Origin of the sequence: Chromohalobacter beijerinckii, from assembly GCF_023061185.1 — a bacterium.
Taxonomy (GTDB): domain Bacteria; phylum Pseudomonadota; class Gammaproteobacteria; order Pseudomonadales; family Halomonadaceae; genus Chromohalobacter; species Chromohalobacter beijerinckii.
This window is the reverse complement of the sequence record NZ_JAKGAK010000022.1, coordinates 1-50,756: the sequence shown is the minus strand read 5'-3', so window position 1 is coordinate 50,756 and position 50,756 is coordinate 1. Positions and strand designations below refer to the sequence as shown.

The window sequence follows — 50,756 nt, the reverse complement described above, 5'->3', positions numbered from 1 at the left end:
AGCTGGGGTTTTGTCGTTTATACAGCCCGACAAAGCGCTGCAATATCGGCCACTGGAGCCAAAACTTTAGCCTTTTGAATGCCGGGAGTCGCGAGCGTTTTTGCCGCTATTCTCCCTCCCTAATATGCTAAAGGTTTGCTAGGGTGGGTCACAGACATCGGCAGACGTAAGCTTGCGATGAAACGCATCTAAAAGGGGAAGAGGCGGTATGGCTTCCATCTCGTCATTGGGCGTTGGCTCCGGCCTTGATCTCAACGGGCTGCTTGATCAACTTCAAGAGGCCGAGCAAGAAAAGCTCGTGCCTATTCAGCAACAGCAGGTCGATCAAAAAACGCAAATATCGGCTTATGGCAAGTTGCAGAGTTCCTTATCGGAAGTGCAGTCTTCAGCAAGTGATCTCAATGATCCCGAGCTCTTCAATAGTGTGACCAGCAACGTTGAAGGTGAAAGCGCGGAAGCGGCTGCTACGCCCGATGCGCCGCCGGGGCGTTACGATGTGGAGGTCCAGCAATTGGCCACGGCGTCGAGCATTGCCACCCAAGGCGTCGATGAAGAAACGGTGCTCAATGCCAATACCGAGGCGAGCCTCGATGTCACGCTGAACGATGGGACGGCACAGAACATTAAGGTCGAGGCGGATAGCACTCTGAGCGATGTGCGTGACGCCATCAACGCAAGCGATGCAGGGGTTTCGGCCTCGGTCGTGTTCGATGGGTCGCAGAGTCGGCTGGCAATAGCTTCCGAGTCCATGGGGGCGGAAGCTGGTATCGATAGTGTTACCTTCAATGGTCTCGATGGGATGGCCCTAGATGACGGAACAGAAATCCAGGGCAAAGATGCCAAGCTGGATGTCAACGGGGTCGCTATCACGAGTGACAGCAATCAGGTCGAAGAGGCCATTCAGGGTACGACGCTGAGCCTGACCGACACCGGTGAGTCCACGGTGACGGTGGCGCGTGACGAAGAGTCGATCCGCGGCGCTATCACAGGGTTCGTCGACAGTTACAACGATATGAAATCGACCACTGCCGATCTCACCAGTTTCAGCTCCGAAGATGGTGAGACGCAAGCCGGCGATTTGCTCGGTGACAGCACGACGCGCATGGCGGAGTCCCGCCTACGGAGTACGATGACCGAAAGCGTTGGTGAAGACGGCCTGCAAACGCTGGAAGATGTCGGTATTTCGATGAACGTCGATGGCGAGCTGGAAATCGACGATGAGCAACTCGACGAGGCGCTCTCGACCCAGCCCGGCGCGGTTCAAACACTGTTCTCGGGGACCGATGAATCGGCGGGTATTGCGGGAAGAGTCGAAGAAGAGCTGGATACCATGCTAGGTGAGAACGGCATGGTGGCGGGCGCCGTGACCGGTGCCGAGAACCAGAAAGATCGTCTTGAAGAGCGCTATTCTTCGATGGAAGACAGCATTGCGACCACAGTGGATCGCTATCGCACCCAGTTCCAGGAACTCGACAGCATGGTGTCCGAGATGAATCAGACGAGCAGCTATCTCACACAGCAGCTGTCGGCGATGTAATGATCCGCCGCTGTGGCAACTGTCATGATCGACGCCCGCCTCGTGCGGGCGTCTTGCTGTGTGGCCTCCCGCTTCGTTAGCGACATATGGCCTCGAGTGCTTCCACGAGGCTCGTCATTTCATCATCCGTGCCGATGCTGATGCGCAGAAAGTCGCTCAGCGCTTCCTTGTTGAAATGACGCACCAGAATGCCCCGTTCACGCAAGGCGTCGAAGAGCATACTTCCCTGATAGGCATCGTGCCGTACGAACAGGAAATTGGTCTGCGAGGGCAATACTTCGAAGCCAAGCGTTTCGAGTTGGCGCCGCGTCCATTCGCGCGTTGTGATGACGCGTTCGCGGCAGGCATCGAAGTAGGCCTGATCCTGCAGCGCGGCGATGCCCGCCTCAATGGTGATGCTATCGATAGGGAAGGAATTGAAGGAGTCCTTGACACGCTCCAGCCCCTCGATCAGTTCTCGCGAGCCGATCGCAAAGCCCAGGCGCAATCCAGCCAGGCTTCGTGATTTGGAGAACGTCCCCGTCACCAGCAAGTTCGGGAAACGCTCGACCAGAGGGATCGCGCTTTCGCCTCCGAAGTCCACATAGGCTTCATCGACCAGTACCACGCTCTCGGTATTACGCTCCAGCAAGGCAGCAATCGCCTCGCGCGGGTGGCCGTGGCCGGTCGGTGCGTTGGGATTGGCGAAGACAATGCCGCCATTGTCGGTATCGAAGGCCGTCAGTGGCACGCGCCACTGGTCGTCTAGTGCCACGCTTCGGTAGGCCACATCGTAGAGCTTGCAGTAGACCGGATAGAAGCTATAGGAAATCGCCGGCATCAGCAGCGGCTGTGTCTGGCGAAAAAACGCCTGGAAAGCCAGCGCTAGCACCTCGTCGGAGCCATTGCCGACGAATACCTGCTCGGTCGCAACGCCGTATTCCCCGGCCAGTGCCTCGCGAAGCGCTGTGGCGCTAGGGTCCGGGTAAAGGCGCAGATGATCGGCCGGAAAATCGCGTAGCGTCTGCTCGACGCCGGGCGCGGGCGGATAGGGGTTCTCGTTGGTATTGAGTTTGATAAGACGCTCGCGCGGTTGCTCTCCCGGCACATAAGGAGTGAGCTCACGCACGGCGGGGCTCCAGAACTTGCTCATGAAAGCTCGCACAGGCAGTGATGAGGTAGGTGTCCATGGTGACGCGACGCCCGGACGCGCGCAAGTTGCGCCGCGTCTCGTATCGTATGTCGACGCCAGAAAATGCCAGCATGCCCTTGATTAGTTTACTAACGACCTCATCTCTTGCACATCGTAATGATTACCAAGAGTTCTACAGGAGGCGACATGGCTTACGATTCGCTGCTTTCACCGCTCACCATGGGCAAGCTGACGCTCCCCAATCGAGTGCTGATGGCACCGCTGACTCGCGCTCGCACGCCGGATATGGTGCCCAAGGCGCTGCAGCAAACCTATTATGCGCAGCGCGCTGATGCCGGCTTGATATTCAGCGAGGCAACGAATATTTCTCCCACCGCGCGTGGTTATGTCTATACGCCGGGTATTTATACCGATGAGCAGGAAGCCGGTTGGCGTGGCGTCGTGGACAGCGTGCATCGTGCCGGCGGTCGAATCGCCTTGCAGCTATGGCATGTGGGCCGGATCTCGCATCACAAGATCCAGCCGGGTGGCCAGCCGCCGGTGGCGCCGAGTGCACTACGAGCAGAAGGCGCCAACTGCTTCCTCGAGTTCGATGACGGCAGCTCGGGCCAGCACCCGACCAGCACCCCAAGAGCCCTGGAAACCGATGAGATTCCAGCGCTGATCGACGACTATCGCCAGGCCGCCAAGCGTGCCAAGCGCGCGGGTTTCGATATGGTCGAGGTGCACGCCGCCAATGCATACCTGCTGCAACAGTTCATGGCGACCGGCTCGAATAAGCGTACCGACCGCTATGGCGGAAACCTGGTCAACCGGGCGCGCCTGGTCTTGGAAGTCGTCGATGCCGTCAGTGAGGTCATGGGCGCCGATCGAGTCGGGATTCGTATCTCGCCGTTCATCGAGATCTTCGGCCTGAGCGACGACGAATCGGAGGCAATGGCCTTCTATCTGGCCGAGCAATTGACGCGTCGCGGTATTGCCTACTTGCATGTCAACGAGCCCGATTGGACCGGCGAAGGGCCGCAGCTGACCGACACCTTCCGCCGCGAGTTGCGCAAGCGCTTCCCGGGAACGCTGATCTACTGCGGGCACTACACCGCCGAGCGCACAGAAGCGTTGATTCGCGATGGCCTGGGCGATGGCGCTGCCTTCGGGCGTCCGTATATCGCCAACCCTGACCTCGTCGAACGCTTCCGTCGCGAGAGCACGCTCAATGAGCCTGATCCAGCAACGTTCTACGGCGGTGGCGCCGAGGGCTACACGGACTATCCGACATTATCATGAGGTCTAAGCCTGCAAAGGGTGTCCGATAGCGTCACATGACGCTATGCTGTCACCCACGGGGCCGCGGGAGCGGCCCAGGACCCATTGGTTAGGAGGACTATCATGCAGATCAGGACGTTGCTCGCCGGTTCCGCCATGCTCGCCGTACTTGCCGGTTGTGCCACGGGCACTTCACAGCAAGGCCAGCCTGGTGCGTCGGAGCAAGCCGAACAGCCGACCGTCTACAGCGGCACTTTGCCATGCCGCAGCTGCGACGGTATCGATCTTGAAGTGCAACTGATGGGTGATGAAGACGCGACTGCGGATGAGCGCACCTTCGAGTTGCAAGCCGAATATCGCAACCATCCGGAGAATCCGCCTGCCGAAGAATACAGCGGCCAGTGGGAAGTCATCGATGGCGCCGCGGAAGATCCCGAGGCGACCGTCTACGAGCTGACACCTGAAGGCGAAGGGCAGATCTATTATTTCCAGAAGCTCGACGCCAACACGCTGGAACTGATCGATCCGCAACTGCGTCGCTTCGAGAATGGCGAGACGCTGCGTCTACAACGCCAGCAGTAATCGCGTTCTCGTATCACCGAAAAGGCGGCCCGCGGGCCGCCTTTTGCATGTCCGGCCCTTGCGTGGGACATACCGGGACGAGGCGACGTCGGGCGTGATGATAGAATGCCGGTGATCAGCAAGGAGCGACGACATGGCCAAGGCGAAAAGCGCCTTCGTGTGCACCGAATGCGGTGCCGAATACAATAAATGGCAAGGGCAGTGTTCGAGCTGCCGCGAGTGGAATACGCTCAGCGAAGTGCGCCTGGGAAGTGCTCGGCCACATGCGCAGTCACCGTCGACGACGGGACGAAGCGGCTATGCGGGGTTGGTCTCGCGCGACGTGGTCGACCTGGGCGAGGTCGATCTCACCGAAGTGCCGCGCTTCTCTTCCTCCTTCGGCGAGTTCGATCGCGTACTGGGCGGCGGTCTCGTACCGGGCTCGGCGGTGCTGTTGGGGGGCAATCCCGGCGCCGGCAAGTCGACGTTGCTGCTGCAGACCGCCTGCAAACTGGCCCAGTCGCACAAGGTGGTATACGTCACCGGCGAGGAGTCGCTCTCCCAGGTAGCGATGCGCGCGCATCGGCTGCAACTGCCAGTTAAGGGGCTCAACATGCTGGCCGAGACCAGCATCGAAACGGTGCTTGCGGTCGCCGAGCGTGAAAAGCCCGCCGTGCTGATCATCGATTCGATCCAGACCATGCACCTGGAGGATATCAGCTCGGCGCCCGGCGGCGTGGCGCAGGTGCGCGAGTCGTCGGCGGCGTTGACGCGTTTCGCCAAGCAGAGCAATACCGTGTTGATGCTGGTGGGGCACGTCACCAAGGACGGTACGCTGGCCGGTCCCAAGGTGCTGGAGCACATGATCGATGCGTCGTTGCTGCTCGAAGGTGGGGCGGACTCGCGATTCCGCACCCTGCGCGGGCAAAAGAATCGCTTCGGCGCGGTCAACGAGCTGGGCGTGTTTGCGATGCTCGAGCACGGCCTCAAGGAGGTCAAGAACCCCAGCGCCATCTTCTTGTCGCGCGCTGAGGAACAAGCGCCCGGCAGCCTGGTGATGGTGGTCTGGGAAGGCACGCGGCCGATTCTCGTCGAGGTCCAGGCATTGCTTGACGATTCGGCCTTGGGCAACCCACGGCGCGTCGCCGTGGGGCTCGATCAGAATCGCCTGGCGATGCTGCTGGCCGTGCTGCACAAGCACGGTGGCTTGTTTACCGGCGATCAAGACGTCTTCCTCAATGTAGTCGGCGGCGTCAAGGTACTCGAAACTAGCGCTGACCTGGCCGTATTGCTGGCCGTCGTCTCCAGTCTGCAGAACCGCAACTTGCCACGTGAGCTGGTGGCCTTCGGCGAAGTGGGGCTGTCGGGCGAGATTCGCCCCGTGCCCAGTGGCCAAGAGCGTATCGTCGAGGCTGCCAAACACGGCTTTACACGCGCCATCGTGCCGCGTGCCAACGCCCCGCGGCAGGCGCCCGAGGGTATGGAAGTGATCGCCGTCGATAAACTCGGCGATGCCCTGGAAGCCCTGTAAACGCTGGCGCGCCGGTGATGTAGAATGGAGTGAACGATTGCCAAGGAGTGCCCAATGAGTGCCATTCGCCTGACGCAATACAGCCACGGCGCTGGCTGTGGCTGTAAGATCGCCCCCGACGTGCTGGACAGCATCCTCTCCAAGGCGGGCCCCGGTGCCACCGACAAACGCTTGATCGTGGGCAATCAGGGCCGTGAGGACGCCGCCGTCTATGACCTCGGCGACGGTCGCGGCCTTATCTCGACGACCGACTTCTTCATGCCCATTGTCGACGACCCCTTCGACTTTGGGCGCATCGCCGCCATCAACGCTATCAGCGATGTCTATGCCATGGGTGGCACGCCGATCATGGCACTGGGCATTCTTGGCTGGCCGCTCGACAAGTTGGCTGCCGAAATCGCCGGCGACGTGGTAGGCGGCGCACAGTCGATCTGCCGTGAGCTGGGTCTGGCCTTGGCCGGCGGACACTCCATCGACGCCCCCGAACCGATCTTCGGCCTGGCGGTGAATGGCCTGGTCGATCTCGAACACCTCAAGCTCAACAGCAACGCCAAGGCAGGCGACTTGCTGTATCTCACCAAGCCGCTGGGAGTGGGGCTGCTGACCACGGCCGAGAAGCATGGTTGGCTGGAATCCGGTCACCAGGGGCTGGCGCGCCGAACGATGTTGAAGGCCAACCGGATCGGGATCGAGTTGGCCAAGGTCCAGGGCGTGCATGCCATGACCGATGTCACCGGTTTTGGCTTGGCCGGGCACCTAAGCGAGGTCTGCCAGGCGAGCGGACTCAAGGCGCGAATCGACTTCGCCAAGCTGCCCAGACTCGCCGAGGCTGAAGCATACCGGCGGCGCGGGGCGGTGCCTGGTGGCACGCAGCGCAACCGTCAGGCCCTGGGCGAGGCCTTGCCCGATATGGATGCGGCGCATTGGCAGTGGTTGTGCGATCCCCAGACCTCGGGCGGCCTGCTGCTCAGCGTCGACCCCGCCTGGGCGGACGACGTCGAGCGTATCGGCCGTCAACACGGCCTCACGTTGGAAGCCTTCGGTGAGATGCGCCCCGCGAGTGGCGCCAGTGTGATCGAGGTGCGTGGGTGAGCCTACCGCAAATCGCGCCCGGTCTGGCGTTGCTCGAGCGCCCGCTGATCGATGTTCGTGCCCCGGTGGAATTCGCTCAGGGCGCATTGCCGGGTGCCGTCAACCTGCCGTTGATGGACGATGACGAGCGCCAGGCGGTGGGGATTCGCTATAAAGAAGCCGGTCAGGCCGCCGCTATCGAGTTGGGCACGCAATTGGTGGATGGCACCCTCAAACGGCGTCGTGTGGCGGCGTGGCAAGCGTTTGCCGAGCGTCATCCCCAGGCACTGATCTATTGCTTCCGGGGCGGGCTGCGTTCGCAAATCGCGCAGCAGTGGCTGCAGGAGACGGGCATCACCCTGCCGCGTATCCAAGGCGGCTGGAAAGCCATGCGACAGTGCCTGAGCGCCGAGATTACCTCGGCGGCAACACGGCCGACGCTAGTCGTGGCCGGCCTCACCGGTAGCGCCAAGACCGAGTTGATTCAACGCCTCGACACGGGGGTCGATCTCGAGGGCCATGCCCGGCACAAGGGCTCGGCATTCGGTCGACATCCCTTGCAAGGGCCGTCGCAGATCGATTTCGAACATTCGCTGGGCGTGGCGCTATCACGGATGCCGCTTGGCTGCGTGGTAGAGGATGAGTCACGCATGATCGGGCGGCTGGATATTCCCTTGTCCTTCTGGCGAACCATGGAAGCGGCGCCGCGCATTCGCGTGGAAATGCCGCTGGACTGGCGCCTCGAACAGATCCGCAAGGACTATATCGAGACCCTGTGGCAGACCTATCGTGGCCACTATGGCGAGTGGCTGGGCTGGGCGCTGATGCGCAAGCAGCTTTCCAGCGCGCTCAAGCGCGTGCGTAAACGCCTAGGTAGTGCGCGTTTCCAGCGTCTGCAACGCTTGCAGGCGCTGGCTTTCCGCGAACACCAGCGGGGCAATACTCAGGCGCACGAAGCCTGGCTCGCGCCGCTGATGCTTGAATACTACGATCCCATGTATCGCTATCAGCTCGAGCAGTCGCCTCACGAGGCGCTGCATGTCGGCGACTGGGAGAGTTGCCTGGCGTTCGCGCGCGACTGGTCGGCATCACTGACACGCTAATCGCTGACCTGTTTAGTGCCTTGTCTCTTGCGGATTAAGGACGGCGGGCGTGACGCAGCCAATCGAGCATGACGCGGTCTAGCAAGGCGGCGAGGCGGTCGAAACGCCGCGGTTCCTCTATGACCGTCTCGCGGGATTGCAGGTAAGCGCCGTCGGTGGCCGCGAGCCGCTCGTCGAATGCCGCAAGGTGATCGTAAAGGACACTGACCGAGGTAGCAGTGGCCTCCAGGTGACATTGCAGTGCCACCACGCGGCCGCCGTCCCAAGCGAAGCCTTGCAAGGGGCTGGCGGTACTGCCGCCCAGAGGCAAGGCTTCGTCGGGTAAGCCAAAGACATCGTGATGCCAAGTGAATGCCTCGAAGCGCTCGGGCAGGTCGAAGGGGCTCTCGTCGGCCAAGGTGATAGTCTGCCAGCCGCGCTCGGCATAGGTACCTCGGGAGACGATGGCGCCCAGCGCCTCGGCGATCAACTGCGCACCGATACCGACGCCGAGCAGCGGCTTGCCGCTCTTGAGCATACGCGCGATCAACTTGCGCTCGCGCTGGAGCCACGTCGGTGGCGCGCCCTCGTGGAGCCCGAACGGTGCATCGAGCACGATCAAGGCATCGAAGTTGTCGAAACGCGGCGGTGCCTCGTCCGCGTATAAATGGCAGGTATTATGGCTGTGGCCCATGCCCGTCAGCCAATCGGCGAAGCGCGCCGGGCCGAGGTAATCCGCGTGCTGTAGAAAGTAGATATGCATGATGCGCCCATGATGATAAAGCCGCCCCCACGCAGCAAGTGGGGGCGTCGAGGAGAGCTAGCATGCCGCGAGCCGAGGTGCTTGAACAGATTTATACTATCGTCGCCCAGATCCCCGAGGGTCGAGTGACAACGTATGGGCGCATCGCGAATATGACCGATGGCGCCACGGCGCGCATGGTGGGTAGTGCCATGCGTCACCTGCCTAGCGGCCACGGGCTGCCCTGGCACCGCGTCATCAATGCCAGCCGACGCGTGACCGAGCATACCGGTGCCGTGCACCAGCATGAAAAACTGCGCGCCGAGGGCGTCGTGTTCGATGCCCGTGGGCGCGTTCTCCAAGACATACTCTGGCCCTGACGCATCCCCTGAGGAGTAATGATATGACAGCGTCCGCCGACGGCTTCCATGCTCGTTTGGATCAATTGCCCGCGCGCGCTCGGCTGGCCTTCATGGCGGCCTTGATAGAGCGTATGAGCCCCAACTACGTGCTATATGCTCAGATGAGCGGCGCCGGTGACGCGAAGGTGCTGCGCAACGTGCTTGATCTGGCGTGGGAAGCGCTGGCCGTGAAAGATGCGGCAATAGACTTCGACAAGCAGGCTGAGAAACTCGCCGAGCAGGAGCCGCCGGAAACCGACGATAGCTTCGGCGCGCGGCGGGCAATTGAAGTGGTCATGGCCTTGGCGGCATTGCTTGACGCCTTGCGCAGCGAAGCGCCCGAATCGCCGCGTGATGTGAGCCGCCTGTCTCGTGATGGTGTGCATGCCTACATTGAGATGACCGACGGCGCGGACGATGACGCTGAGCGGCTGGCGGCCCGTGTGCGTGAGCATCCGTTGATGGACGACGAGCACGGCTTTCAGGAAGCGGTGCTCGAGCACGTCGAGGCGCCGCTGACGCGTGACGCACTCAAGTCGCTGCGTCGCCTGGGGCGTAACGAGGGCGTGAGCAATCTGGGACTCAGCGCCGAAGGATAAGAGACGCGCGCTATAAGCGCATCTCGATGCCGTGTTCGGCCATGTAGCGTTTGGCGTCGGGGATGGTGTACTCACCGAAGTGGAAGATACTGGCGGCGAGTACGGCATCAGCCCCGCCTTCCTTGACGCCCGCGACCAGATGATCGAGATGGCCGACACCGCCGGAGGCGATGATCGGGACGCTGACGGCATCGGCGATGGCGCGGGTCACGCCCAGGTCGAAACCGGACTTGGTGCCGTCGCGGTCCATGCTGGTCAGCAGCAATTCTCCCGCACCGAGTTCGACCATCTTGCATGCCCATTCCACGGCATCGAGCCCGGTGGGCTTGCGTCCGCCATGAGTGAATATCTCCCAACGCGGCGGCTCGCCCTCGTTGGAGACCCGCTTGGCGTCGATGGCGACGACGATGCACTGGCTTCCGAAACGCTCGGCCGCTTCGTGAACGAAATCGGGGTTGGTCACCGCGGCGGTGTTGATCGACACTTTGTCGGCGCCAGCGTTGAGCATGGTGCGGATATCGTCGCAGGTGCGAATGCCACCGCCCACCGTCAACGGAATGAAGACCTCCCCGGCGATGCGTTCGACCATTTCCACCGTGGTGCCGCGATCTTCGTGGCTGGCGGTGATATCGAGGAAGGTGATCTCATCGGCGCCTTGCTGGTTGTAGCGCTTGGCGACCTCGACCGGGTCGCCGGCGTCGCGGATGCCGACGAAGTTGACGCCCTTGACCACGCGGCCGGCATCGACGTCGAGACAAGGGATGATGCGCTTGGCGAGTGCCATGATCAGCTTCTCCGTGTGGCTGGCGCGGCGTCGCACAGGCGCTGGGCCTCGGCGACGTCGAGTTTGCCTTCGTAGATGGCACGTCCGGTGATAGCGCCGAGGATGCCTTCGTGTTCTACCTCGAGCAGGGCCTCGATGTCGCCCAGATGGGTGACGCCGCCGGAGGCGATCACCGGGAGGCCGCCCTCGCGCGCCAGTTCGGCGGTGGCCGCGATGTTGACGCCCTGCATCATGCCGTCGCGGGCGATATCCGTATACACGATCGAGGTCACGCCATCGTCGGCGAAGCGCTTGGCCAGGTCCACGGCCTTGAGCGTCGAGACCTCGGCCCAGCCATCGGTGGCGACATAACCGTCGCGGGCGTCGAGCCCCACGATCACGCGGCCCGGAAAGGCGCGGCACATCTCGGTGACGAAAGCCGGATCTTTGACGGCTTGCGTGCCGATGATCACATAGGAAACGCCCGCTTCGAGATACGCCTCGATGGTCTCGGCGGTGCGAATGCCGCCCCCGATCTGGATTGGCAGCTCGGGGTAGGCGCGGGCAATGGCGGTTACCGCCTCGGCGTTCACCGGCTGCCCCTCGAAGGCGCCGTTGAGGTCCACCAGATGCAACCGGCGGGCCCCGGTCTCGACCCAGCGCGCCGCCATGGCCACCGGATCGTCACCGTAGGTGGTCGAGTCGTCCATACGCCCCTGCTTGAGGCGGACGCACTGGCCGTCCTTGAGATCGATGGCGGGAATCACCAGCATGACGTGTCCTCTCGGTATGCGTGTGGTGCCGCCGTCGAAGGGCGGCATGTCCGGCCTGAACGCTTAGGGTGTCCAGGTGACGAAATTTTCGAGCAAGCGTAACCCATCGCGTGCGCTTTTCTCGGGGTGGAACTGCACGGCGAAGACCGGGCCGCGGCCGGTGGCGACATGCGCGGTATGCCCGCCATATTCGGTGGTGCCGAAGATGTCGCTGTCTTCTTGTGCCTCGACGTAGTAGCTGTGCACGAAATAAAAGCGTGCATCGTCCTCGATGCCCGCCCAGAGCGGGTGCGGATGGTGCTGCGTGACACGGTTCCAGCCCATGTGAGGCACTTTCAGGCGTTGATTCTGCGCGTCGCGCAGATCACGCCCAAAGTGACGCACGTGCCCTGGTAGATGGCCCAGGCAGGCCACACCGCCATTTTCCTCGCTTTCTTCCATCAACATCTGTTGGCCGACACAGATGCCCAATAAGGGCTTGGCCTGGGCACGTAGTACTTCTTGCACAAGGCCCTGCAGCTCGTTGCGCTGCAATTCGCCCATGCAGTCACGAATCGCGCCCTGGCCGGGCAGCACCAGGCGGCTAGCGCCACGAATGCTGCGCGAATCGTCAGTGATGACCACGTTTTCATGCGTGACGTGCTCCAGCGCCTTGGCGACGGAGTGAAGGTTACCCATGCCGTAATCGATGACCGCAATCGTCATGCTCGCTCCTTAGCGCGTCGTGAGAGCCTCACAGGCTGCCTTTGGTGGAGGGCATCCGCCCGGTCATGCGGGGATCGGGTTCCACCGCCATGCGCAGTGCGCGGCCAAAAGCCTTGAAGATGGTTTCCGCCTGATGGTGGGCGTTGAAGCCTTTGAGGTTGTCGATGTGCAGCGTTACCTGGGCATGATTGACGAAGCCTTGAAAGAACTCCCAGAACAGCTGCGTGTCGAATTGGCCGATGTTCGCGCGTGTGAACTCGACATCCATGCTCAGGCCTGGGCGACCCGAGAAGTCTACCACGACGCGAGAGAGCGCCTCGTCCAGCGGCACGTAGGCATGGCCGTAACGCCGGATGCCGCGCTTGTCGCCGATGGCCTGGGCGAAGGCCTGCCCCAGGGTGATGCCCAGATCCTCGACGGTATGATGATCGTCGATGTGCAGGTCGCCCTGGGCATTGATCTCCAGATCGATCAGGCCGTGGCGCGCCACTTGATCAAGCATGTGATCGAGAAATGCGACGCCCGTTTCGGATTGGAAATGGCCCTCGCCGTCGAGGTTGATACGGACCTGGATCTGGGTCTCGTGGGTGTCGCGGGACACGGTGGCGACGCGCTCGGCCATAGGGGGTCTCCAGCACTTCGAACGTGAACGGGGCGCGCGATGAAGGCGTGGATGCGCAAGGCTCGCGGCGCCATGGAACGGTCATTATAGAGAATCGCCCCGGCCATCCGCTACAATGCCGGGAGTTCCGGGACGATTCCCGCGTCCCTCCACCAATGCTCGTGGGTCCGTGATAGGGCCAGGGAGATCGCCCAGGGAGAGCAGGCATGCCGGTGACCTTGCAGGAAATCGATCACGCCGAATGGGCAAAGGATGCCCAAGTGGCGCAGGATCTCGCGCGCATCTACCGCGATGCACCCGCCGAGCGTCTGCCTGCGCCTGTCGAACGCTTCATCGACGATCACTTCACCCAGGGCGGCGTGTTCTGCTGCGCGTTATTCAACGCGCGTCGATTGGGAGCGGTCGCCGTGCGTCGCGAAACTCGCGTATGGTGGTTGTCACATTTCTGTGTACGCGCCGAAACCCGGCATCGCGGAGTCGGCTCACGGTTATTGATGCTGATTGCCGAACGCGCGCAAGGCGAAGGCTGTACGCCGCGCGTTCCCTCTACAGTGCTGATGATGGGGGATCAACTGTTGTTGACCCGGCTTGGCTATCATCCCGCCGCCGACGGAACGTACTATGAATATCATCCATTAGCGTCACAGGGAGGGCGCCAATGAGAGCGCTGCTGAGAGCATTGCTGGCGGTGGTCGGGGTGTTGGCCTTGATCGTGGTCGGCGCCGTGGTCTACATCACCACGTTCTTCGATCCCAACGACCTCAAGCCCCGGCTTGTCGAGGCGGTGCGCGATCAAAGTGGGCTGGAGCTTAACTTGGACGGCCCCTTGTCCTGGTCCTTCTATCCTCGACTGGGCTTCAGTGTCGAGCAGGCCGAGGCCTGGTTGCCCGAGCAGTCGCAAGAGGACTCGGCCTTCGCGGCGTTCGATCGTGCTGAGGTCAGCGTGGCGTTCGCGCCGCTGCTCTCCGGTGAGGTGGCCGTGGAAGGGCTGACGCTGGATGGCATGCGGCTCAATCTCGAGCGCGACGCCGAAGGTCGCGGCAACTGGGAAGTCCTGCTCGATCGCATGCAGCGCGGTGGCGATCAGGCCGAGGAGGCCTTGGCGCCAGCGTCGGCAGGACCCGGGCTAGATCAAAACCCCGATAGCCTGCCCGTGGCGCTGGATATCGCGAGTGTTCAGGTACGCGACAGTCGCGTGCATTATCAGGATGCCCAGCGTGATCTGGATCTGACGCTCTCCAATCTCAGCATGGAGGGTAGCAATGTCAATCCCGACGCCGCCTTTCCACTGCAGATGGCGTTCGATCTCGAGAGCCAGGCGCCTGAGTTGACCAGCCAGGTGAAGTTCAAGAGCCGTGTACGCTTGGGTCTGCGCGACGGCCGCTATGAACTCAGCAACGTGAACCTGGAAACCAGCACGCAGTGGCCGGCGCTTTCCGATCAGGCGCAGGGCCTCAATCTGCAAGTCGGCCACCTGCTGGCCGAGACGCAAGCGCAGCATTACCGTCTCGATGATGCCAAGCTCGACACACGTTTTCATCATCCTGCCGTGAAGAGCAAGCCGCTTGGGTTGAGCCTGGGCTTCGATGGTGAAGCCGATCTTGATGCCCAAACCGCCCAGTTGCGTGATATCGCCTTGAGTGGTGACGACAACCTGGACCTGACGGGGACACTGAGCTTTACCGAACTGCTCAAGGCGCCGCAGTATACCGGGCAGCTCAAACTAGCGCCGCTGCCACTGCGGGACTGGCTCAAGCGTTTCGACGCCTTGCCCGAGACCGGCGACGACAAGGCGCTGAGCGAACTGGCCATGACCAGCCCCGTGCATGGCGACCTCCAGCGCATCAACTTCTCGAATCTCAGCCTGTTGCTCGATGGTGAAACGCTGACCGGCGAACTGGGCGCTGGTTTCGATGGCCAGTGGTTGAGCTTCGATCTCCAGGGCGAACGTCTCGACCTGGATGCCTACCTGCCGCCCGCCGAGAAGAACGGCGAGGAAGTGGACAATGGCGAGGACGAAAGTACGGCGAGTGTCGTCGAAACGCTGGGCGTCTCGTCGGCATATGCCGCCGCCGAGAGTGCTGGCTTGCTACCTGCCGAGTGGCTCTCCAGCCTGACGTTGGATGGCAAACTGGATGTGGATACGGTGATCCTCAAGGGCATGACGCTCCAGGACGTAGCGCTGCGCGTAACGGGTGATGACGGGCGTCAGCGCCTGGAATCCCTGTCGGCCAAGCTCTACGATGGCACGTTCGACGCCCAGGGGAGCTTGGATCTCCGGCAATCACCTCTGCGTCTGGCCATGACGCAGTCGCTCTCCGGTGTGCAGATCGCTCCGCTGTATAAGGATATCAACGACGCGGAATCGCCCTTGCGCGGCCGGCTCAACCTGGAAAGCGATGTCACCTCGCAGACCAATCAGCTCGAATCACTCAAGCGCCATCTCAACGGCACGGCCTCGCTGCGCATCGACGATGGCGCGATGCTCGACGTCAATGTCTCGCGTCAGCTATGTACCGCCGCTGCCATATTGGACGGCAACCAGTCGGATCGCGAATGGAGCGACGACACGCCTTTCGACACGCTGTCGGCGAGCCTTGATATCACCGATGGCGTGGCACGCAACGACGATCTCGAGGTGCGCATTCCGGGTATCGAGATGAGCGGCGCGGGCATGTTCAACATTCCTACTGAGCGTTTCGACTACGATCTCAAGGCGCGTTTCATCGATACTGCCGATCAGAGTGCCTGCCGGGTAACCTCACGCCTGCAGCAGGTAAGCCTGCCAGTGCATTGTGAAGGGCAACTCGGCGGAGAGCCGGGCAAATGGTGCCGCTTCGATCGCGAGGCCTTCCAGGACACGCTGGGAGAGCTGGCTAAAGACAAGGCCAAGCGCGAAGCCGGCGATAAGCTCGACGAAGCGCTGGAAGACGAGCTCGATAGCGATACCGCGCGCAAGATCGACGAAACGTTGGGAGAAGGCTCCGCCAAGGAACTTGGAGACAAGTTGCGTGGTCTATTCAAGTGAGCAAAGCCCAAAGCCAGTCCCTGCGCCGACATCTGTCGGCGCTTTTTTTAGCATGTCCATGACCCCTCATTCCCATGATCTGACGGCGCCGCCGCCGGCTGGACGATAACGCGCATGCAGGAAATTCCGCTCACCGCCGACACCTTTCGTCGGCGGATCTTCGAATGGTTCGACGTTCACGGTCGCAAGACACTGCCCTGGCAATTCGACAAGACGCCCTACCGTATCTGGGTGTCGGAGATCATGCTGCAGCAGACGCAGGTCGCCACGGTGATTCCCTACTATCAGCGTTTCATGGAACGCTTTCCCGATGTCGCTGCCTTGGCGCGAGCGCCGCAAGACGAGGTGCTGCACCTCTGGACGGGGCTGGGGTATTACGCACGGGCGCGTAATCTGCACAAGGCAGCTCAGGTGGTGATGGAAGAACATGGCGGCGAGTTTCCGATGAAAAGCGTCGAGGCGCTTTCCGCGCTGCCCGGCATCGGACGTTCCACGGCTGGCGCGATCATCAGCATCAGCACCGGCCGGCGCGCACCGATCCTCGATGGCAACGTCAAGCGTGTGCTGACCCGTCTGCACGCCGTGGAAGGTTGGCCCGGCCGTCCTGCCGTGGAGCGTGAGTTATGGGCGCTGGCGGAGCGTTACACGCCGGAGGAGCGCCTGGCCGACTATACCCAGGCGATGATGGACCTGGGGGCGACGCTGTGTACGCGAAGCAAGCCGGCATGCCTGCTATGCCCCTTCGAGGATGTCTGCGTGGCGCATGCGCGTAGCGAAGAAACGCGCTTCCCTGAATCCAAGCCGCGCAAGGCCTTGCCTGAGCGCGCCACACTGATGCTGGTGTTGCGTGACCCACTGGGACGCATCTTCCTCCAGCAGCGCCCGGCCAGCGGCCTGTGGGGCGGCCTGTGGAGCCTGCCCCAGTTCGATGACGAGCAAGCGTTACGCGCCTGGCTCGATCAGCGCTTCCCCCACGCAAAGCGTGAGACGGATGGCGAGGCGTTCACGCATACCTTCAGCCATTTTCGTTTGCAGATCACGCCCTCACCGGCGCGTCTGGATGAGCTGCCTTCAGAGATCGGCGAGACCGGGGCGCTATGGTACGACGCCAAGGCGCCCGCTAGTGTAGGATTGGCGGCGCCGGTCAAGACACTACTCAATCGAGATGTTTCGTGATTTTGTGTCATGACGAACCGCAATACGTTAGGAGTAAGCGCCATGAGCCAGACCGTCTTTTGCCGTAAATACCAACAGGAGCTCGAGGCCCTGCCGTTTCCGCCGCTACCCGGTGCCAAGGGGCAGGAAATCCAGCAGACGGTTTCCAAGCAAGCCTGGGACGAGTGGCAGGCGCTACAGACCCGGCTGATCAACGAAAAGCATCTCAGTTTGCTGGACCCCGAAGCGCGTACCTATCTGATGGAACAGATGGAGCGCTTTCTCGACAACCGGGATACCGACCAGGCCGAAGGCTACGTACCCCCGAGCCAGTAGAGCAGGTCCGGTGGTCAGCATCTTTTTGAATTAAAAGGCTTGACCCGAACCGAAGAATTCGGTTTAATGCGTCCCCGTTGGAAGGGCCAGATAGCTCAGTCGGTAGAGCAGTGGATTGAAAATCCTCGTGTCGGCGGTTCGATTCCGTCTCTGGCCACCAATTTGCTGGGGTATAGCCAAGTGGTAAGGCACCGGTTTTTGGTATCGGCATTCGCAGGTTCGAGTCCTGCTACCCCAGCCATCGCTAACGGCTTTATGTCATGCCGACATAGCTCAGTTGGTAGAGCAACTGACTTGTAATCAGTAGGTCCCGGGTTCGACTCCTGGTGTCGGCACCATAGCTTAGCGACTGATTCTAAAGGCTTTTTTAGCCTTGAAAGAAACCGCCTATCAGGGCGGTTTTTTTGTGTGTGTCAACCAAGTGTCAACGACGCGAGCGGATTGAACTTCACGGCATCCTCTAGATGGTTCGGCGCGAAGTGCGCGTAACGCATGGTCATGGTCAGTGACTGATGCCCCAAGATGCGTTGTAAGACCAAGATATTCCCCCCGTTCATCATGAAGTGACTGGCAAAGGTGTGTCGCAGCGCATGCGTCAATTGCCCAGACGGTAACTCAATGCCGGTTTCCTGAACTGCCTTCCCGAACGTCTTATATGACGTAACGAACAGACGGCCAATACGGCGGCGTTTGCGAAGCTGGCCGGCCAGATGTAGCGGGATGGGAATGGTGCGACTTTTGCCGGACTTGGTGCCGGCGTAAGTGACACGATCCGAGCCGACGTTTTCCCCTCGGAGTGTTTCCGCTTCGGACCAGCGAGCCCCGGTCGTAAGGCACAGCAGCGTGATGAAGTAGCAATCGCGATTGGGTAGCCCTTTGAGGTAGTGAAGTAGCTGCACGATCTGATCGTCATCGAGAAAAGCCATCTCGGTTTCTTCGACACGCAACAGGCGCATCCGGGCCAGGGGATTGCCATGCTCCCACAAGCCAAGCCGCTCACGCTCGGAGAAGACGGCCTTCAGATAAGTGTGCTCATGGTTGACCGTGATCGGCGCGACTTCCTCAAGGCGCTCGGTACGGTATTCGGCCCAGTCCTGGGTGGAGAAGGATAGTGCGATGGGATCGCCGAGGGCTTCAACGGTCTTGCGAAGGGAGCGCACACGTTCTCGAGATGCCTTGAGCGAGGTGCCGTGATGACGATACCAAAGCTCGACCAGTTCACTTAGGCGACGGTGATCCTTGCGGGGCGGTTCGTAGCCTTCCCCGGATGCAACACGCTCGGAGACCTTGAGTTCAAACCGTTTGGCCTCGGCCTTGGTCTTGAACGACTTACGGTAGCGTTTGAAGCCTCGACCACCAGGTTGAATGTCGACTTGCCAGCCGGTCTTGGTCTTCTTGATCGCCATGTTATGCCGCTTTCCCTAGCAATCGTCGCTCGACGAGGCGTTGGCTTATCAATTCGTGAAGTTGGGCGCGATCCAGGCCCCGGCGTCGGTAGTAATTGGCGATGTCTTCCCAGGCCCCGCAGAAATGAAGGCCGCGCATTGCTTGAGTGGTGGTGAAGCCCAACCATTTGATCGCCGATTTGAAGTGACAGTACCCAATGTCGCGTGGGTCACTGACATCACCTATATCTGCATCTACGAGGGCTGGCTCTCCCTGTTGGTAGTCATCGACTTGATCTCTCGGCAGGTTGTGGGCTGGTCGATGCAGTCTCGCATGACTACTGACTTGGCATTGGATGCCTTGCTGGCAGCGGTTTGGCGGAGAAGGCCCCAAGAAGTTTTGATGGTGCATTCGGACAGTAAGACTACAAGGTGCCAGGTGTTCCTGGGTTGATCCGGCACTTATAGTAATCGATCTATCCTGAAGACTTGGTGCTGCGAGGGCTGTCGGGTCTCCTGACCCACACTCCGATCGAACCGGGTAGTGTGTTTTCCCTGGATCTGTCGGTAACCGGGGAGCATTGGCGGCGAGGTTTTGCCTCGTCGAAGCATGTGACTCAAGCAGGGCCTGAAAGCCTGTCTCGTTACTGTCGTGTCCAGGCTATCGAGCTCGGTGAAGCCATCCTGAACCGATAGCTTGGAGATCCACCATGAGCCAGCAACCCAGTGATCGCTCTGTCATTGTCGGCGGTGTTGATACCCACAAGGATCTGCATGTGGCCGCCGTCGTGGATGCTCATGATCGCGTGCTTGGCACCGGCAACTTTCCGACCACTCGGCACGGCAACAAGACCATGCTGACCTGGATGCGCTCTTTCGGCGAGGTCAGTCGGGTGGGAATCGAATGTACCGGCACCTATGGCGCTGGCCTTGCTGCGCTATTTGCAGCACGCAGGCATCCCTTGGAGGTCACCACGCCCGACAAGAGCGTACGGCGCAAGCTTGGCAAGAATGACACCTTCGATGCAGAGAATGCCGCTCACGCGGCCTATGCGGGTATTCGCACGGTCACCCTGAAGACACGAGACGGGATGATCGAGTCCTTGCGTGTACTGAAGGTCTGCCGAAAAATGGCGGTCGCAGCGCGTCGTGTGGCCCTTCAGATGATCCAGACGCAGGTAATCTCCGCGCCTGAGGAATTGCGCGACCTGCTGAGGAACATGACACGCATGCAGTTGCTCCGGACACTCGCGGCCTGGCGACCCGATTTGAACGGCTATCGGGATGTCACGATGGCTTACCGCATTGCCCTGAAATCCCTCGCGCGTCGCTACCTGGAACTGCACGATGAGATTGCTGATCTGGATGTCATGATCAAGGCCATCGTCGATGAGCTGGCGCCGGAGCTGGTAGCTTGCATGGCAGTAGGCTACGAGTCGGCCTCACAGTGTGAGCGCCGGAGCTATAAGTCCGTAAAGAGGACAACCTTCATTGGCGTTGACAACAGCTACTGATTACGGCGGGCGACAATCCGGACCGCCTGGCTCGGAAGCCAGTTTTGCAGCGCTATGTGGCGTTAGCCCCATTCCCGCCTCGTCGGGGAAGACTCAGCGACATCGGCTTAACCGCGGGGCGATCGAGCTGCCAATAGTGCGCTGCATATCATCGCCATCGGCCGCCTCCGGCTGGATGCCGGCACTCAGGCATACATTGCCCGACGAGTGGCACAGGGCCACTCCAAGCTAGAAGCTATCCGGTGCCTGAAACGCTATATCGCCCAGGAACTGTACTATGTGCTGCGCAACCGCCATCGAAAAATCAATCAAGCTCAAATCACCGCCTGATACTTAGAAGGGCGTCCAAGGCAGTCAATTTAGCAGTGCGGACTGGCAAAGCTTTCTGAAGGCCAATTACCTAGAGGACAGCATGAGTCGCCGAGGTAACTGCCATGACAATGCCGTTGCCGAAAGCTTCTTCCAGTTGCTCAAGCGAGAACGCATCAAGCGACGGAACTATTCGACCCGGGAGCCGCCAGGAGCGATATGTTCGATTATATCGAGATGATCTACAACCCGAGATGCCGTCACGACACGAGCGATGGCTTATCCCCCGTCGAGTACGAACGGCGTTATATCCAGAGCCTGACGGGTCGCTAGAATAACTGAGGCGATTCAAGCGGCTCGTAAGTTAGACCGTCCCCCCTGGGATGACACATCAAGCGAGGCGGTGAGATAACTCCAGACAGCACATGGCAGTCATACGGATCGAGCTAGTGGAGTGACCCCCTCCATAGCTGCACAGGCTAGAGTGCAGCGATCAGGAGGACGAAATGAGCAACGAACCCACCGTCAAACGCTGGATCGCCAAGCGCAAGGCCGCCGTGGTCATGGACATCGTCAAGGGCAAGATCACGGTCGCTGAAGTGGCTCGCCAGCATGACCTCACTGTCTCCGAGGTCGAAGGCTGGATTGAGGAGGCCCAGCGCAACATGGAGAACGGGTTCCGGGCGCGCCCCAAGGACATCCGCGAACAGTATGAGTCCGAGCTGCGGGAAACCAGGGAGGCGCTGGGCGAGGCCCACCTGGAAATCTATACATTAAAAAAGTTCAAGTGCCTGCTCGACGAGGATGAGAACTCGTAAGGTCGCTGCAGGCGGAGATGGCCCAGGAGGGCCATGTGGTATCGCTCGCCCAGCTGTGTCGGTGGCTGGGGCTTCTCCGGCGGACATTATATTACCGACCCAAGCCGCGGCGTCGCGTGATCAATACCGAGCTGGCCAGCAGGGTCAAGCTGACTCTGGAACGGTTCCCCGCCTATGGCTATCGCCGCCTGGCGTGTGTGCTGGGTGAGAACCGCAAGCCGATCCAGCGCATCCTGCAGCTGCAAGGCTGGTAGGTGCGGAAGCGGCCCCAGGGGTTCCGACCTCGCGCCAAGCGCCTGCCATCGATCGCCTCACGGCCGGATGAGCGTTGGGCCACCGACCTGACGCACGTTTGGTGCGGCAAGGATCGACGGGCCAGCCTGGCGGTGATCATCGACTGCTGCACGCGGAAGATCCTCGGTTGTCATTTATTGGACAATGGCAGCAGCAAGACGGCCGAAGCGGCGCTGAAAGGGGCTCTAGTGCATCGATTTGGCGCCTTGGGCCGGATTCATCAGCCTCTGGCTAAGGTCCGATAACGGGCTCGTCTTCAGCAGTCGGCACTACATGTCGACGATGAGGGCCTACGGGCTCACTCAGGAGTTCACGACGCCGTATACGCCTGAGCAGAATGGATTCGTCGAGCGCGTCTTTCGCTCTCTGAAGGAGGAGTGCATCTGGCAGCATCGATTCGAGCCGCTGGGCTAGGCCAGAGCAGTTATCGGCCGGTGGATCAGCTACTACAACGAAGAGCGGCCACATCAGTCTCTGGGCTATGTAGCACCCCGAGCACACCCAGCTTTAGCTGCGTAGGGTGTGCAGAAACCAGGGGGTCATTACACAAGGGCGTTAATGTGCCATTCCTATAGATCAAGCGAGTATAATATTGTTATATCGATAACTGGCTACTATGCAGCAAAGTTATTTATAAAATTTTTCAAAAAATAATTGAGAAACGGAGCAGGTATATTACCCCATTCCTCAATTAATACTTAATCCTTTCCCAGAATCGCCAAGCTAAAACAATTTTTCCTATACAAACAATACCTTTGTATCATTCCAGTAGCCTTTTTCATCCTGCGTATAGTTAAAGTTTATAAGGCCAATTTCACTTTCCAGTATCCCCTCTGAATAAAACGCAGGCAAACCACCTTTATATTCATGCACACCATAGGGACGAGAGCTCCCCGCCTCAATAACATAAGCGTTATCCATGCCATCGTTGCTAGAGTTGTATGGATTACAGGGAGGCCTTAAATCAAAGCAGCCTCTTTCCTTATTGTTAGTATAGTTTTGTTGTATAGTTATCTCGGCTAACTTTATGTTTTTTACCTTACCCAGCGTCTCGGAATGAAAATTGATTGCACCTTCAGTCTTTATATGTATGTTGCTAAAAAATATATCGCTTATAACACCTGGTTCAACTGAAGGGTTGCGGCATCGTGATGATATATATATAGGGTCTGATTTGCCCCAGTGACACTCTTTAGTTAAAGAGGTTTCTATAATTAAGTTTGAAACATTGACGGAGCTTATGCTACCTCCATCCCTAGACACAATTGATACGCCTCTATTCGATCTTGTTATAACGCAATTTGATATTGTGATATTTTTGAAGTCGTTATATGTTTCCGTGCCAATTTTTATTGCTGAGCTATGGGACTCGATTACACAATTTGAGACTACAATGTTTTCACATGGAAAATCGATGTCCTTAGGCTTAACGCTGGTCTTTAGGCAAATCCCATCATCGGCACTGCGTAGGAAACAGTTAGATATCCTGAAGTTTCTGCTCCCATCTAAATTTATAGCATCTGTATTTGAATACTCAAGTCCATTGTCAACGGACAACCCATCAATTAAACCGTCTGCACATGCTATAAGATGTATGGTCCACATCGGAGCATTAACTATAGAGAATCCCTTAAGAGATATTCTGCTGCAATTTTCGAAAACTATAGTTCTAGGCCTATGCTTTTTTGGCTGAATGTATCCAAAATCGTCGGGGGGCGAATCATTGTAGCTCAGCGCATTTCCGTTAATTTCCCCCAAACCTTTGATAGATATGTTACTGCAATCTCTAGCAAAAATGAAGCCATAGTATGATTCCTCCGCTTTCACTGAGCTAACAGTCGAAGAGAAGTCTTCATAATTAGGGCTAGCAACGATTTCGGCGCCAGGCTCCAAATTCAAACAAATATTAGATTTCAACTCAATTGATCCAACCATATAAGTACCTGGTGGGACCACCAACTCGCCACCTCCTATACTGGCAAGGTGTTCTATAGCTTTTTTAAATGAGATAGTTGTATTTTCGTCATAAAAGTCATTTAAGGATATCATAATTTAGCCCATTGGAAATTAAATTAAACCGAAAATCTTCGGGAGGATAAGGGATATATTAGGTATATATGTAACCATTAGCAATAACAATATTTCTAGTAAAAAGATAGGTATGAGAGGCTTGATAACCTTTTCAATTGGCACACCTGCTACGTTACACCCAACGAATAGAGCACTACCTACAGGGGGTGTGAAATTGCCAATGCATAGGTTGAAAGCTATCATGATTCCAAACTGGATATCTCCCATTCCTAATGAATGAGCAACGGGAAAGAATATTGGAGTAAATATTAACAATGCTGGTGCCACATCGAGAAACGTACCTACCAGAAGTAAAGCCAAATTCATAAGTAGGAATATAACGAGCTTGTTTTCAGAAATCCCAATTAGCAAATCGCTCAGCGCTTCAGGAAGAGACAAATATGACATAACCCAAGCCATAAATGATGATGCGGCTATTAAGAATAATATCAAGCCTGACATGGCTGCAGCATCTAGGCATATTTTAGGAAACTCTTTAACGCTGATCTCTTTATAAATTAACGCTAAGATGGCAGAGTAAGCCACTGCTATTGCGCCGCCCTCTGTGGCTGTGAAGACGCCGAATACGATACCGCCTATAACCAAAACCACCATTGCTAAGCTAGGTATTGAGCTAAGTATAATGTTAACTACCTCTTTACTTTCTTTTCTCGGCTCTACAGGGTAGTTATACTTTTTTGCAAAGTAATATGCTACCAGCATTACACCAAGTCCCATCATTATACCTGGGATGTATGCTGCTATAAATAATGTTCCAACAGAAGCGCCTGTCAATAACGAATAAATAATGAACATGCCGGTAGGAGGAATGAGGAGTCCTGTTGGCGCAGATGCAATATTTACGGCCGCACAGATATTCTTATCATAATTTTTTTCTTTCTGCAGAGGACCCATAAACCCACCTACCGCAGATGCGGCAGCTACAGATGAGCCACTGACGCTGCCAAACAGCATGTTACTAAGCACATTGGCGTGTAGTAATGAACCAGGGATTCTTCCCCCTATTAATAGAGCTAAATCTATTAGCCTTTTGGCTATTCCACCGTGATTCATTAAGCTTCCAGAAAGTATAAAGAAGGGCACAGCTAGCAGGCCAAAGCTATTAATGCCTTCAAACATAGTCTGACTGCCCATGTAAAAAACTTCTTGTATAGGCATATCAATGGCAAGGGCTATAGCTGTAGCAACAATGATGCAGAAAGCAACAGGGACTCCCAAAGCCAAGAGTGTAAAAAAGCTTACAAAAAGAATTAGCGCATAATAAGCTATGCCTATTTCCATTTCATTCACTCCTGCTATTCTGCTTGATCATTAAAACCAAGTTAATGTTGTTTAGAACTAGGGATACCAAGCCTACTATAGGGATGATGCTGTAAATATAACCCATCGGTAATCCTAAAGTGGATGATTTTATGATTAAGTTGCTTGCAGCAAACTGGTATCCACCCCATACAATAACGAATAGCACGACTAACGTTATTAAAATATTGTGGAAAATCATTAACGCTAAAGCCTTGCTAGGCGAAATCATTCCTTCTAGTATCGTCAATGCTAAATGATTTCCTTTACCTATGCCATATGCAGCTCCGAGAAATGCCATCCATACCATAAGATACCTAAGTAGTTCTTCTGTATATGTGCTTGGCGAGTTTAATGCATATCTGGTAAAAACTTGCCATAAAGCAATTAGTGACATTGATGCAAGAAGCAACCCTGCTATAGCACCACATGTAAACTCTATAAATCTTTTTAATTTAGCAATGTTGCTAAACATTGGTATCACCACTTGTCAGCACATGCATGCGCATGCGGGATAAATTTCGGAACGTGAACTTAGCCCGCATGCCAGTAGCAAAGCAAATACTATTTAGCTAGGCTTTCAATTTCTTTAACTATGCCTTGTTGCGCATCTGTTAGTTCCTTATACATAGGTGCTGCCTTTTCTTTGAATGCTTGTTTATCAACTTCGTGAAATTCAACGCCCATTTCTTTTTCTGCTATTTTTTTAGATTCAGAAACATCTTCTAAGTAAAGACTATGTTGATAGTCTTGGGTTTTTTCCATAGCTTTAACAAGAGACTCCTTTTGTTGAGGATCTAGTGAATCCCAAGTCTTTTTGCTTACAACCACTACGTCGGGGATTAACGTATGCTCGTCTAATGAAAAAGCTTTGGCTACTTCCCCGAGACCTCCGTTTGTCAGACCCGTTATGGCTGTCTCTCCTCCGTCAATAACACCCTGCTCTAAGGCGCCATATACTTCTGAAAAGGACATCGGAGTTGGCTGGCCGCCTAGCAATTCGACCATCTTTATACTATCGGGGTTCGACATTACACGGATCTTAAGCCCTTCCAGATCCTCAGGCGTCAAAATACTCTGATTTTGCGTATAGAAAGATCTGAATCCATTAGTAAAATAGCTCAAGCCAACAAAATTTCCACCATCCTCTATTGAAGATAGGGTCTTTTCAGCGGCGCCGCTTTCCAAAAAACGCTCAAAGTGGTCCATGTCTTCAAAAAGATAAGGCATGGAAAACAACCCTAGTTCAGGGTTAAATACACTTAAATTGAGTGCAGACACCCTAGCTATATCAACGTTTCCACGTTGCACTTGCTGCAAGACCTGAATCCCATCGCCAAGTGTGCTGTTAGGATAAATTTTTAATTTGATGTCTCCGTTAGTGCTTTTTTCCAGCTCTTGAGACATGAACTTAAGCGCCTTTACGGTTGAATCGTTCTCGCTGTGGCTATCAGCAGTTTTTAACGTCAACGCTTCAGCCGCAATAGGAGCCAACATGCCTAAGCATAATGCAGAAAGAGCCTTAATGTTACGCATAAAAGGTTCCTCAAATAGCAGTTCGTTATAGAATATTCGTTCCATTACCACCTTTCGATAGCAAATGTATTCAATATTCCACCAATGAACAATTAAACTTTCCGCTAAGGGTCGAGTGGAACGTACATTCTATAAACCAGATTTTTTACTTACTAATCAGTAACTAATGTTCAAAAGAGGCATGCCATGCTTGAGGGGTTACGCATGCGGTACGAACGCATCTCTATGGTTTGGACATTGCTCTTCCATGGTGGCGCTGCAGTAACCTCCAAATGGGGCATGCATTGACGGCTCAGCTGGCGTATGGCCGAGATTTAGTCTATGTCTTGATGCCCTAGTGAGATGTGGTCTCCAGTCTCCCGTACCCTCGTTCCGGCCAGGGAATTCTGGTAGCTGTCTTAGCCGTCAGCTACCGAGCATTGGAACCTTCCCGCAAGGTGACCCTCACCCCATATCAGGACCGGCTATCAGTAGAAATTCCGGCGGTGTTTCGCTAGAAGTCTCCGTTCGACAGAGACTTGTAGCGAACTCCTCAGGCGTTAGCCAACCTAAGGAAGAATGGGGTCTGACTTGATTGTAGTTCTGCCGCCAAGTTTCGATTTTCTGCCGGGCATCGTCCAGAGACAGAAACCAATGAGTGTTCAGGCATTCGGCTCGAAACTTGCCGTTGAAGGATTCGACGAAGGCATTGTCCGTCGGCTTGCCCGGGCGACTGAAGTCCAGCGTGACGCCTTGTTTATAGGCCCAACAATCCAGTACGCGTGAGATGAATCCCGGACCGTTGTCGACCCGGATTCGCGCAGGCTGTCGCCCTGTCTCGTTCAAGCGAGTCATGACCTCGACCACGTCCGCAGCAACGATCGAGCCATCTACATGGATGGCGAGACATTCTCGACTGAACTCGTCGACCAGCGTCAGGGCCCGCAGACGCTTACCGTTGAACAGCGCATCGCTGACGAAGTCCTTGCTCCAGACCTGATCCAGCCCCGCGGCTAGAACGCGTTCGCGCCGAGTGGCGGCCATCCGGTGGCGCCTGGGCCGCTTGAGACGCAGGCTAAGGCCAGCTTGGCGGTACAGCCGGTACACACGCTTGTGGTTGATCTCCCAGCCTTCGCGCTTGAGCAGTTCATGTACGCGTCGATAGCCGTAACGTACACGGGTGGCGGTGATCTCGCGGATCCGCTGCATCAGCGGTCGCTGATCCTGGGCCTGACTGCGGTAGTAAAATACCGAGCGCGCCAGGGCGAGGACGCCACAGGCCTGCCATGTACTGGCACCGAACTGTTCGATCAGGCTCTCGGCCAGTTGCCGCTTGCGCGACGCGCTCAGAGCTTTTTTGATAGGACATCCTGAAGCATCGCCTTGTCCAGCGAGAGGTCAGCAACCAGCTGCTTGAGCTTTCGATTCTCGTCCTCCAACTGCTTCAGGCGGCGTAGCTCCGATGGCCCGAGACCGCCGTACTTCTTGCGCCAGGCGTAAAACGTAGGCTCGCTGATGCCCATCTTGCGGCACGCCTCTCCGACCGGGGTACCCAGCTCGGCCTGCTTGAGGGCGAAAGCAATCTGCTCCTCGGTGAAACGGGATTTCTTCACGGCACAGTCTCCTATGAAGACTCTCACAGTGTGTGCCGGAATCTCTCGTTATGCCTGTCCAGGATTCGGGGAGAAGATCACCGGATCTTAAGGAAGGAGTACGCCGTGTCGCGGTACCCATAGGCCATCCGTTTGATGACATTGATCCGGTTGTTCATGCTCTCAGGTACACTGGTGTCCAGCCGATGTTGAGCGCTGAAGACGATTCCCTCCAGGTAAGACTCCAGCTTCCTGGCGAAGTGCACCAGGACATCAATACCACTGCTGAGTGTCATGCCGGCCCACTCCTGCCAGGCACCGCGTGCGGTGGCCTCTTATCGGCAAATCATAGTGTCTTGAGCTGGTCTTGAGCAGATACGCGGTGCTCAATGACGCATTGGCTGCCAACAGTACTTCCAGCTTGGCCGCCTGTTCGGGCTTGAGGTTGTCGGCGTTGCGCAGCAACAGCCAGCGGCTGCCCTTGATAACCTTGCAGGCCACCTTGTCGTCGCGTAGCTGATTGGCCTGGTTAACACGCACTCGCTCCATCACCTCACGCCCATATTTAGCCATGACATGGAGGCGGTCATAGACCACCGCCGCGTTGAAACACTGGGCCTTTACCTCGAGATCGAAGGCCGAGTTCATGTCCATGGCGACGGCTTCGATCTGCTTTCGGGCTGCGCCTAACCATTCGAGGAACGGACGGATCGACGCCCGCGAGCGGCCCTCGCCGACCCATACGACCTGCTGGGTATCGGCACAAGCGACCACCGTGGCGTAGAGTTGCCACTTGTGCAGCGAAAACTCATCCACCATCAGCCGACGCAGTCGAGTGGTGTCCGGAGCGGGCAGATTGCGCTGCAGGCGCTGCTTATCGATGGTCTTCACGGTATGCCAGTGCAGACCGATGAGGTCAGCTACGTGGCGGGTTGGCAGTAAGTCCACCAAGCGCTCTACCTACTGACGTAGCGTGTCGGTCACGCCAAACCGGCCCGGCAGCCAATCGATCCGCTCACGTGTCGGCCCGCAGGTAGGGCAGCGCAGGCGTCGAACGGGCACCTCCAACTCGACCCGATAGATCAGCAGCGGGGCCTCTCGGACGCGTCGGCGATGCATGTCATACACCAGGAAGCAGGCCTGATCACAGCCACTGCACACCGGGACCACGCCGGGATCCGGCTCGAGGCGGACGAACAGGGTCTGGAGGTCGAGGAACGCATGATGGGCTGGCGTGAAGCCTTTCCAGAACAGACAGAGCGGGTTAGCATTCATATAATGGCGGTATCCGTGAGCAGATGTTTGTGGTGAACATCAGCTTATTCGAATTTAACGCCGCTTCTCTATCTGCTTATCCCTCAGATCTACGTGCTTCACGCTGATCTGCGAAGAACCTTTTTACCGAACCCCCTAATCGTTTTTCCGTCATCTCGACGACGGCTTCGAAAAACTGGGTCTTCTGCTCGGCCAGACGCAGCTCCTCCTCAAGTTTCTTGGTACGTTGTTCCGGAGTGGGAGGCGATTACGGCATGGCGGGATATTTGGCAGAACGTTCGTGGCAGGACGCCAGTTCAGGTGGCCATAGCGACGTAACCACTGTAATACTGCCGAACTGACCATGATAACGTAACGGGCCTGATGTTGCCTATAGGTCAGTTCACTGCCTTTCCACCTCATACATCACAGCCACCATGAAGGCCAGGGTGTAATCCTTCTGGGTATGCTTAATAATTTGGTTCATTATGTTCTCCCAAAATGGGAAAAGGGACATGCCAACCCTAATCAGGACAAGTCAGATCCTAAAAAAAGCCCCACTTAAAAGTGGGGAGAGAGACGGGCGAACAGTAATTAGTTATTCGACAATCCATGAATGTGCTGGATCATTTTTAAATTTCCATATTCTCTTTGGTCCAGCCATAACGTTCAGGTAGTAAAGCTCATAACCATGGGGCACACCAACTGGGTGATAGCCGCACGGCACCATTACGCAGTCACCATTTCCTACCGTCATGCTTTCGTCAAGCGAACGATCGTCTGTGTAGACACGCTGGAAGGCGAAACCCTGGGAGGGGTTAACGCGATGATAGTAGGTCTCCTCAAGGATAGATTCCTCGGGCAAATTGTCCACGTCATGCTTATGTGGAGGATAACTAGACCAGTTCCCGGGTGGGGTGAATACTTCAACAACAAGCAAGCTATCGGCCGGCTCGGTCTCTGGCAAAATATCTTGGATATGACGGGTATTGCTACCGGTGCCACGCGTAGCGCGCTTGACTTTATCTGGCCCGATGAGACGAGCTTCGTGGTTTCCATGACCGGGCGCGCTGCATACCGCAATCTCAATATCTGTCTCAGCTTCCACTGAGAAGTGCACTCCATTAGGTAAATATACGGAGTAAGGAGGAGTCTTCTCGAAGATATCCATGCGTTCACCGATATCTTTCCAAAGATGCTCTCCACTGGTAATAGTGGCTCGGCCTGTGAGAAGGACTAGGCAATGCTCTTGCGTCCCGGTGTGAGCTTCGAAAATTTCCCCTTTTTTGAGTTTGTGCACTCGAAAACCGACATGCTTCCAGCCGGCCGATTCGGGGGTTACTTCGAGTACCATGCCATGAGCGTTAGGCTGTTGAGGATGAACAAGAAGCGATGTCATATGTTTCTTCCTTAATCCTATCCGTTTTCGTCAATGGACGTCATTTAAGGCGATCCGGCACCCATCACTTAGTGAGCGCTCTGCAGCCTCAGCCAGGCGCAATGCTTCTAGCCCATCCAAAGCCCCGGCAAGAGGGGTGTTTCCGTTGCGCCAGGCTCGTACGAAGTCATCAATCTCGTTGCGGTAGGCCATCTCATAGCGCTCAAGAAAGAACCACTTGGGCTTTTCCTCGACTTGGCCTGCCTCACCGGTAAATCGTAGCCGGGTATTACTCTCGTTTTGGACTTGCAACATACCCGCACTACCGAAAGCCTCGACGCGTTGATCGTAGCCGTAGCAGGCCCGGCGTGAATTGTTAATGTGGCAGAGCCGGCCGCTGGCGGTGGTCATTGTTACCATGGCTGTGTCAATATCGCCGGCCTCGCCGATGGCAGGATCAACTAGGCAGCTACCAGTTGCCTGGATATGGGTAATTGGCTCGTTCAGTAACCAGCGTGCCATGTCGAAATCATGGATCATCATGTCTCGAAACAGGCCGCCTGACGCTGAGACATACTCTGCAGGGGGCGGTGAAGGGTCTCGACTAATAATGGATAAAGTTTCCACTTTTCCGATTTGTCCCTCATCGATGGCCTTCTTTAATGCTGCAAATTGCGGATCATGGCGCCGATTGAAGCCGAGCGAACATAAGACTGGGTGGGATTTGAGGGTCTCGAGGACTTTTATGGTACGAGATAGATCGAGGGCAATCGGCTTTTCACATAGAACAGCCTTACCTGCACGTGCCGCCTTCTCTAGGTAATCGGCATGAGTGGGAGTGCTTGAAGCAATCAATATAGCGTCGACTGTTTCATCCTCAAAAACTTCTTCAGTTTCGAGGGTGCGGATATTATATTGGTCAGCTAACGCCACGGCAGTAGGGCGGTGTTGGTCAGCAACAGCTGCAAAGGTTACATCGGAGTGAGAAGCAATGGCCTTGGCATGCACTTTGCCAATGCGACCAGCACCAATTAAGGCAATTCTCATAAATATATCCTTTTAAAACTTCAGGTTAGCTTTGCTTCTTTGGCGAGGAGAGGTGTCTATTTTGATAATTATCTGTATTATCTTTCCTTATGCCTAAAGAAATCGCAATAGTCTGGGCCAGGCACAATGAAGCCGTTAAGCTACGAAAGCTTTTAACTTCGGCCTCTTGAAAAATTATCGTTACATCTGCTAAACGAGCCAAAGGACTAAGGTTAGAGTCCGTCATGACTATTAGAGGGATTCCCAACTCCTTGGCATGGGCGGATGCCTCTTGCGCTTCAGGAGCATATGGTGAGTAGCTTACGACTAGAAGCGCATCATTCTTACCAACCGACCGTACCTGCTCAAGGTGCATTCCTCCTAGGCCGTCTATTAAAAAAGTTCTTTTGTTTATATGCTGCATAGCATAGGAAAAGTAGCTAGCTACTACAAAGCTTCTCCTCACACCTAAAACATGTACTATCTCTGCATTTTCAAGTATGTCCAGTGCTAGTTCTAAGCTGTCGGGGTTAATCCGGCTAGGTAGTACTTCAAGAATGTCACGATTCGCTTCAGAGAATTCCCATAGGAGTTGGGTGCTGTTAGGCATTGAGCCTGTGGCGTTTCGTACAGCGCGGATGCGCTCAGCATAATTAGGCAGTTCGTTCACAAGGCGCTCACGAAAAAGCTTCTGCATTTCTGAAAAACCTGTGAAACCGAAGCTATTCGAAAATCTAATTAAGGTAGATGGCGTAACACCCGCCTGACCAGCAAGCTTTGCTACCGTCGAGAAAGCGACTTCTTGCGGATTGTCTAAAACAAACCTAGCTGTCTGCTGCAACCGACGACTCAGCGATGGATAGTCTTCTGTTACACGTCTTTCTAGCTCTTCGAAGTCGTTAGGTGTTTGATTCATTTGAGAACCTTAGCAGTACAGGGCTACAGCACATCTGTTTCAGCAGCCAAAGAGGCGAATGAAATATAGTCTAGCAGCTGCGGATCAATCATTCCAGCTATACTAAAGTATAGAACGAAATGATTGATTTCTTGGCTATTTGGAAATTATATTCCAGCCATGCATTGGTTCATGTTACTCGCTCTCATCAGCGTATGGTATACAAAAAAGATAAAGACCAACCTATTGATAATACTAGAAATTATATGGATTTTAAGCTTGATATCATTCTCAAAGGCGATTGGTCTATGGCGTCGCGCTTAGAAGTGGCAACGAGAGATGAACAGAAAATGTGCAGTTTAGGTAGTTTATTCTGGAATGACATGATGCTCACCGGTCGTATCCGGGACCGGTAAGCGATAGAACGCTGTTGGCGTGGAGATATTCATGCGCGAAATAACTAAGGGCTCCGGCTCACTTGACCTGATTTGCCTGGGCAGGGTCGCCGTCGACCTGTATTCCGAACAGATCGGCAGCCGTCTGGAGGATGTCTCTAGCTTCGCCAAGTACCTGGGCGGCAGCTCCGGCAACATGGCCTACGGTACCGCGAGACTGGGCCTCAAGTCGGCCATGCTGTCCCGGGTTGGCAATGAGCAGATGGGCAACTTCGTCCGTGAGGAGCTCGAACGCGCCGGCGTCGACACGAGTGCCCTGCAGACCGACCCGGAGCGATACACCGGTCTGGTGCTCCTGGCACTAAAGGACCGCGACAGCTTTCCCCTGCTGTTCTACCGCCGCGACTGCGCCGATATGGCCATCGATGCCGATGCCATCGATCCCGACTTCATTGCCCGTGCTCAGGCCTTGGTCATCACCGGCACCCATCTGTCCACCGAAACCACCCAGAGAGCCTGTCGCAAGGCGCTCGACGCTGCGGCACGACATGGCGTGAAGCGGGCCTTGGATATAGATTACCGCCCGGTGCTCTGGGGACTTACCAACCCTGGCGATGGCGAGACGCGCTTCATTGCCGATGACCAGGTGACCCGTCACCTGCAGCGCTGGTTGGGCGACTTCGACCTGATCGTCGGCACCGAAGAGGAATTCCATATTGCCGGCGGGAGCATCGATACGCTCGAGGCACTGCGCAACGTGCGCAAGATCAGTGATGCCACACTGGTCTGCAAGCTCGGCGCCCTGGGTTGCGTAGTATTCGAGGGCACGATTCCCGATCGCATCGAGGACGGCATTCTGGTCGAGGGCGTCAAGGTCGAGGTACTCAACGTGCTGGGCGCCGGCGATGCCTTCATGAGCGGCCTGCTGCGTGGCTGGCTGCGCGGCGAGGCTTGGGCCACCAGCGCTGCCTACGCCAACGCCTGCGGTGCGCTGGTCGTATCGCGCCACGGCTGTGCGCCGGCCATGCCCACCGAGGAAGAACTGTTCGACTACCTGGGCCGCCGCGCCTCGGTGAAACGTCCCGACCGGGACGAGCGGCTCAACCATCTGCACCGGGTCACTACCCGCGTGCCCGTCGAATGGCCACAGGTATGCGGACTGGCCTTCGACCATCGCTGCCAGCTCACCGACATGGCCCGCGAGGTCAAGGCCGACCCGGCCCGTATTCCCCAGCTCAAGCAGTTGCTGGTGAAAGCCGCCGAGGAAGGCGCACGGCGGACCGGCCTGGAAAGCCCGGCCATCCTGGTCGATGACGTGTTCGGTCAGGACGCGCTCAACGATGCCACCGGCAAGCATTGGTGGATAGGCCGTCCGGTCGAGCTGCCCAGCTCGCGTCCGCTGCGCTTTCAGCACGGCGATGACTTGGGCAGCGAATTCCGCCATTGGCCGGCCGAGCACATCATCAAGTGTCTGGTGTTCTATCACCCGGACGACCCGCTGGTCCTGCGCCTCGAGCAGGAAGCCCGCCTGCGCCAGCTTTACCAGGCCGCCTGCGCCAACCACCTGGAGCTGCTGATCGAGGTGATTCCGCCCAACCAGGCCGAAGTGGACGACCAGACCTTGGCCCGTTCGCTGACGCGGCTCTACAACCTGGGCATCCGCCCCGACTGGTGGAAGCTGCCGACGCTTACCGATGAGGGCTGGCAGGCGGTGAGCCAAGCCATTGACGAACAGGACCCGCATTGTCGAGGTGTGGTGTTGCTGGGATTGGACGCCCCCATGGAGGACATGAAGCGCGGCTTCGCCGCCGCCGCACGCCATGGCCAGTGCAAGGGATTCACCGTGGGTCGCACCCTGTTCGCCGCGCCCAGCCGCGACTGGCTGGCCGGCACCCTCGACGACAATCAGCTCATCGATAGGGTCGCCAGCAACTATGCCGAGCTGATCCAGGAGTGGCAGCGGCTGCGTTCCACCCAGCCCAATGCAGAGGAAGTCCTGTCATGAATACCGTTCGTCTGACCATGGCACAGGCCGTCATCCGCTACCTGACGGCCCAGAAAGTCGACATCGACGGCGAGATCAAGCCACTGTTTGCGGGTTGCTGGGCGATCTTCGGCCACGGCAACGTTGCCGGGCTGGGCGAGGCGCTCTATCACGCCCGCGACCAATTGCCGACCTACCGCGCCCATAACGAGCAGGGCATGGCGCATGCCGCTATCGCCTATACCAAGACGCTCGACCGTTGCCAGATGATGGCCTGCACCGCCTCCGCCGGTCCCGGCTCGACCAACATGGTGACTGCCGCTGCGGTAGCGCACGTCAACCGGCTGCCGGTGCTATTTCTGCCCGGGGATACCTTCGCCACGCGCCTGCCGGACCCGGTCCTGCAACAGATCGAGAACTTCCATGATCATACGCTGACCACCAACGACTGCTTCAAACCGGTCAGCCGTTTCTTCGATCGCATCACCCGCCCCGAGCAGCTACTCACCTCGCTGCCCCAGGCGATCCGTGTTCTGACCGACCCTGTCGAATGCGGTCCGGTCACCCTGGCCATGCCGCAGGACGTGCAGACCATGGCGTTTGATTACCCGGTACACTTCTTCAATGAGAAGATCCATCGACTGCGCCGTCAGTCAGCCGACCGTGACGAACTGGCCCGCGCCCTCGAGCTGATCAAGCAGGCCAGCAAGCCACTGGTTATCGCCGGTGGCGGCGTACACTACTCGGGAGCCCGCGAGGCGCTCGATGCGCTGGTGTCCGCCTATCATCTGCCGGTGAGCGAGACCCAGGCCGGCAAGGGCGCACTGCCGTGGGATCATGAGCAGAACATGGGCGCCATCGGCGTCACAGGGGCGTCATCCACCAACACCTTGGCCGCCGAGGCCGACCTGATCATCGCTGTGGGGACCCGCCTGGGCGATTTCGCCTCCGGCTCGCGGGCGATGATCAACCCCGAGGCAAAGCTGCTGTGCCTCAACGTCGCCTCGTTCGATGCCATCAAGCACAAGGCCCAGCCGTTGGTCGGCGACGCGCGCCTGACCCTGCCCGAACTGACCGACGGCCTGGCCGGCTGGCAGCCCGACGGCGAGTGGATCGAACGTGCCGCCAAGCTGCGCAGCGAGTGGAACAAGGCCGTCGACATTGCCACCACCGACCGCGGCACCGACCTCCCCACCGATGCCGAGGTGGTGGGCGCCGTCAACCGCGCCGCCGGCGAACGCGACATCGTGGTATGCGCCGCGGGCGGGCTGCCCGGCGAGTTGCAGAAGCTGTGGCGTACCCGCTATGCACGCGGTTATCACATGGAGTATGGCTATTCGTGCATGGGCTACGAACTGGCCGGTGGCCTGGGCACCAAGATGGCCAAGCCCGACTCGGAAGTGTTCGTGATGGTCGGCGACGGTTCCTACCTGATGCTCAACTCGGAGATCGCCACCTCGGTGATGCTGGGCCACAAGATCATCGCCGTGGTCCTCGATAACCGTGGCTACGGCTGCATCCATCGTCTGCAGCAGGCTTGTGGCGGTCCTGGCTTCAACAACCTGCTCGATGATTGCCTGAGCGTCGAGGAAGGTGCGCCAAAGACCGATTTCGCCGCCTACGCTGCAGCCCTCGGCGCCCGCTCTGAACACGTCGCCAATATCCAGGAACTGGAAGCGGCTCTCGAGCGCGCCAAGGCGTCACAGGTCAGCTATGTCATCAGCCTGGACACCGACCCGCTGGTAGGTACCGGCGAGGGCGGCACCTGGTGGGACGTGGCGGTGGCCGAGGTCTCCGAGCGTTCCGACGTCGAGGAGGCGCGCCGTCGCTACGAATCCTACAAGGCCCGCCAGTGGCAGAACATGTAACGGCTCTCTCAACGAACGAATCATCAACAACACCTTTTTTCGGGAGTTCGCCATGAGCGTAAGACTGGGTATCAATCCCCTCACCTGGACCAACGACGACCTGCCCAGCCTGGGAGGTGAAACACCACTCGAGGTCTGCCTGTCCGAGGGACGCGAGGCCGGTTTCAGCGGCTTCGAGCTAGGCCACAAGTTTCCGCGCACCCCCGAGGCCCTGTCGAAGGTCCTCGGCGACCATGACCTGTCGCTGGTCTCCGGCTGGTACTCCAGCCAATTGCTGGAGCGCAGCCCCGAGGAGGAGATCGAGGCGGTCAAGGACCATCTGACGCTGCTCAAGGAATGCGGCGCCAAGGTCATGGTGTTCTGCGAGGTGACCCACTGCGTGCACGGCAACCAGTCACACCCGCTGTCGCAGCGACCGCACCTCAGCGATGCCGAATGGCAGCGCCTCACCGAGGGGCTCGAAATCGTCGCCGACTACCTCAAGGAACAGGGCGTGCACATGGCCTATCACCATCACCTCGGCACGGTGGTGGAAAGCCAGGCCGATGTGGAACGACTGATGGACAACACCCGCGACTCGGTGGGCCTGCTCCTCGACCTGGGCCATTTGGTGGGTGCCGGCGGCGACCCGCTGGCTATCGCCAAGCGCTACACCTCGCGCATCAAGCATGTGCACTGCAAGGACATCCGCTTCCCGGTGCTCGAGGACGTACGCAATCGCGACAAGAGCTTTCTCAATGGCGTGCTCGACGGCCTGTTTACCGTACCCGGCGACGGTAACGTCGAGTTTCTACCGACACTCCGGCATCTCAGCGAAGCGGGCTATGAAGGCTGGCTGGTCGTCGAGGCCGAACAGGACCCACAGGTCGCCCATCCGCTGACCTACGCACGTATGGGACATGACAACCTGCGTTCGCTGGCCGAGCAGGCGGGCTTCACCGTCGAGAAGTAACCACAAGTCAAAAGGCATACCCATGAATCAGATCCACCACTACCTCAGCGGCACGACCGTAACCGGTCGCAGCGAACGCTTCGCTCCGGTCTACAACCCCGCCACCGGCGAGCAGAGCGCCCGGGTTGCCCTGGCTTCCGCCGACGAGACCCGCGAGGCCATTGCCAGCGCCGACCAGGCCTTCGCCACGTGGTCGAAGACGTCCGCCCTCAAGCGCGCGCGCATCCTGTTCAAGTTCAAGGCGCTGGTCGAACAGCACGCCGACGAGATCGCCCGCCTGATCTCCAGCGAGCACGGCAAGGTGTTCTCCGATGCCAAGGGCGAGCTGACTCGCGGCCTAGAAGTCGTCGAGTTCGCCTGCGGCATTCCGCACCTGCAGAAGGGCGAGCACTCCATGAACGTCGGCACCGGCGTCGACAGCTTCTCGATGATGCAGCCGTTGGGCGTGTGCGCCGGCATTTCGCCGTTCAACTTCCCGGCAATGGTGCCGATGTGGATGTTCCCCATCGCGTTGGCCTGCGGCAATACCTTCGTCATGAAGCCCTCGGAAAAGGATCCGTCCACACCGCTGCGCCTGGCCGAACTGCTCAGCGAGGCAGGCCTGCCCGATGGCGTGTTCAACGTGATCAACGGCGACAAGGAAGCCGTCGACGTGCTGCTCACCGACGAACGGGTGCAGGCGGTCAGCTTCGTCGGGTCCACGCCGATCGCCGAATACATCTATGCCACCGCCTCCAGCCATGGCAAGCGCGTCCAGGCCCTGGGCGGCGCCAAGAACCACATGGTGCTCATGCCCGATGGCGACCTCGACCAGGCCGTGGACGCCCTGATGGGTGCGGCCTACGGTTCGGCGGGCGAACGCTGCATGGCGATCTCGGTGGCCGTGCCGGTCGGCGAGGAAACTGCCAGCCGCCTGCGTGACAAGCTGATCGCCAAGCTCGACACCCTGCGCGTCGGCCCCGGGCTGGTCGACGGACCGGACAACGACATGGGCCCGCTGGTCACCTGCCAGCATCTGGAAAAGGTCAAGGACTATATCGCCACCGGTGTCGAGGAAGGCGCCGAGCTGGTCGTCGATGGCCGCGAGACGGTCATCGAGGAAGCCGGCAACGGCTATTTCATCGGCGGTACGCTGTTCGACCATGTCAAGCCGGGCATGCGCATCCATTCCGAGGAGATCTTCGGGCCGGTGCTGGCCATCGCCCGCGCAGGCAGCTTCGACGAGGCCGTGTCGATGATCAACGCTCACGAGTTCGGCAACGGCACGGCAATCTTCACTCGCGACGGCGATGCGGCTCGCCAGTTCTGCGAGCAGATCCAGGTGGGCATGGTCGGCGTCAACGTGCCGATCCCGGTACCCATGGCCTTCCACAGCTTCGGTGGCTGGAAACGCTCACTGTTCGGCCCGCTGCACATGCACGGCAGCGATGGGGTGCGCTTCTACACGCGGATGAAGACGATAACGCAGCGTTGGCCGAGCGGTATTCGGGAAGAAACCAATCATTTCACCATGCCAACACATTAACTTATCGTAGCACGGCACACTAGGAATTAGTGTGCCAATAATTGTATAAGTATAGAGGTGATACCATGCCGCTTGTGACCATTTCCCTCCCAGAACATCGCCCGGCGTTGTGGCGTAAGAAGGTCGCCGATATCGTCAATGCGGCGGTGATCGATACATTGGACTTTCCGCCAGACGATCGCTATCAGTTAATCCAGGCGCTCCCTGCAGAACAAATTGAACTCCAAAGTAGGAACGAGGATGCGGTAATATTACAGCTGACCATGCGTGCCGGACGTGGCAACCAGGCTAAGCAAGCATTTTATCGGCGTGTTGTTGGTGACTTGGCAAGACGTGCCGATATCAAATCCGCGAATGTAATGATAGTAATTAACGAAAATACTGATGCAGATTGGTCATTCGGCGATGGCGAAGCACAGTTTCTTAAAACTTAGCTATGAAAATAAATAATATACACAAGGTCATTATTGAGCTTCGTGACTGTGCTGTGCGTTATTATCTTGGTGTTATGGGTCGATAAGTGCGCGATCGGTTATGTAGTGACGAAGGATAGGCATACTATCAAGTAGCACTTGATAGAAAGTCGTGCGTAAAAAACAGCGCATTCCGCTAGTCGTGCTTGCCTTGGAAATGCCTCAATTGATTTAAGAGGCACCATGAGGCTGAGTTATTCTGCTTAAAACTTGGCAGATGTGGAGGGGGGGGGTAATTTCTATAAACTTGGCTATATGAAAAACCATCCAGAGTGTTCTTGACTTTGTTTTTCGATAAGTCTTGAGCTCAACTTGTTTGCGAAAATAGGAAACAAAATGAACAAGCCATACTTTAGCACGCCTCTTTGCACAGCCATCTTTGCTACGGGGGTGATTACAAGCAGTAGCTCTTTTGCACAAGATCTAACAGTTGAAGAGCGCCTTTTTCAGCTAGAAAGCCGCGTAGAGGAGGCCGAAAATCGTGCTCAAGAGGCAGAGAATGAAGCCGCTGAGCTCAGAGAAAAATTTGCTGTTGATTATAACAATAGGCTCAGCAAGCTAGAGAGTCCCAAAGAAGGAAAAGATGGTTTTATTTTTAGTGGCTACTTGCGCTCAGGGTTGCTTATTGGCGATGACGGTAAAAGCCAAGATGCTGGTCCCAATGTTACACCTGCTGGTCCCCTCGGCGGTGCGGTGGGACGTTTAGGCAATGAGCCTGATACGTATATCCACGTAAAGCTTGATCATTATAATACATTTGAGAATGGGGCTACTTCACAGTTTAGAGTGGCCTTGGCTGATTCAGTTAATACTTATAACGATTGGTCTTCATCAGAAACTCAACTTCATGTCCGCCAAGCTTACCTGCAATTCGGCAACCTACCAAGCTTCACTGGAGCCTTTGAAAATGCCTCTATTTGGGCAGGGAAGCGCCTTGACCGTGATATGTTTGACATTCATTGGTTAGATACTGATGTATACTTCCTGGGCGGTACAGGTGGGGGTATATACGATGTAGCGCTTACCGATGAATGGAAAACTAGCTTTTCTGTTTATGGTAGGTCCTTTAGTGATTATCCTGTTGCATCTCCAGAGAACGAGGATCCAGTTAGCGGCGAAACTGATAGCCTTATTTTCACATCCAATAATTTCTTTGGGAATTGGGAGATAATGGCTAGCGCAATCTCAGCTGCAGACAACGACGAGCGTATGACTGATGGTGGCTACTCAGCCGCTGAAAATGGATATCATGGTATGTTGGCCTACCATGGTGATAGTTTTTTTGGGCTTAGAGAGGGAAGCTTTAAAGCAGCACTGCTGCATGGACAGGATTTAGGTGCCGAAGTAAGGCGGATTGGCGCTGATGGTGAGCTTTTGGATGGGGCTAAAACGACCAAGCTTGCTATGTATGGGACAACTTATCTTTCTCCAAATTGGCGTATTGCCCCAGCAATTATGGCCCAAACGAGTGATGATCGATATGTCAATGGAGATGATTATAAGTGGGCAACGTTCAACGCCCGTTTAGCCCATGAAATAAGTCAGAGCTTCGAGATGCAATACGAGGCAAGCTACCAGTATATGGATTTAGATCCTAACGGCTATGAAGGTCAAAATGAGGCTAGCGGGAGTTACATGAAGTTTACAATCGCTCCGACATTTAAACCTAACGTTGGGGGCTTCTGGGAGCGTCCAGAAATCCGAGTTTTCGCCACATATGCCGATTGGGATGAAGAGCTTAACGATTATTCAGATTCTGACTCGTTCGGTTCTGAAAACTTCGTAGGTGGTGAGCTGAGTTTTGGGGTTCAGGCAGAAACATGGTTCTGACTATGTCCAAATAAATGCTATCCGGTCTATGCTGCGCATAGGCCGAATTTTTCGAAAAATTCTGTTCAGCCAGCCCAAGAATGGTATATCACTATTTTCAACGGCTCCGGTCTGGACATGAATAAACGCTATTGTTTGAGCTGTGAATGAGGCTAAAGCATGTCAGATATTCCCGCCAATACGCGCCCTCTCGATGGACCGGAACCGGTATTGAGGACACCTCCTGGAGCCACTGATTGCCATATCCATATTTACCCTCCCGGCTTCGGAGAGCAGCCCGGAGGATGGCCACCAATTCCCGAACTCGCCACTGTGGAGGATTACCGTCAGGTGCAGCGGCGATTGTCCCTAGATCGGGTAGTCGTCACACAGCCAAACGCTTACCAGTTCGACAATAGTGCCCTACTGCAGGCGCTTGATACTTTCGGCACGCAATCGGCACGCGGCGTCGCCGTCGTCACACCGGACACGTCGCTACATGAACTCGAAGGTTGGCACGCGCGGGGGGTACGCGGGGCGCGCATCATGCAGTTACCGGGCGGAGCCGTGAAAATCGATCGTATGTTGGAGGTCGAAAAGGTCATTCGGCCAATGGGCTGGCACCTTATGGTTCAGTTCAATGGTCGTCAGTTGGGCGATTATTTGGATGAACTGCACAAGATCGAAGGCGAATACATCATCGATCATATCGGCAAGTTCATGGACCCAGTCCCAGCTAACGATACCCGGGTCGACGAGATCTTGCGCCTGCTCGACAAGGGCAATGCTTGGTTCAAGATCTGTGCAGGCTACGAGGCCAGCGTCACCGGCGGGCCGCGATACGAGGACATCGGTGCCATCGCTAAGCGGGTCATCGCGCATGCCCCCGAGCGTATTCTGTGGGGCAGCAACTGGCCGCATGTGGGTGTGCCGCGTGAGCAATACCCCAACGATGCTGAGCTGCTCGACGTACTGCTGCACTGGGCCGAACCTGAAATACAGAAAAAGATTCTCGTCGATAATCCGGCACAGCTGTACGGATTTATGAAATAGCCTTATTGCTCATGCTTGGCCTGCCAAGAAGTTGCTTGGAACCAAGCCTTTATTTGTATGGTTTATTACAAATAAACTTACTTTCAAATTTTAAACCTAATTCAAAGGGTTATTTATGAAATTTAGCAAACAAGAGGTCATGAAAGCGGTTGGAGATGGTCTGCTTTCGTTTCCCATCACCGACTTCAACGCTAACGGCAGCTTCGATCCTGAAAGCTACCGTCAGCGCCTCGAATGGTTCATTAGCCATGAGATTTCCGCCGTGTTCGTGGCCGGTGGTACCGGTGAGTTCTTCAACCTGACGCTGGACGAGTTCCGTGAGGTCGTTTCGCTGGCCGTCAAGACGGTTGGTGGCAAGCTACCGGTCATTGCCAGCGCCGGGTTGAGCGTGGGTAGTGGCAAGGCCTTTGCCAAGGCTGCCGAGGAAGCTGGCGCCGACGGTATCCTGCTTATGCCGCCGTACCTGACCGAGTGCCCACAGGATGGCCTGGTGAAGTATGCCCGCCAGATCTGCGATGCCACTGACATCAGTGTCATTTATTACAACCGCGGAAATGGCGTGCTCGAGGCCGACGCGGTGCAGAAGCTCGCCGATGCCTGCCCCAACCTGGTCGGTCTGAAGGATGGCAAGGGCGACATTCAACTGCTCAACAAGATCATTAAGACCGTTGGTGAACGCCTGGTTTATGTTGGCGGTGTACCGACCGCGGAAATTTTCGCCGAAGCCTACCTGTCGATTGGTGTTAATACCTACTCCTCAGCTGTATTCAACTTCGTGCCGGAGATGGCGGTCACATTTTACAAGGCGCTGCGTCGTGGCGATTCGGCCACTATCAAGAAGATTACCAACGAGTTCTTCATTCCCTTCGTCAACCTACGTGACAACAAGAAAGGCTATGCAGTCAGTCTGATCAAGGCAGGTGCCGAGCTGATCGGGCGTCCAGCGGGCTCGGTCAGGGCACCTCTCGAAATGCCCAGCAAGCACGAGGTGGAACAGCTCAAGGCGATTATCGCCCGAGGACAGACTTACTAGCGCAGTATAATCCTCAAGGATAAAAATATTTATATTTAGGTGGGTTATGTTTCCAACCGTCAAAAGTATGCGTGTGGTACCGGTTGCTGGCTACGACAGTTTCCTGCTCAACCTGAGCGGTGGCCATGCCCCCTGGTTCGTGCGTTGTGTGGTGATCTTGGAAGACAACGCAGGTAATCAGGGCGTTGGAGAGATTCCCTCCAGCGAAGGCATCCTCAAGGGCTTGGAGCAGTGCCGTTCTCAGGTGGAGGGCGCGGCTGTCAACGAGGTCAAGGGTATCCTCAACCGCTGCCGCTTGCTGTTGGCCGGCAACGGCCGCGAAGAGCGTGGTCGCCAGACCTTCGACTTGCGTGTCGGGGTGCATGTGCTGACAGCCATCGAGTCGGCGTTATTCGACCTGTTTGGCCAGGCCATGAACATGCCGGTGGCAGACCTACTAGGGCAGTACGGTCGCCAGCGTAACGAGGTCGAGGCGCTCGGCTACTTGTTTCTGCTTGGTGACCCGGACAAAACCGACCTGCCATATCCCAAGGCTGAGAACCCTTGCGATGCCTGGGACGAGGTGCGCTGTCGCGAAGCCCTGACTCCCGAGGCCGTCGCCAACCTGGCCAAGGCGGCCTATGAACGCTACGGCTTCAGGGACTTCAAGCTCAAGGGGGGCGTGCTGAGTGGTGAAGAAGAAGCCGACTGTGTCCGGGCTTTGCATGAGGTGTTCCCCGAGGCGCGGCTGACCCTCGACCCCAACGGCGCCTGGAAGCTGGACGAGGCAGTACGCGTTCTGACACCAATCCGCGACCTGCTGAGCTATGCCGAGGATCCCTGTGGCCAAGAGGAGAGCTACTCGGGCCGCGAGATCATGGCTGAGTTCAAGAAACGTACTGGTCTGCCCACAGCAACCAATATGATTGCTACCGATTTCAAGCAACTGCAGTACGCGGTGCAGCTCAACGCCGTGGATATTCCTCTGGCCGACTGTCATTTCTGGACCATGCAAGGGGCCGTTGCGGTTGGTGAGCTATGCAACGAGTGGGGCATGACCTGGGGTTCGCACAGCAATAACCATTTCGATGTTTCGCTGGCCATGATGACTCACGTGGCTGCGGCCTGCCCTGGCAAAATTACCGCTATCGATACGCACTGGATCTGGCAGGATGGTCAGCGCATCACCAAGGAGCCATTCAAGATCCGCGACGGCAAGCTGCGTGTGCCTGATACGCCCGGTCTTGGCATTGAGCTGGACATGCAGCAGCTTGATGCTGCCCATGCGCTTTACAGGGGCCTTAACGTCACGCAACGTAATGACGCCATGGCGATGCAGTACTTACATCCTGGTTGGATATTTGATTCCAAAAGGCCGGCTCTATTGCGCTAACGCCTTGCTGGAACTAATAGGTTGCAGCGAAAGTTACCCTTGAAGGAATTTTAGATTTATGCTTAAACGTCTATTGGTAACGGGTGCGGCTGGAGGTGTTGGCAAAGCCATACGTCCCCACCTTTCAAAGCTGGCTCATCAAGTTCGTCTAACAGATATTGCCGACCTAGGCGTTGCAAATGGCCACGAGGAATTGGTTAGATGCGATCTTACGGATGCTGATGGTGTTAAGAATCTGGTAGCGGATTGCGATGGTATCGTACATTTGGGGGGAGTTTCGGTAGAAAAACCCTGGATGGATATATTGCAAGCAAATATTATAGGAACTTATAATCTTTACGAGGCAGTGCGGGCTTTTAGAAACCCTCGTGTCGTATTTGCGAGCTCAAACCATACGATTGGTTACTATCCGCGAACGGAAAGAATAGATACTGATGCACCGCGCCGGCCCGACTCTCTCTATGGCGTATCAAAATGCTTTGGAGAAGACTTGGCGAGCCTTTACTACAATAAGTTCAATGTCGAAACCTTATGTGTACGGGTCGGCTCTTGTTTTTCTGAGCCTGCTGATGCTCGTATGCTGGCAACTTGGTTAAGTGTTGAGGACTTTGTAAGTTTGCTCAGGCGTGCATTTTCTGCCCCCAAGCTCGCCTGTACTGTAATTTATGGGGCGTCGAATAACACTGAGAGCTGGTGGGATAATAGTAAATCATCATTTTTAGGTTGGGTGCCGGAAGATAGTTCGGAGCCATGGCGTGCTGAAATAGAGGCCCGCAAAGAACAAATTAATCCTGCCAGCCCGGCTGTTATTTATCAGGGTGGGAAATTTGTCACTTTTTCTCATCCTGACGATATTAATTAGATAATGGGGTTTAGTTACACAGTGCGTAAAACAATACTGCTGGGTAATTATCCTTATTAAAATGGTAGTAGGCTAAAGTCATGGATGGCAAACCCGTAGCGCTGGGTAACGTTGGACAGCTGAATTTCCAGCAGGTGTCGTACAAGTTGGGGTTGCCTTTGCTAATGCCCGTTCAGTTAGTAACGCTAATTTTTTCCATAGATAATTCATTCATGACGCGCGATACCTCGGAGGAAGAATGACACTGGAAGGAAAATTACTCATTGGCCAACAGGCTGTCGTCGGCAGCAGCAGCGCCATTCACGCCGTCAACCCGGCTACCGGGGAGCAGCTCGACCCGGCCTACGCCGGCGGCAGCGCCGCCGAGGTAGAGAAGGCCTGCCAACTCGCCTGGGACGCTTTCGATACCTACCGCGAGACCTCGCTCGAGGAGCGCGCGGTGTTCCTCGATACCGTGGCCAGCGAGATCGAGGCCATCGGCGATGCGCTGATCCAGCGCGCCGTGGCCGAGACCGGCCTGCCCCAGGCGCGTATCGAAGGCGAGCGTGGCCGTACCTGCGGCCAGCTGCGCCTGTTCGCCAACGTGGTGCGCGCCGGCGAATGGCTCGACGTGCGTATCGATCCGGCCATGCCCGACCGCCAGCCGATGCCGCGCGCCGACCTGCGTCAGCGCCACATCGCGCTGGGGCCGGTGGCCGTGTTCGGCGCCAGCAATTTCCCGCTGGCCTTCTCCGTGGCCGGGGGCGATACCGCCTCGGCACTCGCTGCGGGTTGCCCGGTGATCGTCAAGGCCCACTCCGCCCACCCCGGCACGTCCGAGCTGGTCGGTCGCGCCGTACAGAAGGCGGTGGCCCAGTGCGGCCTGCCGGACGGCGTGTTCTCCGTGCTGTTCGGCTCCGGCCGGGAAGTCGGCGCGGCACTGGTCGCCGATTACCGCATCAAGGCGGTGGGCTTCACCGGCTCGCGCAGTGGCGGGACCGCCCTGATGAAGATCGCCCAGCAGCGCAAGGAGCCGATCCCGGTCTACGCCGAGATGAGCTCGATCAACCCGGTGTTCCCGCTGCCGGTGGCACTCAAGGCGCGTGGCGAGGCGATGGCCGAGGGCTTCGTGGCCTCGCTCAACATGGGCGCCGGACAGTTCTGCACCAACCCGGGGCTGGTGATCGCCGAGAAGAGCGAGGCGCTGGACGCCTTCGTCGCCAAGGCCGGCGAGGTGCTCAAGGGCAGCGCCTCGCAGACCATGCTCACCCCAGGCATCTATGATGCCTACCAGCAGGGCGTGGGCCGGCTCTCCGGGCACGACAAGGTGCGCGAAGTGGCGCGTGGCCAGGTGGGCGAGACGCCCAACCAGTGCCAGTCGGCGCTGTTCGTGACCTCGGCGGCCGATTTCCTCGCCGAAGAGACACTGCAGGAAGAGGTGTTCGGGTCCTCCTCGCTGGTCATCGAGTGCCGCGACACGGCGGAAGTGAAGCAGGTCGCCGAGCACCTGGAAGGCCAGCTCACCGTCACGCTGCAGATGGACGATGCCGATCTCGACGCGGCGCGGGCGCTGCTGCCGACGCTGGAGCGCAAGGCGGGTCGCGTGCTGGTCAACGGCTGGCCGACCGGGGTCGAGGTATGCCACGCCATGGTGCACGGCGGGCCGTACCCGGCGACTTCCGACAGCCGCACCACCTCGGTGGGTAGTGCAGCGATCTTCCGCTTCCTGCGTCCGGTGTGCTACCAGGCGCTGCCGGAGAGACTGCTGCCCGAGGCGCTCAAGGAGAGCAACTCACTGGGCATTACCCGATTGGTAGACGGCAAGCGCGAAGCGTAACTAAGCGAAAGAAGAGGCTTTACTCTCAGGTGATGGCTAAAGGCTGCCCTTTTTGGGGTTCATCGCACTTTGCCGGGATACGCGGTACGGATTTTAAGAAGAAGTACGCCGTGTCGCGGTATCCATAGGCCATGCGCTTGATGATCTTGATGCGGTTATTTATGCCCTCAAGCACACTGGTATTCAGCCGATCATCCGTGAGCTCAATCTGCCAGGCCAAGCTCACGCTCCAGGTCATCCAGGCTATGGGTAGTCATTTCGCCGCGGCGTACCTGCTCTAGGGCCTGCTCGGCCAGGTAAATATCCTCGAGGTCATCCAGGTGCTCGAGGATTGCCTCGCGGGCATAAAAGGTTTTAGGTGCGCCCGGTGGCTTTGGCCAAGGCCTCGAGGCGGGCCTCGATGTCGGTGGGGAGTCGTATGGCCAGCATGATGGGCCCTCCGCTAGGGTTGCTATACGTGTATAGCATACGCTTTTCCCTACTCTTCGCCATACAGTGGAGCGCTTGTAGACATGCCTCAACTGTGCCTTCCTCGGCAAGCACTACAATCCGCATGCACTACGTAGCTCAGCTGTGCGGCCAGTCGTTGGTTTCAGTATCGACTGGAATGCCTCTCAAACCGGCTTAACATTCTTTCTTAGCATTGAGAGCCGGCTCTGTCACAAAGCCAGAATCCTGGTGACAGAGCTTATCCATGCTTGCACGTCTTTTTTCACGACCCCGAATTATCTCACCGGCTGGTGAAGGGTTCCACCGCCCTCGGTCCGGTGCAGAGCTGCTCGCGACCCCACGCCGCCAGGCCATGCTCAAGCTGCTCTGGGACACAACCTCCCTGACGCGGCTCGTCTTCGACGACTACCTGCTGGCACCCATCCAGCGCTACGCCGAGCTCGTTCAGCTGCTGCCGGCCTCCGAGTCGCATCACCATGCCTATCCCGGCGGCATGCTCGACCATGCGCTCGAGATGGCCTGCTATGGGCTACGCCTCCGGCAGCGCCACCTTTTGCCACCGGGCGCTAAGCCCGAGGACCAAAGCTCGGCCGGTGAGCTGTGGAGTGTGGCCATCACCTACGGCGCCCTCATGCACGACGTCGCCAAGGTGCTGGTCGATATCGAGATCCATCTCGAAGATGGCCGTGAGTGGCGCCTATGGCATGGAACAATTCCGGGGCCCTACCGCATGCGCTACCGGGCCGGCCGGGATTACCATCTGCACAGTGCCGTTAATCCGTTGCTGGCTCAGCAGGTTCTGGGTGCCAGGGTCCTTGATTGGTTGATGAGCCAGCCCAGGCTCTTTGCACTGCTGATGTACACGATCAGCGGCCACACCGAGCGCGGCGGTATTATCGCCGAGCTGGTTCACCAGGCGGATCGTGCCAGTGTCGCCAAGGCACTGGGGGGCGATCCGGTCCAGGCGCTTGCTGCGCCGGTCGAATCCCTTCAGCGCAAGCTGGCCGAGGGCCTATGTTATCTGGTCAGGGAACAGTTCAAGTTGAACCAGAAGGGCGGAGTGGGGTGGCTCACCGGAGACGCCCTCTGGCTGGTCTCGCCGCGGGCGGTCAACGAACTCAAGGCCCACCTCTACGCGCAAGGCATCAAAAGTATCCCCGCCGACCTGAACCGCCTCTACGGCGAGCTGCAGGCCCATGGGTTAATCGAGGAAGTCAGCGAAGGCAAGGCCGTCTGGCAATGCGAGATTGTCGATGGCGACTGGCAGCAGATCTTCAGCATGATCAAGATCTCGACGACGCTGATCTGGGGCGTGGAGGACAGGCCGCCGGCGTTCCGCGGCACTCTGAGGGTGCAGGGGGCGGGCGCGGCTGACGATCGGGAAGCCGAACAGCCAGACCTGCCTCGGACACCACCTGCCCCCGAGGACTTGCCAACCCGGAGCGGAGCTAGTGAGGCGCCGCCCACCGCAGAAGCGCCGTCGCCTGCCCAGGCCGAGCCGCCCAGCGCTTCCAACCCTGAAACGCCACCCACGCCAGACGCACCCCAGTCTGATCCGGAAACGGCTCTGGACGACGAGATCCTGGCGCTATTTCCGGCCACCGAGGCCCAGGACTTATCCAGCAGCTGTGCAAGCGACAGTCAGCCTACGGAGACAAAACTTTCCGAGATTGCCGACAGGAGCTGCCTCTCAGGGTCTGCTAAAACAGAACTCTCTCAAGTGGAGGCGGCCCAACCGCCCGACGCTGCTGCGGACCTGGGCGAGCGGTTCTGGCAGTGGCTGACGACGGGGCTGGCGAATCATGCCCTGGTCATCAACGACACGAAGGCGCCGGTGCATACGGTGAACGGCACCTGGTTTCTGGTCAGCCCCGGCATCTTCAAGCGCTTCAGCAAGGAAATCCTGAACGACGAGGCGCAGTGGAAGACGGTCCAGCAGCGCTTCCAGAAGCTGGGACGCCATGTCAGAACCCGGGGACAGAATATCCACAAGGTGACCGTCCAAGGACCGAACAAGACCCGAACGCTGATGGGGTACCTGATCAAGGATCCGTACCAGGTGAGTCGCACGCTGCCGCCCGACAACTGGGTGTTGACGCTCGCGACCACCCCCGCAGAAGGGGAAGAGTCCCATGTATGATGTGTCGTTTCTGGAACTGGTGAGCCGCTACGCCGCCGACAAGCATTTGCGTCCCAAGAGCGTCAGCACTTATACCGCCGTCGTTCGCCTGTTTCGCCGTTACCTGGGCCACGAGGCCTACCCCAGCATGGTCACGCGGCCCATGGTTATCGAATGGCGCACGTCGATCATCCGCACGCCGGCGCGACCCGACGGCATTACCGAGGCGAGCTGGAATAACTACGTCCGCCACCTCAAGGCGCTCTACAACTTCGGCATCAAGCATCAGCTGATTGCCTGCTCCCACAATCCGTTCCTGGAGGTCTCGGTCAAGCAGCCGAAAGCGCCGAAGAAATCCCTGCAGCCGCTGCAGA

The 50,756-nt window shown here is 57.3% G+C and carries 48 protein-coding genes, 3 tRNA genes and 5 pseudogenes; 36 read left to right on the top strand and 20 right to left on the bottom strand.

Going from position 1 to position 50,756, the window contains the following annotated elements; genetic code table 11:
• Positions 1-208 precede the first annotated feature (208 nt).
• Entirely contained in the window at positions 209-1,537 is a 1,329-nt protein-coding gene (fliD, locus tag L1075_RS14030) for a flagellar filament capping protein FliD (RefSeq protein ID WP_246895175.1), read from the top strand.
• Between the two features lie 76 nt (positions 1,538-1,613).
• On the opposite strand, the gene hisC is transcribed toward fliD, so the two are convergent.
• Positions 1,614-2,669 carry a histidinol-phosphate transaminase gene (hisC, locus tag L1075_RS14025; protein ID WP_040239478.1) on the bottom strand — a complete coding sequence of 352 codons (1,056 nt, stop codon included), beginning with the start codon at positions 2,667-2,669 and terminating at the stop codon, positions 1,614-1,616.
• 186 nt (positions 2,670-2,855) lie between these two features.
• Between hisC and L1075_RS14020 the strand changes: the two genes are divergently transcribed.
• The 5 genes from L1075_RS14020 to mnmH all read left to right on the top strand — a co-directional run bounded on the left by L1075_RS14020 (position 2,856) and on the right by mnmH (position 8,198).
• Entirely contained in the window at positions 2,856-3,953 is a 1,098-nt protein-coding gene (locus L1075_RS14020; RefSeq protein ID WP_040239479.1) for an alkene reductase, read from the top strand.
• Positions 3,954-4,055: 102 nt separating this feature from the next.
• Positions 4,056-4,514 (top strand): copper resistance protein NlpE N-terminal domain-containing protein, encoded by a 459-nt coding sequence (locus L1075_RS14015; RefSeq protein WP_075368008.1) that lies wholly within the window; start codon positions 4,056-4,058, stop codon positions 4,512-4,514.
• A gap of 133 nt (positions 4,515-4,647) precedes the next feature.
• On the top strand, positions 4,648-6,024 hold the full coding sequence (gene radA / locus L1075_RS14010; RefSeq protein ID WP_040239481.1) for a DNA repair protein RadA: 1,377 nt from the start codon (positions 4,648-4,650) through the stop codon (positions 6,022-6,024).
• 54 nt (positions 6,025-6,078) lie between these two features.
• Positions 6,079-7,116, top strand: a complete 1,038-nt coding sequence (selD, locus tag L1075_RS14005; protein ID WP_040239483.1) for a selenide, water dikinase SelD — start codon at positions 6,079-6,081, stop codon at positions 7,114-7,116.
• Positions 7,113-8,198, top strand: a complete 1,086-nt coding sequence (gene mnmH, locus L1075_RS14000; RefSeq protein ID WP_246895174.1) for a tRNA 2-selenouridine(34) synthase MnmH — start codon at positions 7,113-7,115, stop codon at positions 8,196-8,198. Before selD ends, mnmH begins: the two co-directional genes overlap by 4 nt.
• Before the next feature lie 34 nt (positions 8,199-8,232).
• On the opposite strand, the gene L1075_RS13995 is transcribed toward mnmH, so the two are convergent.
• Positions 8,233-8,940 (bottom strand): type 1 glutamine amidotransferase, encoded by a 708-nt coding sequence (locus L1075_RS13995; RefSeq protein ID WP_246895173.1) that lies wholly within the window; start codon positions 8,938-8,940, stop codon positions 8,233-8,235.
• A 62-nt stretch (positions 8,941-9,002) separates the two neighbouring features.
• Between L1075_RS13995 and L1075_RS13990 the strand changes: the two genes are divergently transcribed.
• A complete protein-coding gene (locus tag L1075_RS13990) occupies positions 9,003-9,299 on the top strand; it encodes an MGMT family protein (RefSeq protein ID WP_075368004.1) in 297 nt (98 codons plus the stop codon).
• Between the two features lie 23 nt (positions 9,300-9,322).
• Positions 9,323-9,919 (top strand): YjaG family protein, encoded by a 597-nt coding sequence (locus L1075_RS13985; protein ID WP_246895172.1) that lies wholly within the window; start codon positions 9,323-9,325, stop codon positions 9,917-9,919.
• A gap of 10 nt (positions 9,920-9,929) precedes the next feature.
• Here the strand turns inward: L1075_RS13985 and hisF are convergent, their stop codons facing one another.
• From hisF to hisB, 4 genes are all read right to left on the bottom strand, one after another.
• Positions 9,930-10,703: an imidazole glycerol phosphate synthase subunit HisF gene (gene hisF, locus L1075_RS13980; protein ID WP_040239489.1), complete on the bottom strand. Its 774-nt coding sequence runs from the start codon at positions 10,701-10,703 to the stop codon at positions 9,930-9,932.
• A 2-nt stretch (positions 10,704-10,705) separates the two neighbouring features.
• Positions 10,706-11,455: a 1-(5-phosphoribosyl)-5-[(5-phosphoribosylamino)methylideneamino]imidazole-4-carboxamide isomerase gene (gene hisA / locus L1075_RS13975; RefSeq protein ID WP_246942424.1), complete on the bottom strand. Its 750-nt coding sequence runs from the start codon at positions 11,453-11,455 to the stop codon at positions 10,706-10,708.
• 63 nt (positions 11,456-11,518) lie between these two features.
• Positions 11,519-12,160: an imidazole glycerol phosphate synthase subunit HisH gene (gene hisH / locus L1075_RS13970; RefSeq protein WP_246942423.1), complete on the bottom strand. Its 642-nt coding sequence runs from the start codon at positions 12,158-12,160 to the stop codon at positions 11,519-11,521.
• A gap of 28 nt (positions 12,161-12,188) precedes the next feature.
• Positions 12,189-12,782 (bottom strand): imidazoleglycerol-phosphate dehydratase HisB, encoded by a 594-nt coding sequence (hisB, locus tag L1075_RS13965; protein ID WP_040239493.1) that lies wholly within the window; start codon positions 12,780-12,782, stop codon positions 12,189-12,191.
• A gap of 206 nt (positions 12,783-12,988) precedes the next feature.
• Between hisB and L1075_RS13960 the strand changes: the two genes are divergently transcribed.
• From L1075_RS13960 to L1075_RS13930, 7 genes are all read left to right on the top strand, one after another.
• Entirely contained in the window at positions 12,989-13,444 is a 456-nt protein-coding gene (locus L1075_RS13960) for an acetyl-CoA sensor PanZ family protein (protein WP_040239495.1), read from the top strand.
• Complete coding sequence (locus tag L1075_RS13955; RefSeq protein WP_246942421.1) at positions 13,441-15,810, top strand: AsmA family protein; 2,370 nt, start codon at positions 13,441-13,443, stop codon at positions 15,808-15,810. Before L1075_RS13960 ends, L1075_RS13955 begins: the two co-directional genes overlap by 4 nt.
• Positions 15,811-15,924: 114 nt before the next feature.
• Positions 15,925-16,986 (top strand): A/G-specific adenine glycosylase, encoded by a 1,062-nt coding sequence (mutY, locus tag L1075_RS13950; protein WP_246942419.1) that lies wholly within the window; start codon positions 15,925-15,927, stop codon positions 16,984-16,986.
• Positions 16,987-17,028: 42 nt separating this feature from the next.
• Complete coding sequence (locus L1075_RS13945; protein WP_040239500.1) at positions 17,029-17,301, top strand: oxidative damage protection protein; 273 nt, start codon at positions 17,029-17,031, stop codon at positions 17,299-17,301.
• An 84-nt stretch (positions 17,302-17,385) separates the two neighbouring features.
• Positions 17,386-17,461: transfer RNA gene (locus L1075_RS13940), tRNA-Phe, on the top strand.
• A 6-nt stretch (positions 17,462-17,467) separates the two neighbouring features.
• Positions 17,468-17,542: transfer RNA gene (locus L1075_RS13935), tRNA-Gln, on the top strand.
• Positions 17,543-17,563: 21 nt separating this feature from the next.
• A tRNA-Thr gene (locus tag L1075_RS13930) sits at positions 17,564-17,639 on the top strand.
• Between the two features lie 75 nt (positions 17,640-17,714).
• On the opposite strand, the gene L1075_RS13925 is transcribed toward L1075_RS13930, so the two are convergent.
• A complete protein-coding gene (locus tag L1075_RS13925) occupies positions 17,715-18,707 on the bottom strand; it encodes a phage integrase (protein WP_246942417.1) in 993 nt (330 codons plus the stop codon).
• A gap of 172 nt (positions 18,708-18,879) precedes the next feature.
• Here L1075_RS13925 and L1075_RS13920 point away from each other — a divergent pair.
• The 7 genes and pseudogenes from L1075_RS13920 to L1075_RS15880 form a co-directional block, all read left to right on the top strand.
• Positions 18,880-19,104 (top strand): annotated as a pseudogene (locus L1075_RS13920) (DDE-type integrase/transposase/recombinase); the annotation flags it as partial.
• Positions 19,105-19,396: 292 nt separating this feature from the next.
• Positions 19,397-20,530 (top strand): annotated as a pseudogene (locus L1075_RS13915) (IS110 family RNA-guided transposase).
• A gap of 16 nt (positions 20,531-20,546) precedes the next feature.
• A pseudogene (locus L1075_RS13910) lies at positions 20,547-20,842 on the top strand (IS3 family transposase); the annotation flags it as partial.
• A gap of 173 nt (positions 20,843-21,015) precedes the next feature.
• Complete coding sequence (locus L1075_RS13905; protein WP_246942415.1) at positions 21,016-21,327, top strand: DUF1153 domain-containing protein; 312 nt, start codon at positions 21,016-21,018, stop codon at positions 21,325-21,327.
• A gap of 35 nt (positions 21,328-21,362) precedes the next feature.
• The gene (locus tag L1075_RS13900; RefSeq protein ID WP_246942413.1) at positions 21,363-21,581 is read left to right on the top strand and encodes a hypothetical protein; all 219 of its coding nucleotides are present in this window, start codon (positions 21,363-21,365) and stop codon (positions 21,579-21,581) included.
• Positions 21,582-21,866: a DDE-type integrase/transposase/recombinase gene (locus L1075_RS15885; RefSeq protein ID WP_378111365.1), complete on the top strand. Its 285-nt coding sequence runs from the start codon at positions 21,582-21,584 to the stop codon at positions 21,864-21,866. It abuts the gene before it with no gap.
• A gap of 28 nt (positions 21,867-21,894) precedes the next feature.
• Positions 21,895-22,140: pseudogene (locus tag L1075_RS15880) on the top strand (integrase core domain-containing protein).
• 219 nt (positions 22,141-22,359) lie between these two features.
• Here L1075_RS15880 and L1075_RS13895 read toward each other — a convergent pair.
• The 11 genes from L1075_RS13895 to L1075_RS13850 all read right to left on the bottom strand — a co-directional run bounded on the left by L1075_RS13895 (position 22,360) and on the right by L1075_RS13850 (position 32,692).
• The gene (locus tag L1075_RS13895; protein WP_246942411.1) at positions 22,360-23,670 is read right to left on the bottom strand and encodes a glycoside hydrolase family 28 protein; all 1,311 of its coding nucleotides are present in this window, start codon (positions 23,668-23,670) and stop codon (positions 22,360-22,362) included.
• Between the two features lie 18 nt (positions 23,671-23,688).
• Positions 23,689-24,993: a TRAP transporter large permease gene (locus tag L1075_RS13890; protein WP_246942409.1), complete on the bottom strand. Its 1,305-nt coding sequence runs from the start codon at positions 24,991-24,993 to the stop codon at positions 23,689-23,691.
• Between the two features lies 1 nt (position 24,994).
• Positions 24,995-25,486: a TRAP transporter small permease gene (locus tag L1075_RS13885; RefSeq protein ID WP_246942408.1), complete on the bottom strand. Its 492-nt coding sequence runs from the start codon at positions 25,484-25,486 to the stop codon at positions 24,995-24,997.
• Positions 25,487-25,575: 89 nt separating this feature from the next.
• Positions 25,576-26,547 carry a TRAP transporter substrate-binding protein gene (locus L1075_RS13880; RefSeq protein WP_246942406.1) on the bottom strand — a complete coding sequence of 324 codons (972 nt, stop codon included), beginning with the start codon at positions 26,545-26,547 and terminating at the stop codon, positions 25,576-25,578.
• A 444-nt stretch (positions 26,548-26,991) separates the two neighbouring features.
• Positions 26,992-28,139 (bottom strand): IS3 family transposase gene (locus L1075_RS13875; protein WP_246942404.1). Its coding sequence is split into 2 segments (ribosomal slippage): positions 26,992-27,887 and positions 27,887-28,139, totalling 1,149 coding nucleotides; the frame shifts between segments, so codons are not numbered across the junction.
• A 77-nt stretch (positions 28,140-28,216) separates the two neighbouring features.
• Positions 28,217-28,414, bottom strand: a complete 198-nt coding sequence (locus tag L1075_RS15765) for a transposase (protein WP_281504219.1) — start codon at positions 28,412-28,414, stop codon at positions 28,217-28,219.
• Positions 28,392-29,066: a transposase gene (locus L1075_RS13870; RefSeq protein ID WP_343311248.1), complete on the bottom strand. Its 675-nt coding sequence runs from the start codon at positions 29,064-29,066 to the stop codon at positions 28,392-28,394. The genes L1075_RS15765 and L1075_RS13870 overlap by 23 nt, the downstream gene beginning before the upstream one ends.
• 12 nt (positions 29,067-29,078) lie before the next feature.
• Positions 29,079-29,393, bottom strand: a complete 315-nt coding sequence (locus tag L1075_RS13865; RefSeq protein WP_246942402.1) for a transposase family protein — start codon at positions 29,391-29,393, stop codon at positions 29,079-29,081.
• Positions 29,394-29,970: 577 nt separating this feature from the next.
• On the bottom strand, positions 29,971-30,771 hold the full coding sequence (iolB, locus tag L1075_RS13860; protein WP_246942400.1) for a 5-deoxy-glucuronate isomerase: 801 nt from the start codon (positions 30,769-30,771) through the stop codon (positions 29,971-29,973).
• A 30-nt stretch (positions 30,772-30,801) separates the two neighbouring features.
• The gene (gene iolG / locus L1075_RS13855; protein ID WP_246942398.1) at positions 30,802-31,797 is read right to left on the bottom strand and encodes an inositol 2-dehydrogenase; all 996 of its coding nucleotides are present in this window, start codon (positions 31,795-31,797) and stop codon (positions 30,802-30,804) included.
• A 25-nt stretch (positions 31,798-31,822) separates the two neighbouring features.
• Complete coding sequence (locus tag L1075_RS13850; protein WP_246942397.1) at positions 31,823-32,692, bottom strand: MurR/RpiR family transcriptional regulator; 870 nt, start codon at positions 32,690-32,692, stop codon at positions 31,823-31,825.
• Between the two features lie 119 nt (positions 32,693-32,811).
• Here L1075_RS13850 and L1075_RS13845 point away from each other — a divergent pair, with 119 nt between their 5' ends.
• The 12 genes from L1075_RS13845 (at position 32,812) to L1075_RS13790 (ending at position 47,813) form a co-directional block, all read left to right on the top strand.
• Complete coding sequence (locus tag L1075_RS13845) at positions 32,812-33,087, top strand: hypothetical protein (RefSeq protein WP_246942395.1); 276 nt, start codon at positions 32,812-32,814, stop codon at positions 33,085-33,087.
• A gap of 31 nt (positions 33,088-33,118) precedes the next feature.
• Entirely contained in the window at positions 33,119-35,071 is a 1,953-nt protein-coding gene (locus L1075_RS13840; protein ID WP_246942393.1) for a bifunctional 5-dehydro-2-deoxygluconokinase/5-dehydro-2-deoxyphosphogluconate aldolase, read from the top strand.
• Positions 35,068-36,918, top strand: a complete 1,851-nt coding sequence (gene iolD / locus L1075_RS13835; protein ID WP_246942391.1) for a 3D-(3,5/4)-trihydroxycyclohexane-1,2-dione acylhydrolase (decyclizing) — start codon at positions 35,068-35,070, stop codon at positions 36,916-36,918. The genes L1075_RS13840 and iolD overlap by 4 nt, the downstream gene beginning before the upstream one ends.
• A gap of 52 nt (positions 36,919-36,970) precedes the next feature.
• Entirely contained in the window at positions 36,971-37,870 is a 900-nt protein-coding gene (gene iolE, locus L1075_RS13830; protein ID WP_246942389.1) for a myo-inosose-2 dehydratase, read from the top strand.
• 22 nt (positions 37,871-37,892) lie between these two features.
• Positions 37,893-39,395 carry a CoA-acylating methylmalonate-semialdehyde dehydrogenase gene (locus L1075_RS13825; RefSeq protein WP_246942387.1) on the top strand — a complete coding sequence of 501 codons (1,503 nt, stop codon included), beginning with the start codon at positions 37,893-37,895 and terminating at the stop codon, positions 39,393-39,395.
• 65 nt (positions 39,396-39,460) lie between these two features.
• Positions 39,461-39,829 (top strand): tautomerase family protein, encoded by a 369-nt coding sequence (locus L1075_RS13820; RefSeq protein ID WP_246942385.1) that lies wholly within the window; start codon positions 39,461-39,463, stop codon positions 39,827-39,829.
• 375 nt (positions 39,830-40,204) lie between these two features.
• Positions 40,205-41,698: a carbohydrate porin gene (locus tag L1075_RS13815; RefSeq protein ID WP_246942383.1), complete on the top strand. Its 1,494-nt coding sequence runs from the start codon at positions 40,205-40,207 to the stop codon at positions 41,696-41,698.
• Positions 41,699-41,857: 159 nt separating this feature from the next.
• Entirely contained in the window at positions 41,858-42,730 is an 873-nt protein-coding gene (locus L1075_RS13810; protein ID WP_246942380.1) for an amidohydrolase family protein, read from the top strand.
• A 115-nt stretch (positions 42,731-42,845) separates the two neighbouring features.
• A complete protein-coding gene (kdgD, locus tag L1075_RS13805; RefSeq protein ID WP_246942379.1) occupies positions 42,846-43,763 on the top strand; it encodes a 5-dehydro-4-deoxyglucarate dehydratase in 918 nt (305 codons plus the stop codon).
• A 46-nt stretch (positions 43,764-43,809) separates the two neighbouring features.
• Positions 43,810-45,135: an enolase C-terminal domain-like protein gene (locus tag L1075_RS13800; RefSeq protein ID WP_246942377.1), complete on the top strand. Its 1,326-nt coding sequence runs from the start codon at positions 43,810-43,812 to the stop codon at positions 45,133-45,135.
• 58 nt (positions 45,136-45,193) lie between these two features.
• A complete protein-coding gene (locus L1075_RS13795; protein ID WP_246942374.1) occupies positions 45,194-45,997 on the top strand; it encodes an NAD-dependent epimerase/dehydratase family protein in 804 nt (267 codons plus the stop codon).
• A gap of 238 nt (positions 45,998-46,235) precedes the next feature.
• Positions 46,236-47,813: an aldehyde dehydrogenase (NADP(+)) gene (locus L1075_RS13790; RefSeq protein WP_246942372.1), complete on the top strand. Its 1,578-nt coding sequence runs from the start codon at positions 46,236-46,238 to the stop codon at positions 47,811-47,813.
• A 25-nt stretch (positions 47,814-47,838) separates the two neighbouring features.
• Here L1075_RS13790 and L1075_RS13785 read toward each other — a convergent pair.
• Together L1075_RS13785 and relB are read right to left on the bottom strand one after the other, a co-directional pair.
• A pseudogene (locus tag L1075_RS13785) lies at positions 47,839-48,000 on the bottom strand (transposase); the annotation flags it as partial.
• A gap of 16 nt (positions 48,001-48,016) precedes the next feature.
• Positions 48,017-48,133 carry a type II toxin-antitoxin system RelB family antitoxin gene (gene relB, locus L1075_RS15875; protein WP_425531265.1) on the bottom strand — a complete coding sequence of 39 codons (117 nt, stop codon included), beginning with the start codon at positions 48,131-48,133 and terminating at the stop codon, positions 48,017-48,019.
• 374 nt (positions 48,134-48,507) lie between these two features.
• Between relB and mobH the strand changes: the two genes are divergently transcribed.
• Together mobH and L1075_RS13770 are read left to right on the top strand one after the other, a co-directional pair.
• Entirely contained in the window at positions 48,508-50,403 is a 1,896-nt protein-coding gene (mobH, locus tag L1075_RS13775) for a MobH family relaxase (RefSeq protein ID WP_281504214.1), read from the top strand.
• The coding region (locus L1075_RS13770; protein ID WP_246942366.1) for a phage integrase SAM-like domain-containing protein at positions 50,396-50,756 on the top strand (361 nt) is incomplete at its 3' end. The genes mobH and L1075_RS13770, both read left to right, overlap by 8 nt.

Bases quoted from the DNA above. Each gene is read 5' to 3' on its own strand.
- fliD (WP_246895175.1), top strand. From the start codon at position 209: ATGGCTTCCATCTCGTCATTGGGCGTTGGCTCCGGCCTTGATCTCAAC.
- hisC (WP_040239478.1), bottom strand. From the start codon at position 2,669: ATGAGCAAGTTCTGGAGCCCCGCCGTGCGTGAGCTCACTCCTTATGTG.
- L1075_RS14020 (WP_040239479.1), top strand. From the start codon at position 2,856: ATGGCTTACGATTCGCTGCTTTCACCGCTCACCATGGGCAAGCTGACG.
- L1075_RS14015 (WP_075368008.1), top strand. From the start codon at position 4,056: ATGCAGATCAGGACGTTGCTCGCCGGTTCCGCCATGCTCGCCGTACTT.
- radA (WP_040239481.1), top strand. From the start codon at position 4,648: ATGGCCAAGGCGAAAAGCGCCTTCGTGTGCACCGAATGCGGTGCCGAA.
- selD (WP_040239483.1), top strand. From the start codon at position 6,079: ATGAGTGCCATTCGCCTGACGCAATACAGCCACGGCGCTGGCTGTGGC.
- L1075_RS13995 (WP_246895173.1), bottom strand. From the start codon at position 8,940: ATGCATATCTACTTTCTACAGCACGCGGATTACCTCGGCCCGGCGCGC.
- L1075_RS13990 (WP_075368004.1), top strand. From the start codon at position 9,003: ATGCCGCGAGCCGAGGTGCTTGAACAGATTTATACTATCGTCGCCCAG.
- L1075_RS13985 (WP_246895172.1), top strand. From the start codon at position 9,323: ATGACAGCGTCCGCCGACGGCTTCCATGCTCGTTTGGATCAATTGCCC.
- hisF (WP_040239489.1), bottom strand. From the start codon at position 10,703: ATGGCACTCGCCAAGCGCATCATCCCTTGTCTCGACGTCGATGCCGGC.
- hisA (WP_246942424.1), bottom strand. From the start codon at position 11,455: ATGCTGGTGATTCCCGCCATCGATCTCAAGGACGGCCAGTGCGTCCGC.
- hisH (WP_246942423.1), bottom strand. From the start codon at position 12,160: ATGACGATTGCGGTCATCGATTACGGCATGGGTAACCTTCACTCCGTC.
- hisB (WP_040239493.1), bottom strand. From the start codon at position 12,782: ATGGCCGAGCGCGTCGCCACCGTGTCCCGCGACACCCACGAGACCCAG.
- L1075_RS13960 (WP_040239495.1), top strand. From the start codon at position 12,989: ATGCCGGTGACCTTGCAGGAAATCGATCACGCCGAATGGGCAAAGGAT.
- L1075_RS13955 (WP_246942421.1), top strand. From the start codon at position 13,441: ATGAGAGCGCTGCTGAGAGCATTGCTGGCGGTGGTCGGGGTGTTGGCC.
- mutY (WP_246942419.1), top strand. From the start codon at position 15,925: ATGCAGGAAATTCCGCTCACCGCCGACACCTTTCGTCGGCGGATCTTC.
- L1075_RS13945 (WP_040239500.1), top strand. From the start codon at position 17,029: ATGAGCCAGACCGTCTTTTGCCGTAAATACCAACAGGAGCTCGAGGCC.
- L1075_RS13925 (WP_246942417.1), bottom strand. From the start codon at position 18,707: ATGGCGATCAAGAAGACCAAGACCGGCTGGCAAGTCGACATTCAACCT.
- L1075_RS13905 (WP_246942415.1), top strand. From the start codon at position 21,016: ATGAGCAACGAACCCACCGTCAAACGCTGGATCGCCAAGCGCAAGGCC.
- L1075_RS13895 (WP_246942411.1), bottom strand. From the start codon at position 23,670: ATGATATCCTTAAATGACTTTTATGACGAAAATACAACTATCTCATTT.
- L1075_RS13890 (WP_246942409.1), bottom strand. From the start codon at position 24,993: ATGGAAATAGGCATAGCTTATTATGCGCTAATTCTTTTTGTAAGCTTT.
- L1075_RS13885 (WP_246942408.1), bottom strand. From the start codon at position 25,486: ATGTTTAGCAACATTGCTAAATTAAAAAGATTTATAGAGTTTACATGT.
- L1075_RS13880 (WP_246942406.1), bottom strand. From the start codon at position 26,547: ATGCGTAACATTAAGGCTCTTTCTGCATTATGCTTAGGCATGTTGGCT.
- L1075_RS15765 (WP_281504219.1), bottom strand. From the start codon at position 28,414: ATGACACTCAGCAGTGGTATTGATGTCCTGGTGCACTTCGCCAGGAAG.
- L1075_RS13865 (WP_246942402.1), bottom strand. From the start codon at position 29,393: ATGAATGCTAACCCGCTCTGTCTGTTCTGGAAAGGCTTCACGCCAGCC.
- iolB (WP_246942400.1), bottom strand. From the start codon at position 30,771: ATGACATCGCTTCTTGTTCATCCTCAACAGCCTAACGCTCATGGCATG.
- iolG (WP_246942398.1), bottom strand. From the start codon at position 31,797: ATGAGAATTGCCTTAATTGGTGCTGGTCGCATTGGCAAAGTGCATGCC.
- L1075_RS13850 (WP_246942397.1), bottom strand. From the start codon at position 32,692: ATGAATCAAACACCTAACGACTTCGAAGAGCTAGAAAGACGTGTAACA.
- L1075_RS13845 (WP_246942395.1), top strand. From the start codon at position 32,812: ATGATTGATTTCTTGGCTATTTGGAAATTATATTCCAGCCATGCATTG.
- L1075_RS13840 (WP_246942393.1), top strand. From the start codon at position 33,119: ATGCGCGAAATAACTAAGGGCTCCGGCTCACTTGACCTGATTTGCCTG.
- iolD (WP_246942391.1), top strand. From the start codon at position 35,068: ATGAATACCGTTCGTCTGACCATGGCACAGGCCGTCATCCGCTACCTG.
- iolE (WP_246942389.1), top strand. From the start codon at position 36,971: ATGAGCGTAAGACTGGGTATCAATCCCCTCACCTGGACCAACGACGAC.
- L1075_RS13825 (WP_246942387.1), top strand. From the start codon at position 37,893: ATGAATCAGATCCACCACTACCTCAGCGGCACGACCGTAACCGGTCGC.
- L1075_RS13820 (WP_246942385.1), top strand. From the start codon at position 39,461: ATGCCGCTTGTGACCATTTCCCTCCCAGAACATCGCCCGGCGTTGTGG.
- L1075_RS13815 (WP_246942383.1), top strand. From the start codon at position 40,205: ATGAACAAGCCATACTTTAGCACGCCTCTTTGCACAGCCATCTTTGCT.
- L1075_RS13810 (WP_246942380.1), top strand. From the start codon at position 41,858: ATGTCAGATATTCCCGCCAATACGCGCCCTCTCGATGGACCGGAACCG.
- kdgD (WP_246942379.1), top strand. From the start codon at position 42,846: ATGAAATTTAGCAAACAAGAGGTCATGAAAGCGGTTGGAGATGGTCTG.
- L1075_RS13800 (WP_246942377.1), top strand. From the start codon at position 43,810: ATGTTTCCAACCGTCAAAAGTATGCGTGTGGTACCGGTTGCTGGCTAC.
- L1075_RS13795 (WP_246942374.1), top strand. From the start codon at position 45,194: ATGCTTAAACGTCTATTGGTAACGGGTGCGGCTGGAGGTGTTGGCAAA.
- L1075_RS13790 (WP_246942372.1), top strand. From the start codon at position 46,236: ATGACACTGGAAGGAAAATTACTCATTGGCCAACAGGCTGTCGTCGGC.
- mobH (WP_281504214.1), top strand. From the start codon at position 48,508: ATGCTTGCACGTCTTTTTTCACGACCCCGAATTATCTCACCGGCTGGT.